Source organism: Oleiagrimonas sp. C23AA (genome assembly GCF_011759385.1).
Taxonomy (GTDB): Bacteria; Pseudomonadota; Gammaproteobacteria; order Xanthomonadales; family Rhodanobacteraceae; genus Oleiagrimonas.
The window spans coordinates 115,344-172,686 of the sequence record NZ_JAARLY010000009.1 but is presented as its reverse complement, the minus strand read 5'-3'; the positions used below and the strand labels follow the sequence as shown (position 1 = coordinate 172,686).

The 57,343-nt window shown below is 64.8% G+C and carries 49 protein-coding genes and 1 pseudogene (2 of these 50 only partly in view); 21 read left to right on the top strand and 29 right to left on the bottom strand.

Going from position 1 to position 57,343, the window contains the following annotated elements; genetic code table 11:
- The 4 genes from HBF24_RS15000 to HBF24_RS14985 form a co-directional block, all read right to left on the bottom strand.
- A protein-coding gene (locus tag HBF24_RS15000) for a glycoside hydrolase family 18 protein (RefSeq protein WP_167174589.1) crosses the window boundary here: on the bottom strand, positions 1–86 show its 5' portion. The gene continues 1,033 nt to the left of window position 1, outside the view; 86 of the gene's 1,119 nt are visible here — the first part of the coding sequence; the start codon lies at positions 84–86; its stop codon lies off the left edge, out of view.
- Positions 87–224: 138 nt separating this feature from the next.
- Positions 225–1,178, bottom strand: a complete 954-nt coding sequence (tal, locus tag HBF24_RS14995) for a transaldolase (RefSeq protein ID WP_167174586.1) — start codon at positions 1,176–1,178, stop codon at positions 225–227.
- A 128-nt stretch (positions 1,179–1,306) separates the two neighbouring features.
- Positions 1,307–3,475, bottom strand: a complete 2,169-nt coding sequence (locus HBF24_RS14990) for a primosomal protein N' (RefSeq protein WP_167174583.1) — start codon at positions 3,473–3,475, stop codon at positions 1,307–1,309.
- Between the two features lie 403 nt (positions 3,476–3,878).
- On the bottom strand, positions 3,879–5,039 hold the full coding sequence (locus HBF24_RS14985; protein ID WP_167174580.1) for a DUF3667 domain-containing protein: 1,161 nt from the start codon (positions 5,037–5,039) through the stop codon (positions 3,879–3,881).
- Positions 5,040–5,232: 193 nt separating this feature from the next.
- Here HBF24_RS14985 and HBF24_RS14980 point away from each other — a divergent pair, with 193 nt between their 5' ends.
- Both HBF24_RS14980 and sppA read left to right on the top strand, forming a co-directional pair.
- Positions 5,233–6,615: an MATE family efflux transporter gene (locus HBF24_RS14980; protein ID WP_167174577.1), complete on the top strand. Its 1,383-nt coding sequence runs from the start codon at positions 5,233–5,235 to the stop codon at positions 6,613–6,615.
- 54 nt (positions 6,616–6,669) lie between these two features.
- The gene (sppA, locus tag HBF24_RS14975) at positions 6,670–8,526 is read left to right on the top strand and encodes a signal peptide peptidase SppA (protein WP_167174574.1); all 1,857 of its coding nucleotides are present in this window, start codon (positions 6,670–6,672) and stop codon (positions 8,524–8,526) included.
- 46 nt (positions 8,527–8,572) lie between these two features.
- On the opposite strand, the gene HBF24_RS14970 is transcribed toward sppA, so the two are convergent.
- Both HBF24_RS14970 and HBF24_RS14965 read right to left on the bottom strand, forming a co-directional pair.
- The gene (locus tag HBF24_RS14970; RefSeq protein WP_206064365.1) at positions 8,573–8,812 is read right to left on the bottom strand and encodes a hypothetical protein; all 240 of its coding nucleotides are present in this window, start codon (positions 8,810–8,812) and stop codon (positions 8,573–8,575) included.
- Between the two features lie 64 nt (positions 8,813–8,876).
- On the bottom strand, positions 8,877–9,734 hold the full coding sequence (locus HBF24_RS14965; RefSeq protein WP_240922599.1) for an ATP-binding cassette domain-containing protein: 858 nt from the start codon (positions 9,732–9,734) through the stop codon (positions 8,877–8,879).
- 26 nt (positions 9,735–9,760) lie between these two features.
- Between HBF24_RS14965 and HBF24_RS14960 the strand changes: the two genes are divergently transcribed.
- Together HBF24_RS14960 and HBF24_RS14955 are read left to right on the top strand one after the other, a co-directional pair.
- Complete coding sequence (locus HBF24_RS14960; protein WP_167174571.1) at positions 9,761–10,516, top strand: SDR family oxidoreductase; 756 nt, start codon at positions 9,761–9,763, stop codon at positions 10,514–10,516.
- Positions 10,517–11,115: 599 nt separating this feature from the next.
- Positions 11,116–11,400: a hypothetical protein gene (locus tag HBF24_RS14955; protein WP_167174568.1), complete on the top strand. Its 285-nt coding sequence runs from the start codon at positions 11,116–11,118 to the stop codon at positions 11,398–11,400.
- Here HBF24_RS14955 and HBF24_RS14950 read toward each other — a convergent pair whose 3' ends face one another.
- From HBF24_RS14950 to HBF24_RS14940, 3 genes are all read right to left on the bottom strand, one after another.
- Positions 11,401–12,054 carry a DUF4124 domain-containing protein gene (locus HBF24_RS14950; protein WP_167174565.1) on the bottom strand — a complete coding sequence of 218 codons (654 nt, stop codon included), beginning with the start codon at positions 12,052–12,054 and terminating at the stop codon, positions 11,401–11,403.
- Between the two features lie 31 nt (positions 12,055–12,085).
- On the bottom strand, positions 12,086–13,030 hold the full coding sequence (locus HBF24_RS14945) for a DegV family protein (RefSeq protein ID WP_167174561.1): 945 nt from the start codon (positions 13,028–13,030) through the stop codon (positions 12,086–12,088).
- Between the two features lie 99 nt (positions 13,031–13,129).
- On the bottom strand, positions 13,130–15,544 hold the full coding sequence (locus HBF24_RS14940; RefSeq protein ID WP_167174558.1) for an acyl-CoA dehydrogenase: 2,415 nt from the start codon (positions 15,542–15,544) through the stop codon (positions 13,130–13,132).
- Between the two features lie 195 nt (positions 15,545–15,739).
- Here HBF24_RS14940 and HBF24_RS14935 point away from each other — a divergent pair.
- A pseudogene (locus HBF24_RS14935) lies at positions 15,740–16,559 on the top strand (AMP nucleosidase).
- A gap of 64 nt (positions 16,560–16,623) precedes the next feature.
- Here the strand turns inward: HBF24_RS14935 and HBF24_RS14930 are convergent.
- Positions 16,624–17,208 carry a GNAT family N-acetyltransferase gene (locus HBF24_RS14930; protein WP_167174552.1) on the bottom strand — a complete coding sequence of 195 codons (585 nt, stop codon included), beginning with the start codon at positions 17,206–17,208 and terminating at the stop codon, positions 16,624–16,626.
- Between the two features lie 222 nt (positions 17,209–17,430).
- Here HBF24_RS14930 and HBF24_RS14925 point away from each other — a divergent pair, with 222 nt between their 5' ends.
- Both HBF24_RS14925 and HBF24_RS14920 read left to right on the top strand, forming a co-directional pair.
- Positions 17,431–20,358 (top strand): TonB-dependent receptor plug domain-containing protein, encoded by a 2,928-nt coding sequence (locus tag HBF24_RS14925; protein WP_167174549.1) that lies wholly within the window; start codon positions 17,431–17,433, stop codon positions 20,356–20,358.
- 129 nt (positions 20,359–20,487) lie between these two features.
- Positions 20,488–22,308 (top strand): tetratricopeptide repeat-containing sulfotransferase family protein, encoded by a 1,821-nt coding sequence (locus HBF24_RS14920; RefSeq protein ID WP_167174546.1) that lies wholly within the window; start codon positions 20,488–20,490, stop codon positions 22,306–22,308.
- Here the strand turns inward: HBF24_RS14920 and HBF24_RS14915 are convergent.
- The 5 genes from HBF24_RS14915 to HBF24_RS14895 form a co-directional block, all read right to left on the bottom strand.
- On the bottom strand, positions 22,293–23,870 hold the full coding sequence (locus HBF24_RS14915; protein ID WP_167174542.1) for a tetratricopeptide repeat-containing sulfotransferase family protein: 1,578 nt from the start codon (positions 23,868–23,870) through the stop codon (positions 22,293–22,295). The genes HBF24_RS14920 and HBF24_RS14915 overlap by 16 nt on opposite strands.
- 71 nt (positions 23,871–23,941) lie before the next feature.
- Positions 23,942–24,340, bottom strand: coding sequence for a VOC family protein (locus tag HBF24_RS14910; protein ID WP_167174539.1), 399 nt, complete (start codon positions 24,338–24,340; stop codon positions 23,942–23,944).
- An 84-nt stretch (positions 24,341–24,424) separates the two neighbouring features.
- Positions 24,425–24,889 (bottom strand): thioredoxin family protein, encoded by a 465-nt coding sequence (locus HBF24_RS14905; RefSeq protein WP_167174536.1) that lies wholly within the window; start codon positions 24,887–24,889, stop codon positions 24,425–24,427.
- Between the two features lie 124 nt (positions 24,890–25,013).
- Positions 25,014–25,937, bottom strand: coding sequence for a Grx4 family monothiol glutaredoxin (gene grxD, locus HBF24_RS14900; RefSeq protein ID WP_167174532.1), 924 nt, complete (start codon positions 25,935–25,937; stop codon positions 25,014–25,016).
- Between the two features lie 108 nt (positions 25,938–26,045).
- The gene (locus HBF24_RS14895) at positions 26,046–26,903 is read right to left on the bottom strand and encodes a UDP-2,3-diacylglucosamine diphosphatase (protein WP_167174529.1); all 858 of its coding nucleotides are present in this window, start codon (positions 26,901–26,903) and stop codon (positions 26,046–26,048) included.
- A 115-nt stretch (positions 26,904–27,018) separates the two neighbouring features.
- Between HBF24_RS14895 and HBF24_RS14890 the strand changes: the two genes are divergently transcribed.
- The gene (locus tag HBF24_RS14890; protein ID WP_167174525.1) at positions 27,019–27,546 is read left to right on the top strand and encodes a DUF6438 domain-containing protein; all 528 of its coding nucleotides are present in this window, start codon (positions 27,019–27,021) and stop codon (positions 27,544–27,546) included.
- A 17-nt stretch (positions 27,547–27,563) separates the two neighbouring features.
- Here HBF24_RS14890 and HBF24_RS14885 read toward each other — a convergent pair whose 3' ends face one another.
- Positions 27,564–28,187 (bottom strand): SGNH/GDSL hydrolase family protein, encoded by a 624-nt coding sequence (locus HBF24_RS14885; RefSeq protein ID WP_167174645.1) that lies wholly within the window; start codon positions 28,185–28,187, stop codon positions 27,564–27,566.
- Positions 28,188–28,264: 77 nt separating this feature from the next.
- Positions 28,265–29,515: an aminotransferase class I/II-fold pyridoxal phosphate-dependent enzyme gene (locus tag HBF24_RS14880; RefSeq protein ID WP_167174643.1), complete on the bottom strand. Its 1,251-nt coding sequence runs from the start codon at positions 29,513–29,515 to the stop codon at positions 28,265–28,267.
- A gap of 173 nt (positions 29,516–29,688) precedes the next feature.
- Here HBF24_RS14880 and rsgA point away from each other — a divergent pair, with 173 nt between their 5' ends.
- From rsgA to HBF24_RS14860, 4 genes are all read left to right on the top strand, one after another.
- The gene (gene rsgA, locus HBF24_RS14875) at positions 29,689–30,717 is read left to right on the top strand and encodes a ribosome small subunit-dependent GTPase A (RefSeq protein ID WP_167174522.1); all 1,029 of its coding nucleotides are present in this window, start codon (positions 29,689–29,691) and stop codon (positions 30,715–30,717) included.
- A gap of 121 nt (positions 30,718–30,838) precedes the next feature.
- A complete protein-coding gene (locus HBF24_RS14870; RefSeq protein ID WP_167174519.1) occupies positions 30,839–33,130 on the top strand; it encodes an NADP-dependent malic enzyme in 2,292 nt (763 codons plus the stop codon).
- 242 nt (positions 33,131–33,372) lie between these two features.
- Entirely contained in the window at positions 33,373–36,069 is a 2,697-nt protein-coding gene (gene aceE, locus HBF24_RS14865; protein WP_167174516.1) for a pyruvate dehydrogenase (acetyl-transferring), homodimeric type, read from the top strand.
- Between the two features lie 191 nt (positions 36,070–36,260).
- Complete coding sequence (locus HBF24_RS14860; RefSeq protein ID WP_167174513.1) at positions 36,261–38,729, top strand: GGDEF and EAL domain-containing protein; 2,469 nt, start codon at positions 36,261–36,263, stop codon at positions 38,727–38,729.
- Between the two features lie 22 nt (positions 38,730–38,751).
- On the opposite strand, the gene HBF24_RS14855 is transcribed toward HBF24_RS14860, so the two are convergent.
- Together HBF24_RS14855 and HBF24_RS14850 are read right to left on the bottom strand one after the other, a co-directional pair.
- A complete protein-coding gene (locus HBF24_RS14855) occupies positions 38,752–39,111 on the bottom strand; it encodes a hypothetical protein (protein ID WP_167174510.1) in 360 nt (119 codons plus the stop codon).
- A 125-nt stretch (positions 39,112–39,236) separates the two neighbouring features.
- Complete coding sequence (locus tag HBF24_RS14850; protein ID WP_167174507.1) at positions 39,237–39,422, bottom strand: hypothetical protein; 186 nt, start codon at positions 39,420–39,422, stop codon at positions 39,237–39,239.
- A gap of 176 nt (positions 39,423–39,598) precedes the next feature.
- Between HBF24_RS14850 and HBF24_RS14845 the strand changes: the two genes are divergently transcribed.
- Positions 39,599–39,907 (top strand): DUF3247 family protein, encoded by a 309-nt coding sequence (locus tag HBF24_RS14845; RefSeq protein WP_167174504.1) that lies wholly within the window; start codon positions 39,599–39,601, stop codon positions 39,905–39,907.
- Positions 39,908–39,922: 15 nt separating this feature from the next.
- Here the strand turns inward: HBF24_RS14845 and HBF24_RS14840 are convergent, their stop codons facing one another.
- The 5 genes from HBF24_RS14840 to HBF24_RS14820 form a co-directional block, all read right to left on the bottom strand.
- Positions 39,923–40,600 carry a glutathione S-transferase gene (locus HBF24_RS14840; RefSeq protein WP_167174502.1) on the bottom strand — a complete coding sequence of 226 codons (678 nt, stop codon included), beginning with the start codon at positions 40,598–40,600 and terminating at the stop codon, positions 39,923–39,925.
- Between the two features lie 100 nt (positions 40,601–40,700).
- Positions 40,701–42,563, bottom strand: a complete 1,863-nt coding sequence (locus tag HBF24_RS14835; protein ID WP_167174500.1) for a family 43 glycosylhydrolase — start codon at positions 42,561–42,563, stop codon at positions 40,701–40,703.
- Positions 42,564–42,650: 87 nt separating this feature from the next.
- Positions 42,651–44,303 carry an alpha/beta hydrolase-fold protein gene (locus HBF24_RS14830; RefSeq protein WP_167174497.1) on the bottom strand — a complete coding sequence of 551 codons (1,653 nt, stop codon included), beginning with the start codon at positions 44,301–44,303 and terminating at the stop codon, positions 42,651–42,653.
- A gap of 106 nt (positions 44,304–44,409) precedes the next feature.
- On the bottom strand, positions 44,410–45,321 hold the full coding sequence (locus HBF24_RS14825) for an arginine deiminase-related protein (protein WP_167174494.1): 912 nt from the start codon (positions 45,319–45,321) through the stop codon (positions 44,410–44,412).
- A 27-nt stretch (positions 45,322–45,348) separates the two neighbouring features.
- A complete protein-coding gene (locus tag HBF24_RS14820) occupies positions 45,349–46,617 on the bottom strand; it encodes an MFS transporter (RefSeq protein ID WP_167174491.1) in 1,269 nt (422 codons plus the stop codon).
- Positions 46,618–46,744: 127 nt separating this feature from the next.
- On the opposite strand from HBF24_RS14820, the gene HBF24_RS14815 reads away from it, so the two are divergent.
- The 4 genes from HBF24_RS14815 to HBF24_RS14800 all read left to right on the top strand — a co-directional run bounded on the left by HBF24_RS14815 (position 46,745) and on the right by HBF24_RS14800 (position 50,134).
- Positions 46,745–47,812, top strand: coding sequence for an NAD(P)-dependent alcohol dehydrogenase (locus tag HBF24_RS14815; protein WP_167174488.1), 1,068 nt, complete (start codon positions 46,745–46,747; stop codon positions 47,810–47,812).
- Between the two features lie 94 nt (positions 47,813–47,906).
- Positions 47,907–48,815 (top strand): glutaminase, encoded by a 909-nt coding sequence (locus HBF24_RS14810; protein ID WP_167174485.1) that lies wholly within the window; start codon positions 47,907–47,909, stop codon positions 48,813–48,815.
- 52 nt (positions 48,816–48,867) lie between these two features.
- Complete coding sequence (locus HBF24_RS14805) at positions 48,868–49,359, top strand: DUF6491 family protein (protein ID WP_167174480.1); 492 nt, start codon at positions 48,868–48,870, stop codon at positions 49,357–49,359.
- Positions 49,360–49,438: 79 nt separating this feature from the next.
- Complete coding sequence (locus HBF24_RS14800; protein WP_167174478.1) at positions 49,439–50,134, top strand: hypothetical protein; 696 nt, start codon at positions 49,439–49,441, stop codon at positions 50,132–50,134.
- Between the two features lie 93 nt (positions 50,135–50,227).
- On the opposite strand, the gene HBF24_RS14795 is transcribed toward HBF24_RS14800, so the two are convergent.
- From HBF24_RS14795 to HBF24_RS14785, 3 genes are all read right to left on the bottom strand, one after another.
- Entirely contained in the window at positions 50,228–51,046 is an 819-nt protein-coding gene (locus tag HBF24_RS14795; RefSeq protein ID WP_167174475.1) for a ferritin-like domain-containing protein, read from the bottom strand.
- A gap of 124 nt (positions 51,047–51,170) precedes the next feature.
- Positions 51,171–51,587: a universal stress protein gene (locus tag HBF24_RS14790; RefSeq protein WP_167174472.1), complete on the bottom strand. Its 417-nt coding sequence runs from the start codon at positions 51,585–51,587 to the stop codon at positions 51,171–51,173.
- Between the two features lie 42 nt (positions 51,588–51,629).
- On the bottom strand, positions 51,630–52,562 hold the full coding sequence (locus tag HBF24_RS14785; protein WP_167174469.1) for a YihY/virulence factor BrkB family protein: 933 nt from the start codon (positions 52,560–52,562) through the stop codon (positions 51,630–51,632).
- 263 nt (positions 52,563–52,825) lie between these two features.
- Between HBF24_RS14785 and HBF24_RS14780 the strand changes: the two genes are divergently transcribed.
- The 3 genes from HBF24_RS14780 (at position 52,826) to HBF24_RS14770 (ending at position 54,500) form a co-directional block, all read left to right on the top strand.
- Positions 52,826–53,242, top strand: coding sequence for a hypothetical protein (locus HBF24_RS14780; RefSeq protein WP_240922611.1), 417 nt, complete (start codon positions 52,826–52,828; stop codon positions 53,240–53,242).
- A gap of 119 nt (positions 53,243–53,361) precedes the next feature.
- Complete coding sequence (locus tag HBF24_RS14775; protein ID WP_167174464.1) at positions 53,362–53,820, top strand: PepSY domain-containing protein; 459 nt, start codon at positions 53,362–53,364, stop codon at positions 53,818–53,820.
- Between the two features lie 131 nt (positions 53,821–53,951).
- A complete protein-coding gene (locus HBF24_RS14770; protein WP_167174459.1) occupies positions 53,952–54,500 on the top strand; it encodes a hypothetical protein in 549 nt (182 codons plus the stop codon).
- Positions 54,501–54,520: 20 nt separating this feature from the next.
- Here HBF24_RS14770 and HBF24_RS14765 read toward each other — a convergent pair whose 3' ends face one another.
- A complete protein-coding gene (locus HBF24_RS14765) occupies positions 54,521–55,150 on the bottom strand; it encodes an RNA methyltransferase (protein ID WP_167174455.1) in 630 nt (209 codons plus the stop codon).
- Between the two features lie 98 nt (positions 55,151–55,248).
- Here HBF24_RS14765 and HBF24_RS14760 point away from each other — a divergent pair, with 98 nt between their 5' ends.
- Positions 55,249–55,842, top strand: coding sequence for a DUF924 family protein (locus tag HBF24_RS14760; protein ID WP_167174452.1), 594 nt, complete (start codon positions 55,249–55,251; stop codon positions 55,840–55,842).
- Positions 55,843–55,864: 22 nt separating this feature from the next.
- Here HBF24_RS14760 and HBF24_RS14755 read toward each other — a convergent pair whose 3' ends face one another.
- A protein-coding gene (locus HBF24_RS14755; protein WP_167174449.1) for a glycoside hydrolase family 31 protein crosses the window boundary here: on the bottom strand, positions 55,865–57,343 show its 3' portion. Its footprint extends 1,173 nt past the window's final position; only the last 1,479 of its 2,652 coding nucleotides appear in the window; the start codon falls outside the window, past its right edge; its stop codon occupies positions 55,865–55,867.

Below are 57,343 nucleotides of genomic sequence, written 5' to 3'. Positions count from 1 at the left end.
GGCGGCGCGGCGATGGCCAGTGCCGGTACCAGGCAAAGCGCGATCAGGCCGAGCAGGCGTGGCGACAGTCGAAGGCGGGCGATCATGGGCACATCCTGCAGGTCAGTGACGGGAGCGAGCCAGCATAGCCCAGGCCGGTCGCGCGCAAATGGGCCGGTCGGCAGAGTTAGCGCATGAAAAAGCCCGCCGATGGGGCGGGCTTTTTCATTCCATGCCGAGGCGGCTTACAGCTTGGCTTCGAGCATTTTTTCCAGTTTGACCTGGTCGGCGGCGAACTTGCGGATGCCTTCGGCCAGTTTTTCGGTGGCCATGGCGTCTTCGTTCATGCCCCAGCGGAAGGTCTTCTCGTCGATCTTCTCCGGCAGCTGTTCGGTCTTGCCACCGTCCTCGAGCTGGCGCGGCAGATCGCCGTCCTTGTCGTCGAGTTCCTGCAGCAGATCGGGGCTGATGGTCAGGCGATCGCAGCCGGCGAGCGCCTGGATCTGTCCGATGTTGCGGAAGCTGGCGCCCATGACGATGGTCTGGAAGCCATGCGACTTGTACCAGTCGTAGATGCGACGCACCGACTTCACACCCGGGTCGGTGTGCGGGTCAAAGCGTGTAGCCTCGGTGTTGGCGACATACCAGTCCATGATGCGGCCGACGAACGGCGAGATCAGGAACACACCGGCCTCGGCGCAGGCCACCGCCTGCTCGAACGAGAACAGCAGCGTCAGGTTGCAGTCGATGCCGTTCTGGGTCAGGTGCTCGGCGGCGCGGATGCCTTCCCAGGTGGAGGCCACCTTGATCAGGATGCGGTCGCGCGAGATGCCCGCTTCCTCATACAGCGCGATCAGGTGCTCGGCCTTGGCGATGGTGCCCTTGGTGTCGAACGACAGGCGCGCATCGACCTCGGTGGACACGCGACCGGGCACGATCTCTAGAATCTTGCGGCCCACGTCCACGGCCAGACGGTCGCTGGCGTCCTCGATCTGCTGATCGCGGCTGTTGGAGCGGCCCTTGGCCCAGTCCACCGCCTTGTCGATCAGCGGCGCGTAGCTTTCGATGCCGGCAGCCTTGAGCAGCAGCGACGGGTTGGTGGTCGCGTCGATGGGCTTGTAGCGGCGGATGGCCTCGATGTCGCCGGTATCGGCAACCACCGTGGTCATGTCACGCAGTTGGTCCAGTTGCGATGCCATACGGGGGAATCCTCTGCAGTGAAGAGGTCCATTGTCGCCAAGCCGGGGCAAACCGCCAAATGATCTGTTGCGCTCGATTCATGGCGACGGTGCTTTTTGCCGTGCTTTCCGTCGCTTGCGTGTGTCGGTCAATAAAGGTCGATGGGGTCGACATCCAGCGACCAGCGCACGCGACGCGCGTCGGGTAGGGCGGGAAGCTGCGCCAGCCACGGTTTGAGCGCGCCGTGCAGCTGGCGCCGGCTGTCGGCTTCCAGCAGCAGCTGGCCGCGGTGGCGCCCGGCGCGCAGTGGCATCGGCGCCGGCATCGGGCCCAGTACGCGAAGCGTCTCGCTAGCCGGCATGGCCGCGTGCGCCTGCGCCAGAAACGCATCGACCGGCGCGCGTTGGGTGGCATCGACGCGTAGCAGCGCCTGATGGCTGAATGGCGGCAGCGTCAGCGTACGGCGTTCGTCCAATAACTCGCGCGCCACCGCCGCGTAGCCCGAGCGCAGCAGCGTGCGCAGCAACGGGTGGTCTGGATGATGGGTCTGCAGCAATACGCGGCCGGGTTTGCTGGCGCGTCCGGCGCGTCCGGCCACCTGCACCACCAGCTGTGCCAGGCGCTCGGCGGCACGAAAATCCACGCTGTGCAGGCCTTCGTCGACGCCGACCACGGCGACCAGGGTCAGGTTGGGAAGGTCGTGACCCTTGGCCAGGATCTGCGTGCCGATCAGGATGGCCGGTTTGTCTGCGTCCAGCTGCGCCAGCAGCTCGCTGAAGGCATCGCGCCGGCGCGTGGTTTCGCGGTCGATGCGCAGCACCGGCACATCGGTGAAGCGCGCGGCGATGGCTTCTTCCAGGCGCTCGGTGCCATGGCCCTGCGGCTTCAGGTCGGTGTAGCCGCAGGCCGGACAGGTGGTGGGCACCGGGCGCTCGCTGCCACAGTGATGGCAGATCAGGCGGTTGCGCCGCGCGTGCAAGGTCATCGGTTTTTCGCAGCGTGTACAGTCGGCGTGCCAGCCGCAGGCGTGACACAGCAACACCGGTGCATAGCCACGCCGGTTGCGAAACACCAGCGCCTGCTCGCCGCGATCGACGCATTCGCGCAGCGCGCCCAGCAGGGTGGGCGACAGGCCGTGGTCGAGCCGCTGCGCACGCACATCGACAATCTGCACCGTGGGCGCCGCATGCGCGCGGGCGCGAGTACTCAGATGCAGGCGCTGGTAGCGCCCGGCCTCGACGTTGGCCAGCGTTTCCAGTGATGGCGTGGCCGAGCCCAGCAGCACCGGAATGCCCAGCGATTGCGCACGCACCACCGACAGGTCGCGGCCGTGGTAACGAAAGCCGTCCTGCTGCTTGTAAGAGGCGTCGTGTTCCTCGTCGATCACGATCAGCCCGGCCTCGGGCAGCGGCGTGAACACCGCCGAGCGCGTGCCCAGAATGACGCGCGCCTCGCCGCTGCGTGCGCGCAGCCAGGCGCGGGCGCGCTCGCCATCGGCCAGGTTCGAGTGCAACACTTCGACCGGTACGCCCAGTCGTTCGCGAAGGCGCTTGACCGCCTGTGGCGCCAGGCCGATCTCCGGTACCAGCATCAATGCCTGACGGCCGGCGTCCAGCGTGCGCCGGATCAGCGCCAGGTAGACCTCGGTCTTGCCACTGCCGGTGACGCCATCCAGCAGCCAGACGCCGAATTGATCGAGCTTGGCGTCGATGGTCTGGACCGCCTCGCGCTGGGCATCGTTGAGTGTGGGGCCGGGCACGCAGGTCAGGGCCGGTGCCTGCCAGGCGATGGCTTCGACCAGACCGGCGCCGGCCAGGCGTCGCGCCGCCTCGCGCCACTGGCCCAACAACAGACCCAGCTGGGCCGCCGGCAGCGCGCCGTCAGCCAGCGCTTGCAGCAACAGGCGGCTGGAACCGCGGCGCTTGCCCTCGGCCAGCGCCTGACGCCCGTCCTCGGTGAGCTGCCAGGCTTCCTCGTCGGTATCCGGCCAACTGCGCGCCTCGCGCAACTGGGTCGGCAGTGCGTTCTGATAGACCTCGCCCAGCGCGCCGGCCCAGTAGTCGGCGGCCCATTGAAGGCTGGCACGCAGTTCGTCGTTGAACAGCGGCTCGGGATCGAGCACCGCCTGTACCGGCTTGATCTGCGCGTCGGCAAACTCGCTCTGGTCGCTCAGCGCGACCACCACGCCCACCCGGCTGCTGCGCCCGAAGGGCACCTTCACGCGCATGCCGGCACGCGCGCTGCCATCGACCGGCACGCGGTAGTCGAACAACTTGGGTAACGGGACGGGCAGCGCAACGCGCAGGTAGCGACTCATGGCCATCAGTGTATCGGCCCGACGGAAGCCTTGGGCACTTGGCGCGAATACTTCGCCTGAGAATGAAGGATAGGCGCTAAGTGCATCCGCCACCGAGGCTTTTCAGGTTATCCACAGAAGCTGTGGATAAGTCTGTGGAAGAGGCGTTGAGAGGGGCCTTTCAAGCCCATGACGGCGGGCTCCGGCACACCGTGGGCAAACTTTAATCAATATGAAATATGTTTTATTTTCAATAAGTTGAAAAGCCTCTTATCGTTGTTGTCACGGAGAGTTCATTTGCAGGTCAGACTTGCGTCACGCCCGCGGCGCTTGTGCACAACCTCGACGGCGCATCGTTGCAAGGTCGTAAAGAGCGGGGTTTCGCAGGGCAATTTTCGGCCCGTGACGAGCCGCCATCAACCCTTCAGTGGGCCAGCCCCAGGATCACCGCGATGACCAGCACGCCCATCAGCATCCACAGGTAGAGCCAGCCAATGCAGAGAAATTTGAGCGTGCTCCAAGGCCAGCTTTGCCGGTAGATGCGCTTTTGCATGCATAGCAGGTAGACCGGTATCCACAGGAACAGGACCCAGCCCAGCAGGCCAAATGCAGGCGCCAGCCAGTGCGCGTGCGGTACCAGCATGCCGGCGAGCCACTCCAGGATCATGCCCAGCAGCAAGCTGAGGAACAGGAAGGCGTGGCTGTGCAGCGCCACGATCAGGTGTTCCATGTAAAGCCGGCGCTGGAACAGGTAGAACAGCTTCAGCAGCACGGCGAACAGCGGCACCATGACGAATAGTGCCTGCGGTAGCGTGCCGAAAACGCCATCGATCATGCGCTGCTGCGCTTCGTGACGGCCTTGTGCATCGCCGTGTTGCAGGGTTTGCCAGTTGCCTTGAATGTGCCGACCGATCCGTTCAAGGCGCGCATTGACGATATCCGGCAGCCAGTCGATGTGCATCCAGGTGCCGGTCGCCGAGGCATGGCTGCCCGGGGCGGCAGCCGGCCGTGATTCGCCCGTGGTTGGCTTGAGCGGCGGCGCCCCCAGTTTGGCCAGGCGTTGGTTGGCCTGCTTGAACAGCCTGTGGCGACTGCGCTGCAGTTGCGCGCGCGCCGTAGGCGACATGACGGCAAGCGCATCGGCGCTATCCAACGCCTGCAGTTGCCGGGCGAGGATGGTCCGGACCTGAGTCGGTGTGTGCGCCTGCTGGAAGGCTTCGGTGCCGAGCTGCACGTGGGCGTTGACCAGATCGCCATGCTCGGCAAGGTGATCGACCGACCAGTGCAGAGCGAAGAACGCCAACAGACACAGTACGAACATCAACCGGAACGGAGCGATGTAGCGAACACGCCGGCCGGCGAAGTATTCCATGGTCAGAAAGCCGGGCCGCAGATAGAGCCGCGGCAGCGTGTGCAGGATGCGGCTGTCAATATGCAGCAGGGTCTCCACCGCTTCTTCGGCGATGCCGTGTATCGGCTTGAGCACGCTGTGTGTGGACTGGCCGCAGTGATGGCAGAACTCACCCTGCAGGCGATAGCCGCAATTGGCGCAGTGCAGGCCCTCGAATGGCGTCAGATCGTTCATTCCCCGGTATCTCCCCTGTCCCCTGGGTCGCCGATCTTGGCACAAGCGATTGCCGCCCACAGCCCTGACCGTTGGCTGGTGCGCATGAAGCGGAGCATGCGGCATCGTCGGCATCGCTGCGGGCACGTACACTTGCCGATTCGCTGCGGCCCCGCGGCCGTCATTTTTTCGCCCTGCGCACTGTTTTGTCGTCATGTCCACTGCACGCATTGATCGGGCCCGACTGGCTCACGAACTGTCCGCCACGGTGCGTCTGGCGCTGCCGCTGATCGGTGCGCAGTTGGCGGCGATCGGCAGCAACGTGGTGGACGCGATGCTGGCCGGTCATCTCGGTGCGCACACCCTGGGCGCGGTAGCCGTGGGCGGCAATGTGTGGTCGATGGCCATCGTCATCAGCATCGGGGTGATGATGGCGGTGCCTGCGTCGGTGTCGCACCTCGATGGCGCTCAGCGCCGCCACGAGGTCGGCGCGCTCCTGCAGCAGGTGCTGTGGATCGCCTGGGTGCTGGGTGCCGTGCTGTGGTGGGCGGTGCGCCATACCGCGCCGCTGCTCACCGCTATCGGCGTGACACCGGACCTGCGCGGCTCGGTGCAGGACTTCCTGCATGCGATCAGTTGGGGGGCACCGGCGTTGACCATGTACTTTGCGCTGCGCGGGCTGTCGGAAGGGCTCTCACTGACCCGGCCGTCGCTGTACTTCAGCCTGGGTGGACTTATGCTGCTGGCCCCGCTGGGTTATGTACTGATGTACGGCAAGCTGGGCCTGCCGGCCATGGGTGCGCGCGGCAGCGGCATCGCCACGGCCACGGTACTGTGGATCGAAATGCTGGGGTTCGCTCTTTATATCCGCCGGCATCCCAATTATCGCGGCCTGGGCCTGGAAGGCGCCTGGCAACGCCCGCGTCTGCGCCCCATCGGCGAGGTACTGCACCTGGGCATGCCAATGGCGGCGTCGCTGGTCATGGAGGCCGGGTTGTTCTCGGCCACGGGGCTGGTCATCAGCCGGCTTGGCGATACGGTGGTCGCCGGTCACCAGGTCGCACTGAACGTGGTCTCGGTGGCCTTCATGGTACCGCTGGGACTGGCCATGGCCATCACCATCCGCGTGGGCAACGCGGCGGGGCGTCGCGACCGGGTCGCCGTGCGTTACGCCGGCTTCGGCGGCATCGGCCTGACGCTGATCACGCAGCTGGTGTCGTGTTCGCTGCTGCTGGGGCTGCCCGGCGTTATCGCCGGTCTCTACACGCGCGACGCAGCGGTCGTCGCGGTGGCGACGCAGTTGCTAGTGCTGGCCGGTATCTTCCAGTTCTCCGACGGTATCCAGGCGGTGTCCAATGGCGCCCTGCGCGGGCTCAAGGACACCCGCGTGCCGATGCTGATCACCGCGTTCGCCTACTGGCTGGTGGGCATGCCGGTGGGCTGGTGGCTGAGCTTCCATGCCCATCTGGGCGCGCGCGGCATGTGGATCGGACTGATTGCCGGCCTGAGCATGGCGGCGGTGCTGCTGTTCGCGCGCTTCTATCGCGCCGCGATGGCGCCTGGTCGCCTTTCGACCACTGTGCCAACGGACACGTGACCGGACCCGGCCAAGCGGCTAGTCTGCACCGACATCACTGGGGAAAGTGCTTTCATGTCTGCTCGCAAGCCCAATGGATTCGTGGCTTTCATCGGAGTGATCCTGCGCGGCATCAATGTCGTGCGCATCGTCATTCTGAATGTGATCTTCTTCGGCCTGCTGGCCATCATCATTGCCGCGGCCAATCGCAGTGCGCCGCTGGTGAGAAGTCACACTGTGCTGGTGCTCAAGCCGCAGGGCGAGCTGGTCGAGCAGTACAGCATCGATCCGGTGCAGCGCGTGACCGCCAAACTGGCCGGACAGGCGGTGCAGCAAGTGCAGGTGCGCGATCTGGTCGGCGCCATCAAACGCGCCGCGCATGACGGGCATATCCAGTCCATCGTGCTGATGCCGGGCGAGCTTCGCGCCGGCGGCTTCGCCGCACTGCGCGAAGTGGCGGCGGCGCTGGACCGTTTCCGCGCCACCGGCAAGAAGGTGACCGTTTGGGCGCCGCAGCTCGATCAGAGTCAGTATTACCTGGCCGCGCACGCCGATACCGTGCTGGTCGACCCGCAGGGCGGCGTCATGGTCACTGGTCTGGCCAGCTATCGTCTGTACTACAAGGACCTGCTGGACAAGCTGGGCGTCACGGTCCACCTGTTCCGCGTCGGCCAGTTCAAGTCGGCGGCCGAGCCCTATGTGCTCGACCAGGCGTCCGATCAGGCCAAGCAGGCCGACCGCTTCTGGATGGGCGGCCTGTGGGATCAGTGGATGGCCGATGTCGGCAAGGCGCGCCATATCGATCCGGCGACACTGCGTACCGCGATTGACGCCATGCCCGAGCAGATCAAGGCTCATGGCGGTGACCTGGCCAAGCTGGACCTGGCTGATCATCTGGTCGACGGGCTGGCCACGCGTGCGCAGCTGATTGCCCGCCTGCGCAGCCAGGGGGCATTGGCCGACGACGATGGCCACGGCGTGCGCAGCATCGACATGGAGCACTACCTGGCCAGTGTCTCGCCACCGCGGCCGCGGCACGCCTCGGCCGGCAATGTGGCCATCGTGGTCGCCGAGGGCGAGATCACCGGTGGCAGCCAGCCGCCTGGTCACATCGGCGGCGATTCCACGGCCGCGCTGATTCGTCGCGCGCGCGAAGACAGCCACGTCAAGGCGCTGGTGCTGCGCGTGGATTCGCCCGGGGGCGAAGTCTATGCCGCCGAGCAGATTCGCCGCGAGGTGGCATTGACGCGTCAGGCTGGCAAGCCGGTGATCGTGTCGATGGGCGACGTCGCTGCCAGCGGCGGCTATTGGATCTCGATGAACGCCAACCGCATCTATGCCGAGCCCAACACCATCACCGGCTCCATCGGTATCTTCGGCATGCTCTACAACGTGCCGGACACGCTGGCCAAGCTGGGCGTGCATTCCGATGGCATCGGCGTGGGGCCGCTGGCCGGGGCGTTTGATGTCACCCGACCGCTGGATCCGAAGGTGGCGACGATGATGCAGTCGATGATCGACAAGGGTTACCGCGACTTCGTCGGTGGTGTGGCCAAGGCGCGACACATGAGCTACGCGCAGGTCAATACCGTGGCGCAGGGGCGCGTGTGGACCGGGCGCCAAGCGCTTGAGCGCGGTTTGGTCGACAAGCTGGGCGGCCTGCGCGCGGCGGTGGCCGATGCGGCCAAGACAGCGGGCCTGGACCAGCACTTTGGGGTGCGTTATGTCGAGCCACGCATGAGCGGGTTCCAGCGTTTCATGCAGGGCATCGGCCAGAGCTCGATGGCGCACATCATGCTGAGTGCGGGCATTCGCCTGCCGTCCTGGACCGCCGAGCTGGCGCGCCGGGCGCCGGAGCTGGGCCTGTTCGGCCATGCCCAGGCCGGCAAGCCGAACGTGTACGCCTACTGCTTCTGCTCGCCGCAGGACTAAAGGCCTGGCCACCGCGGCGCACCGGAAGGGCGCCGCGGGCGAGATCTTATTGCGATTGCGCCTCGATGGCGGCGTCCTGCGCGTGGGCGTGCGCGTTCACTGTTTTCTGAACGTCACGGGCGCGCTGGCGGTCCTGCAGCAACCCGTCCAGCGGTGTGCCAGCGCCATTGTCAGCTTTGGCCGCCTTCGGCGCTGGCGGCTGGCTGTCCGGCGTCGGGTCGTGATCGGGCGAACAGGCCGCCAGCAACGCGGCCACGCCCAGGGGCAATAACAACACGCTTCGCATCAGGGCGTACTCCTGTGGCCTGGTTGCTGCGCAGTCTGCGCGTGATGTCCGGCCGACGGCAAGCTCAAGCCAGATGTGCGCTGTACCAGTCGCCGCGCCGGCTCAGCGCGATCGGGGCGCCGTAAAGCTGCGACAGGCGGGGTTCGGTAAGCAGTTCGTCGACGCCGCCCCTGGCCCGGCAGCGCCCACCTTCAAGCAGCACCAGCTGACGGGTTTCAGGAAGGATTTCTTCCACGTGATGGGTGACCATCACCAGCGTTGTCCCCTGGCGCGTCAAGGCGCGCAGGTCCTCCAGGAAACGTCGGCGCGAGGCCATGTCTAGGCCGGCACAGGGTTCGTCCAGCAGCAGCGCCCTGGGGTGATGCACCAGCGCGCGTGCAATCAGCACGCGCCGGGCCTCGCCGGTGGATAGTGTGGCGACCCGGCGCGAGGCCAAGTGCGCCGCGCCCAGCTGTTCGAGTGCGCTGCGCGCTGCCTCGATCTGCGCCGGCTCCGGTATCTGGTCAAGGCCCAGTCCATAGCTGGCAAAAAAGCTGGAAACCACCGTTTCCAGGGCGGTGAGCTCGGCTTGCGCATCGAAGGCGCGCTGCAGGTCCGACGAGACCACGCCCAGATGCTGGCGCAGCTCGGCCACCGACCAGCGCGCCTGACCGAACATGCGCACCCGCACTTCGCGATCGCCATCGGCGCGCGGATACAACCGCCGCTCGATCAGCTTCACCAGCGTCGACTTGCCGCTGCCATTGGCGCCCAGGATCACGGTGTGCTGGCCGGGCTGCACGCGCAGCGAAAAGCGCTCCAGACGCACCTGCTCGCCATGGATCACGCTGGCGTCGGCCAGCTCCAGTATCGGGGGGGCTGCATTATTCATGGCATTGAGCATACGCTGGCGGCTGCCGCGCGCCTTATGACTTGCTAGCATCCAACCCGACTCCAGGGAGATCTGCCATGCATCCGCGACTTGCCAGTTGGCGTCTGGACGGCCATACGGCCATGATCGGCGGCGCCAGCCAGGGCATCGGACTTGCCTGTGCCTATGAACTGGCGGCGCTGGGCGCGGACGTGCTGATGCTGGCACGCGATGATGATCGCCTGCAGATCGCCGCCGACGAGTTGGCCGAAGCCTGCCCGGATGCGCAGATCCGTGCATTTGCCGCTGATCTGTCCAGCAGTGAGGACCGGCTCGATGTGCTGGACTGGATTACCGATCTGGATGCCCCGTTGTCGCTGTTGGTCAATGCCATTGGCCTGGATTCCGATCTCTCGCCGCCGCTGGGCATGCAGGCGATGCTGGAGGCCGCCGACGGCCTGGGGCGACTGTTGCATCCGTTTCTTAGCGCACACGCCAACGCTGCGGTGGTGCACGTGGGCGCCGTTTCCGGCATGAGCTGCATCCGCGGAGTGGGCGATGGGCCGGCCAAGGCGGCCCTGCATCAGCTGGCGCGTGAGCAGGCCTGCGCATGGGCGGGCGACGGCATTCGCGTCAATGTGGTGGCACCCTGGCTGACCCGTACTGCGCGCTCGCAGGCAATGCTGGCCGACGGCGACACCCTGGATGAAGTGCTTGAGCGCACACCGATGGGGCGTATTGGCGAGCCGGAGGAGGTGGCCGCCGCGGTGGCGTTTTTGTGCCTGCCCGCGGCCAGCTATATCACCGGTCAGATTCTGGCTGTCGATGGCGGCTTGCTGGCTCGCGCTTTCTGAGTTTCGGCACGCCAGCAGGGCGTTATCCACACAGGGTGTGGAAAAGGCACGGGACATCCATGTGGATAAGCCGAAATTGTGCTTTTCAAGCAGCCACCTGCATGACCTTGCATATGTTTTGATCAGGGCCGTCGCGGTTGTCCACATCGGCTGTGGGAAAGGCCAGGGACAAGCCTGTGGATAATCGTGAATGCGCCTTTGCCGACGGTGACTTGCAACACCTTGGTTAAAAACTGATCAGGCGCCTTCAACAGACCACCTGTCACACCGCGTCTGCTCGGGCAAAACGGGTTTTCCACACCCACTGTGCATGAGGGCAGGGACAAGCCTGTGGAAAAGTCTTTAAAGTGTCATGCAATCAGCAAGATGAAGCGGTTTGATCAGTTAGTGACCAGCGCCTCGCAAGTGCTTGTTTCACCGTGAACCGCCCATGTTTTCATCGCTTTGACCGAGCGCTGTCGCCCGGTTTTCCACACAAGGTGTGGGTAGAGCATGGGAAAAGCCTGTGGACAAACCCAAAAGCTCTTTATACGGCGGCCACTTGCAGTGTATTGATCAAGATTTAAGCAGCCGTTCTTCAAGTTGGCGGGCATCGGTCCGTGGCAAACCGCCTGGCGCGGTTTTCCACACCGGTTGTGAATCAAGCCATGGAAAAGCCTGTGGAAAACCTTGAAAACACCTTGCTAAACAGCGGCTTTACTCGCTTTGATCAAAAGATGACCAGTGTTCGCAAAGTGCTTGATTCATGGTGCACGTCCCCGCTGCAGCGCCATTCGACTGGGGCTTTATCCACACCGATTGTGGGAAGCCTTGGGGCAACCCTGTGGACAAGCGCTAAAACGCTATGGGTGACAGCCGCTTGCATGACATTGCGCAATAATTGATCAACGCCCACAACCGGCCATGGCCTGACGCAGGTGTTCGGCCTGCTTTTGCAGCGGCGGACGGTCACTTTCGAACGCCTTGCGAATGCGTTCCTGGGTGGCGTCCCACTCGTGCTGGATGACCTGGCAGGCCTCGCTGCGCGACAGGCGCCGGCAGCGATCCTGCACCCAGACGTAGCGACTGCCGATCATGCCGGGCGTCACCATGCCGGGGCGAATGCCGGTAGTCGCAACACTGCCGGCAGGCAGCTGATGTGGGCGATAGATCTGCCCGAGGTCATTCTGATAGGCATCGAGCATGCCCAGCGGCGCCCGGTAGGCCGGGGTGGGGCCGTGCCAGCTGACGTACGACTTGCCATCGGTAGCGCGCTGGCAGCGCCAGAGCACCGGCGGCGGTGCTGGCGTTGGTGTGGCCGGTGCTGCGGACGGCTTGGCAGGCGGAACCGGCGCTGGTGGTGGCGCGGTGCTGGCCGGTGCCGGCGCCGGGTCATCGAAATGATGCAGGCTCAGCTTGTGCTGACGCTCGTGGCGGGAACACGGATGATCCTGGAACGCGATATGGCCCGAAGCGTCCACGCAGCGATAAGCCGTGTGCGCCGGCTGTGTTTGCGGGGCCAGCATCAAGGCGCCGATCAGGGCCAAGGTTGCGCTCATCGCTTCATACTACGCCGGGCTGGTGAAGGGCCTAGAAGTGGGCCTCGTAAGGCTCGCTGGCAAAGCCGATCACCAGGCCACCTTCCCCGACATTGACCATGCCGGTAATACTCATCGGGCTTTCCAGCAGTTCGATCTCATGCTCGATGCAGACCTCGCGCAGCCGCGTGTAACCGGGCATCGCCGGCAGCTCTTCCAGGGCGCCGCCGTAGCTGACGGTGACTACCGGAACCAGCAGGCCGGCGCGGATGCGTTCGATGGTGTGCTCAATCAGGGTTTCCACCCCGGTTTCGAAGCCACGCACCTTGCCGACCGGGCCGGTTTCGCCGTGATGGGCGCGGATCAGCGGCTTTATGTCCAGCGCCGAACCTAGGGCGGCGCCGAACAGGCCGACACTGCGGTCGCCTTTCTTCTTGGCGCGAGCGCGCAGGTAGTAAAGATCGCGTGGCAGGGCGTAGGCGTAGCTGCGCTGGGCCACGTATTCCAGCCGTTCGCGGATCTGTGCCGGATTGTGACCGGCGTCGATCTGGCGTGCCGCTTCCACCACCACCACGCCGGAACCGGCAAACAGCGACTGCGTGTCGATCACGCGCATCAGAAATGGCCCGGTCACACCCGCCCGCTGGCGCACCGTGCGGTAGTCCTTCAGCACGGCGAAACTGGCACGCGTGGCGTTGTCGTGGATCGGACTACGCGAGGCGGTGATGGTCAGGCAGAACACGCAGTCGTATTCGATGGCCAGGCGTTCAAGAAACAGCGCGTGGATCTCGTCGGCCGACAGCGGTTCGGTTTCGGCCGCATGCGAGCGGCTGCCCAGTTGCTCGTCGAAGAAGCGCCGAAGTTCGTCAGGGTCGCGCTGGTCGACGAACGCTTCGCCGTCTATACGGACCGTGATCGGCAGGATCTCGATGTGGTGTGCTTCGATGAACTGACGGGGCAGATCGCATGAGGCATCCATGACGAGACCGATGCGCATCGCTTGCCTCCATGGCCGTCAAGGCCGGGCTGGTCGTCTGCGCGCACACTAGCATGCCCGTGACCCGCGTCACACACGTGCGCCGGCGTATGGACGCGCTCAGCGCAACTGCCGATAGGTGTCGGCGTCGAAGGCATCCACCTGCACGGCCTCCATGCGCGCCTCGCGGGCTTCGTCCAGGCGCTGGTATTCCTCTTCGCTGATAATGCCGGCGGCCAGCGCCAGGTCGTCCAGCTGGTCCGGCGGCGCGTGATCGAGCCGACCGTCGCGCACGGCATCGCGCAACTTGGTTTCCACGGGAATGGCGCGCACGGCCTTGTCCAGCGCCGCTTCCAGCGTACCCAGGCCGGCATCATCCGGACCCGGCACGTGGATGTCGGCAGTCAGGTTCAGGCGTGCCTCCTTGTCTTCCAGAATGGCGCGCGCCACACGCTGCCCCAGCCGATCCGATGGCGGACGAAAGCGTCCCCCGGTGGGGAAGGTGATCGCGCGCACCAAGGCGGCTGCGCCGCGCATGGGCAGGTTCTCCAGCACGCCGAGCAGGGCTTCCTGGGTGCGATACAGTGCGGTGGCGGCGGCCCAGCGCGCCAGGTCGTAATGCGGTGCCAGCTTGGGCTCATCGTGATAACGCTTGAGCGAGGCCGCGGCCAGGTATTGCCAGGCCAGCGCATCGGCCAGTCGGCCGGAAATCTTCTCGCGTCGTTTCAATGCGCCGCCGAGCGTACCCATGGCCAGGTCCGATATCACGGCGAAAGCGGCCGACAGGCGCGACAGGTGCTGGTAGAACCGGTGCACATCGGCGGTGTCGGGCGCACGCGCCAGGCGACTGCCGGAAAGGCCCAGTAAAAATGCCCGCACGCTGCGCGTGGCGATAAAGTTGACGTAGCCGAACAGGGCGCGGTCGAAGGCCTTGGCATCTTCCTCGGCGGTTGCCTCGATCAGCGGATGCACGAATGGATGGCAGCGGATCGCGCCCTGGCCGTAGACGATCATCGAACGGGTGAGAATGTTCGCGCCTTCCACCGTGATGCCGATGGGAATGGCCGACCACATGCCGGCCAGGCTGTTGCGCGGGCCGCGCTGGATGCCGGCGCCGGCGCGGATGTCCATGGCATCGGTGACCACTTCGCGCATGCCGTCGGTCAGATACGCCTTGGCGATGGAGCCGAGCACGGCCGGACGCTCGCCGGCGTCCAGCGCGCCGCAGGTGAGCGTGCGCGTCGCACTCATCAGGTAGGTCATGCCGGCAATCCGGGCCAGCGGTTCCTCGATGCCTTCGAAGCGGCCGATCGGTGTATCGAACTGCTCGCGTACCGTGGCGTATGCCCCGCAGATACGCGTGGCCATCTGCGCGGCACCCACGGCCAGCGCCGGCAGCGAAATCGAGCGGCCGGCGGCCAGGCTTTCCATCAGCATGCGCCAGCCGTGACCGATCTGCGCGCGGCCGCCGATGATCGACTCCAGCGGCACGAACACATCGCGTCCCTTGATCGGGCCGTTGGCGAATGGCACGCCCATCGGGTCGTGGTGGCGGCCGATCTCGATGCCGGCAAGGTCACGCGCCAGCAGCGCGCAGGTGATGCCCAGGTCCTCGGTGTTTCCCAGGTGACCGTGCGGATCCTTCAGCCGGAAGGCCAGGCCAATCAGCGTGGCCACCGGCGCCAGCGTGATGTAGCGCTTGGACCAGTTAAGGCGCATGCCCAGCACACGCTCGCCTTCCCATTCGCCGTATTCGACGATGCCGGTCGATTGTGTGGCCGCCGCGTCGGAGCCGGCCTCGGCGCCGGTCAGCGCAAAGCAGGGAATCTCGCGGCCATCGGCCAGCCGCGGCAGGTAGTAGTCCTTCTGCTGATCGGTGCCGTAGTGCAGCAGTAGTTCGCCCGGGCCCAGCGAGTTGGGCACCATCACCGTTACGGCGGCGGCAATCGAGCGGCTGGCGATGCGCGTGACGATGCGTGAGTGGCCAACCTCGGAAAAACCCAGGCCGCCGTAGGATTCGGGGATGATCATGCCGAAGAAGCGCTCGCGGCGAATCATTTCCCAGGCTTCCGGCGGCAGGTCGCGACGCTGTTGTACGTCCCATTCGTGCAGCATCTCGCACAGACGGGTTACCGGTCCGTCCATGAACGCCTGTTCGCGTGCATCGAGCGGGCGGCAGCGAAAATCGGTCAGCACCTTCCAGTCGGGCATGCCGGAAAAAATCTGCGCATCCCACCACACCGTGCCCGCTTCCAGCGCGATGCGTTCGGTCGGTCCCATCCTGGGCAGCACCGTGGTCACCCTGGGCATCAGGGCCTGCGCGAACAGCGCGCGTCGCAAGGGCCGCCAACCGGTGATCAATGCCAGTACGGACCAGGCGGCCAGGCACAGCGTGAACGCCGCTGGCCATTCGATGCCGGTAAGCCAGGTGCCGGCCAGCAGGATGGCGCTGGCGCTTACCCAGGCCAGCCAGCCGCGGCCGATAAAGGCCAGGCCCAGCAGCACGATCAGGGCGATCAAGCAGATCAGCAGCATGTGCACATCCCTTTGAGCAGGCGCAGGCGCGAGTGGCGCCCATTGTGCGAGGCGACGTTTGAAGCTCAAGCAAATTGCCGGATCACCAGCACTGGGACCGTCACGCAAGTGCGCGTAGAATGGAAATGATAAGCAAAGTGGCAATGTGCCGGAGTGGCGTCTCCGGCTTTTAGGTCAGGCAGGTGCCTGACCCTGATGGAAAGGACAACGCGTGAAAGACAAGAATGAGATCGTAGCCAATTGGCTGCCGCGCTATACCGGTACCCCGCTGGAAGATTTCGGCGACTACATCCTGCTGACCAACTTCGGTCACTACGTGGACCTGTTCGCCGAGTGGCACGGCGTTGAAGTGCAGGGCCGCGACCGGCCCATGCCCAACGCAACGGCCGACGGCATCACCCTGATCAATTTCGGGATGGGCAGCCCCAATGCTGCCACGGTGATGGACCTGCTCTCGGCCATCCGCCCCAAGGCGGCGCTGTTTCTGGGCAAATGCGGTGGGCTGAAGAAGAAGAACCAGATCGGTGATCTGGTGCTGCCGATTGCTGCCATTCGTGGCGAAGGCACCTCCAACGACTACCTGTTGCCCGAAGTGCCGGCGATGCCCGCCTTCCAGCTGCAGCGAGGTGTTTCAACCATGATCCGCGACCTGGGTCACGACTACTGGACCGGCACGGTGTACACCACCAACCGTCGCGTCTGGGAGCATGACGAGGACTTCAAGGATTACCTGCGTCAGACCCGTTCCATGGCCATCGACATGGAAACGGCAACCATTTTCTCGGCCGGCTTTGCCAACGCCATTCCCACGGGCGCGCTGCTGCTGGTCTCCGATCAGCCGATGATTCCGGAAGGCGTCAAGACTGAGGCCAGTGACAAGAAGGTCACCGAGAAGTATGTGCAGGCACATATCCAGATCGGCATTGAGGCGCTGAAGCTGGTGCGTCGGCATGGCCGTAGCGTCAAGCACCTGCGCTTTGAGGAAGACATCGAAGGCGGTGACGAAGACGATTGAACCGGCCGGTATCTGGTCACGACTGGACGACTTGAAAGGGCGCTGGGGTTTCCAGCGCCCTTTTTCATGTCGGCTGGCTGCCCGCGCGCCATTCTCGCCGCAACAAGCCGAACAGACGGGAATCGCTGACGATGCCGTCAACCTCCCAGCGTTCGCGCAGATAGCCTTCTTCGACGAATCCCAGTCGCTCGAGCACGCGTTGTGAGGCGTGATTGTCCGGATCAATGTCCGCTTCCAGTCGGCGCAGGTCCATGGCGCCGAAGGCATGGGTGACCACCGCTTGCATGGCTTCGGTGGCGTAGCCGTGGCCCCAGTGCGGACGCGCCAGACCATAGCCGACTTCCGCGCGGCGGCACCCCGGCTGAATGGCAAACAGCGCGCAGGTACCCAGCAGGGTATCCGGTGCCTCGCGAGATGAAATTACCCAACTGTAAGACTGTCCGGTCTGCGCACCTTGCCAGGCACGTTCAAGCCAGTCGTGCGCCTGCGTGAGCGACGTCCAGGGTGGGGTGCTCCAGTAGCGCATGACTTCTTGGTTTGCGTGCATTGCGAGCAATGCGGCCGCATCCGAGGGATGCGGGTTTCGCAGCCGCAACCGGGTACCGAAAAGCACGGGCGCCGGTTGGTGAGATGGGCATTGAGTAGGCATAAAGAGATGCTTCAGTTTGTTGACATAGCGTAAACGTTATGTCACACAGTCATAAATGCCTACGGTCGATTTCGCCGCCGACAGTCGCGGTGCATGGGATACCGCTGGCCTTCGAATCGTGTGTGTCCTTGCAGCGCTAGCGATGGGGTCGAGCGTTCACAGGGGGAAGTGAGCGAAATGGGCGAAAAGCAGCCTACATTCTGAAACGGAGGGTCACTCTAAATGAAATTCGGGGCCAACAAGCTTTCTTCATCGGTACGCCTTGCGTTGTCGCTGGGCGCAGTCATTGCCGTCGGCGCTTCCATGCCGGCGTTCGCGCAGGATAGCGGTACATCCAGCGACAGCAGCAGCCAGAAAAATCCGCAGAATATCCAGACGGTGGTGGTGACCGGTTCGCATATCCGCCGCGTCGACATGGAAACCTCCAACCCGGTGGTGACGCTCGATCGCGCGCAGATCCAGGCGACCGGCAAGACCACGCTGGGCGATCTGGTGCAGGACCTGCCGGCGGTGACCGGCGGTGTGACCAATCCGCAGGTCAACAATGGCGGTGGTGACGGTTCCTCCACCATTGGTCTGCGTGGTCTTGGCTCGCAGCGCACGCTGATCCTGGTCAATGGTCATCGCGTGATCAGCTCGGACGTCAACTCGATTCCGACCAACATGATCGAGCGTGTCGAAGTGCTGACCGACGGCGCCTCGTCCACCTACGGTTCAGACGCCATCGGCGGTGTGGTCAACTTTATCTTGCGCAAGGATTACAAGGGCGCCGAAATCACCACCACCTTCGGGCAGTCGCAGCGTGGTGACGGTACGCAGAAGGGTTACACCTTCACCTTCGGCCAGACCGGTGACAAGGGCTCGATCTTTGGTGGCTTGAGCTACAACAAGACCGATGCGGTCGAGCAGAGCCAGCGCGACTTCTCCAAGAATGCGATTTCCCTGTTTGGCTCCAGCCAGACGCCGATCTATTCGTATATCGGTGGCTCCTCGTTCCCGCCCAATCTGAACATCCAGCTGCCTGATTCGCTGGCGGCGCAGTACGGTTGCAGTCGTGTCGCTGCCAACGCCGGTGCCAGTGGCCAGAACGTGAACACTGACTATCACTGCTTCGGCAACAGCGACAAGTACAACTATGCCTCGGTGAACCTGTTGATGACGCCGCAGGAGCGCACCAGCTTCTTCGTCGATGCCGACTACAACATCGGTGACAACGTCACCGCGTACATGAACCTGTATCACACCAAGACCACCTCCTCATTCCAGATCGCTCCGGCGCTGCTGGGCTCGCTGTATGGAGCGGTGATCTCGGCCGATAGTTACTACAACCCGTTCGGCCAGGAGTTCTCCAGCAGTGGTCTGGACTACAGGGCGCGCCTGGAGTCGGTGGGCGATCGTGCCGCCAACTACGGCACCACAGTCGATCAGGGCAGCGCTGGCTTCAAGGGCAACTTCTCCCTGCTCGACCAGGACTGGGCCTGGGACGTGGGCATGGACTACGGCCACATCAGCCAGAATCTGGTGACGCTGGGTCTGCCCAATCAGACCATGATCAATGCCGACCTGGGTCCGTCGCACATGGATGCCAGCGGCAAGGTGGTCTGCGACAGTGGTGCCTCTGGCTGCACCCCGTTCAACCCGTTCGACCTGAGCGATCCGAACTCTGTGGCGGCGTTGCAGGCGGCCGCGGTGCCGGCCATCAGCAATCAGCTGGCCATCGAGCGCATCTACCGCGCCGAAGCCAACGGCGGCTTGATCAATCTGCCGGCCGGTACCGCGCAGCTGGCACTGGGCGTGTCCTATCGCAAGGAATACACCAATGCGATGGTCGACCCGTTGCTGAAGATCGACCCGACCACGGGCAACTGCACGTTGGGCAGCCAGTGCTCCTCGCCGCTGTCGGGTGGTTACAACGTCAAGGAGGCCTACGGCGAGCTGTTCGTGCCAGTGCTGGCCGACATGCCGGGCGTCTACTCGTTGAATGTCGATATCGGTGACCGCTATTCGAAGTTCAGCACCTTCGGCTCCACCAACAACACCAAGTTCGCGGTCGAGTATCGACCGATACAGAGCTTGCTGCTGCGCGGCACCGTGGCCGAGGTGTTCCGTGCGCCGACTATCTCCGACGTGTATGGTGCGCCGATCAGTGATGCCCCCAAGCTCAGTTCCGATCCGTGCGACGGCTATACCGGTGGCGGCAATCCGGCCTGCGTGGGCGTGCCCACCGATGGCAGTTTCACCAATACCGATGTGGCGTTGGGTCAGCAGATCAAGGGCATCCAGTCCGGTTCGCAGTATGCGAACTTCAACCTGGGTCCCGAGAGCGGCAAGTCGTTCGACTGGGGCCTGGTCTACTCGCCCAGCTGGGCACCGGGCCTGAGCGCGACGGTGGACTTCTGGAAGATCTATCTGAACAACACCGTCACCACGATTGGTGCACAGACGGTGCTCAATCAGTGCTATGCCGGGCAGACCGCCTTCTGTGGCCTGATCACACGTAACCCGGCCGGTTCAAACGATCCGGGTCAGATCACGCAGATCGTCGAGCCGACCGGCAACCTGGGCCGCACCGACGCGCAGGGTATCGACAGCTCGTTCCGCTATCGCGTGCCGGAATTTGGCTATGGCCACTTCACGCTTGGCCTGGATGCGACCTATCTGCAGCGTTATGACCAGCAGACCGCGCCGGGTCAGGACAGCAACGTGGTCTACCACGATGCCGGCCACTTCGAGACCTATGGTTCGGCGCAGGCGTCCACCTGTCCGAGCGGTGGTGGCGTGTGCCTGTTCCCGCGCTGGCGCGGCAAGGGCTTCGTCGACTGGCAGATGGGCAACTGGGTAGCCTCCTGGCGCATGCGTTACATCGGTGGCTTCCGCATGGGCTCCAAGTCGCCGACCCAGGATGTGCATCCGGCAGGTCCGTATCTGGATGGCATCTACTATGATTACGGCGCCACTGTGTACAACGATGTGCAGGTTGGCTACGAGATCAAGCCGATTCACACGCGCATCGACCTGGGCGTGAACAACGTTTTCGACAAGCAGCCGCCCATGCTGTACGCGAACAATTCGCTGAACGCCAATACCGATCCCAGCGACTTCGACATGCTGGGTCGCTACTACTGGGCGCGCCTGACCTTCAAGTTCTAAGGTGGGTCGTATCATCCATCCAGGGATGATGTAAGCCGAGGCCGCGCGGGTTCGCTCGCGCGGCCTTTTTCTTTTCCGTTGGTGCGCTCGCATAGGCGCACGACTCGCCACCACGTAAGCTTGCGCATCATGGCTGACGCTTCCGATCTCTCCCTTCTCGTGCAGGCCCTGCAACGCGGTGATACCGGTGCTGTCATCACGCGTGGGCAGGCCCTGCTGCAGGCGGAGCCCGACAATGACCAGGCCCGACTTCTGCTGGCCATCGCACTGCAGCAGAAGGGTGATGCCGATACGGCGCTGGAGTACTATGCCGAGCTGGCGCGGCGCCATCCGAATGACAGTGTGCACCAGGGCAATTACGCCACGGCGCTACGTCAGGCGGGTGATGCTCAGGCTGCCGAGGCGCACTATCGACTAGCGGTGGCGCTGGATGAGGGCAACGCCGCGCAATGGGCGAACTTGGGCGACCTGCTGGTCGAGCGACAGGCCTATGTCGAGGGGCGTGACGCCCTGTTGCGGGCACTATCCCTGGGCGATGACTCACCTGCCACGGTGATTCACGCTGCACGCGCCTGTTCGTTGTGCCGCGACTATCGTGCCGAGCAGCTGATCGCTGGCTGGCGCGAATGGCCACTGGATGATCCCGAACTCATATTCGAGCTGGCGGATCTGCACGTCACCCTCGGTGATGCGCACGCGGCGGCCGAGCTGCTGGAAGGCTTGCGCGCCACACATCCGGACGAGCTCAAGGTCAGTCTGCTGCTGGCCAGCGTGCACGAGCGCATGAATCATCGCGAGCAGGCCAGTGACCTGCTTGATGAAATCAAGCGCACCTATCCCGAGCTGGACCCCGTTGCCGCCAATGAGTGGGCTCACCAGCGCGCCACGTTGGCACTTCGTGCACGCGACGTCGATACGGCTCGCCAGCGGTTGCAGGCTTTGCAGCCACGCCACGAGTTTGATTACGGGCACTATTTCACCTTGGCGGAGGCCTGCGACAAGAGTGATGATCGTGCCGGTGCCATGGCCGCTCTGGAGAAGGCGCATGCGCTGCAGATGGGCGAGTTCCGGCTGGCCGTGCCGCATCGTTTCGAACCGGAAGCACCTGTACTTCCGGCGGCGGTGGCTCGCGTCAGTCGCGCTCAGATGATGGCCTGGCCTCGGCTGACCTCACCGACCGCGGCCGAGTCACCGGTGTTCATTGTCGGCTTTCCGCGGTCGGGCACCACGCTTCTGGAACAGATGCTCGATGCGCACCCGCATTTTCAGTCGATGGACGAGCGCCCGTTCTTCAATGCGCTGGCCGACCTGCTGGCCGACCATGGTTTGAAGGTCCCGGAGGAGATGGCCCGCCTGCAGCAGGCCGACTGTGACGAGCTGCGCCGCGCCTATGCGGACATGGTCGCCGGCAAGATCTCGCGCCGACCCGACAAGCAGCTGGTCGACAAGAATCCGTTGAACATGTTGTGGCTGCCGCTGATTTGCCGGCTGTTTCCCGACGCGCGTTTCATCCTTGCTTTGCGTCATCCCTGCGATGTGCTGCTGAGCAACTATATGCAGAATTTTCGTTCGGCGGTGCTAGCCATGGCCTGCGCCGACATGGCGCAGCTGGCGCGCGCCTATGTGCAGGCCTTTGAGTGCTGGCAGCACCATGTGCAGGTATTCATGCCGCAGGTGTTCGTCTCGCGCTACGAGGAGTTGGTGGCCGATCCTGTGCATCAAACCCGGCGCCTGGCGGCCTTTCTGGGTCTGGACGATGCCGGCCCGATGCTGGATTTTGATCGCCATGCACGCGACAAGGGTTATATCGCCACACCCAGCTACGCCCAGGTCATCGAGCCGGTGAATACGCGGGGCATGAATCGCTGGCATCGCTACCGCGAGGCGCTGGCACCGGCCTTGCCAATCCTGCAGCCGCTGCTCGATTACTGGGGTTATTCGGCCGACTGAGCACCCACGCGGCGTAATGCTTCACGTAGCCGGTCCAGGCGAGCGCCGTAGCGATCGGCCCAGGTGCGGCCGCGCTCGATCGGGCGTCGAACCTGGGTGGCGCTGGGCGAGCGTACCGTTCCAGCGTGTGTGTGCGGTTGCAGACAGGCTGCCTCGAAGGGCAGGTCACAGGCCTCAAGCAGGGCGCGCACGCTGGCCTCGGGGGCATCAAGCAGCGCTTCGTGATCGTGGATGTAGACCCTGTCCGGTGCGCGTTCGCGCCAACGTTCGAGCCGTGTCCGGCAAACGTGCCAGTAGCTGGCCAGGTCGTCGAAGCGGTGCGCATAGTCGTTGTTATTCAGGTGCTGACGATAGACCGAAAAACAGGTTTCCAGCGCATCGCGCTGACAGCCGACAATGTGTGCGCCAGGTAGCATGGCGTTGATGGCGCCAATGTAGATCCAGTTGTTGGGCAGCTTGTCGATGTGCCGACTTGCCTGCAGTCGCCAGCGCGCCGTGCGCGTGAGGTAATTCTGGCCCAGGCGCTGCCAGTCCTTTGGCTGCATGTCGCTTACCCAGTGCGGGAATGGCTTGCCGCGGCGACGCGACTCTTCACCCAATACCTGGGGCAGGTCGGATAATTCGCCGGCGCTGCCGGCCTGCGAGTGTGTGGCCAGAATCTGCTCGGTCAGTGTTGAACCCGAGCGCGGTAGGCCCACGACGAAGATCACTTCGCGACCCTGCGCGTCGGGTGCCTGCGCTACCTTGCCGGCGAACGCGGCGTCCACCATTGCCAGACCCTGCGCAAAGCCGTCCGCCGACCAGGTTTGGGTACGCGCGGCCTCGGCGTGAGCCTGCTGCAGTGCCGACATGGCTTCATCCAGTCGGTCAAATTGGTCCAGCGCCGCCGCCAGTGCCATGCCGATAGCGATGCGATCGTGCGCCGCCAATTGGCCACGCAGCAGCGAACTCATGCGCTCGATGTCGTCAGCCTCGAACGCGTTCTGGCGCAAGTCGGCCAAGCCCCACCATGCCATGCCTGTCTGCGGATAGCGGGAAAGTACATCGCGATACACCGACCGCGCCTCATCGGTGCGATCCTGGGTACGCAACATGTCAGCCAGCAGGGCTTGAGCATGCACATGACCAGGCGCGCGTCGCACCGTCTCACGCAAGGCCTCAATGGCTTCTTCGTGACGTACGGCGCGTGTCAGGATCACCCCCAGGTTGTACCAGGCATCGACCTGGTTGGCGTCCAGGGCAATGGCCTTGCGCAAGCTGGTGATGGCGGCATCGAAATCGCCGGCGTGCCCCAGCTGCGAGCCTAGCGTGTTGTGATACAGCGCATCGTCGGGACGTTGCGCGACAGCCTGACGCATCATCGCAATGGCGTCGCGATGGCGGCCATTGGCGCTGAGGGTGCCGGCGGTCAGCCGCTGCACTTCCGGATGCTGGCGGGCCTGTGTCGACAGGGCCGCCAGACGCTGGCTTGCCAGATCGGCGCGCCCTGCCTCCAGAGCCTGTCCGGCCTGAACCAGTTGCTGGATGTCAGGAGAACTCAAGCCGGCGAGGCGAGGGTGCATGGCAAGCTTTCGTTAGGCTGCGAATGGGAAGTGACCACTATAACGCGTGTCGATCAGTCGTCCCCGGTCGCTCAGCGTGTCTCGTACAACTCCAGCGGCGTACCGTCGGGGTCGGCGAAGAAGGTGAAGCGGGCTTCGGTGAGCGGGTCGATGCGGATGGATTCGAAGTCGATGCCCTGGGCAGCCAGTGCCGCGCAGGTGGCGTCCAGGTCATCCACGGCGAAGGCCAGATGGCGCAGGCCACAGGCTTCCGGGCGGCTGGGGCGTGGTGGCGGGTTGGGGAAGGAAAACAGCTCCAGCTGGGTGCCATCGGCGAGCGCCAGGTCCAGTTTCCAGGAATCGCGCGCCTCGCGATAGGTTTCGGCAATGACGCGAAGGCCGAGGATCGGCCCCAGTTGCTCGACGTAGAACTGTCGCGAGCACGCGTAGTCGGAGCCGATCAGGGCCACGTGATGCAGTCGTGCCGTCATGGGCAATGGCCTGTTCCGAAAGGGAAATGAAAAAGGGCGCGATCATCGCGCCCTTTTCGGGTGTGACTGAAACGCCTTCAACACTTAGCCGGCGTGGCTGTCCTTGATGGCCTTTTCGAAGAAGCCGTACACGCCCTGGTCGCTCATGTGGCGCGCGTTGGCCAGCTGGCCGGCCTTGGTCGAAAACATCACCTTGCCCTGCGGCGAGACGATCACCGCGGCCGGGATGCCGCCCTTGATCGGGTTGCCGAAGCGCTTGGCGATATTGGTGTTGTGGTCGAACTGGCCCACGTCGATCTTGACGATGTTGAAGTGGCGAGCCAGCAGCTTGGCGTTCTTGCCATGCTTGACGCTCTTGGCCAGCGCGCGGCAATCCGGGCACCAGTTGGCACCGAAGAACAGCAGCACCGGCTTGTGATTGACCTTAGCCTCGCTGAGCGCGTGGGCTACCTCGGCCTTGGCGTCGGCCTTGGTGTTGTAGGGCATGTCCTTGGCCAGCACCGGTGCAGCGGCAAGCAGCAGGGCGGCGATCAGCAGCAGTCGTTTCATGGTGGCTCTCATGGAAGCTAGTAACGGTGGGCGGCGCCATGGCCGTACCCACCTGTCTTATCACGCCGGCGATGTGACCGACCAGTGACGATCGGTCATGCCCTCATGGGGAAGCGTCATGGGCTCAGTAACGCGGCACGCTGGTATCGACTTCGCTGGCCCAGGCATCGATGCCGCCTTCGACGTTGTAGATATCGGTAAAGCCGTGCGCGGCAAAACGCTCGGCGACGCCGCGGCTGGAGACGCCGTGGTGGCACATGAAGGCGATGGCGGTGTCCTTGGGCAGTGCGGCCAGCGCCTCGTAGCCTTCCTCTTCCAGCACGCGTGCGCCAGGCACCGGGGCGGCTTGGGCGCGGCCGTCGGCGGGGCGCACGTCGACCAGCATCACCGAACCTTCGCCCAGGCGCTGCTTGAGCTCGCTGACGGTCAGCGACTTGACCTCGGTCGCGCCCGGGAACTTCAGGCTCAGGCCCGCGCCCTGCATGGTCTCGACCCAGTCGATGACGATGCCCTTGGCGCGCTGGGCGCTGCCCGGGTCGAAATGCACCTCGATGCCGTTGGCCACCACCACGATGTCGTGCGGCTCGGCCGGGGCCAGCTGGAAGCCGGCACTGTGGTCCGGGCCGATGCTCAGGTGCAGCGCCACGCCCTGGGCGCCGGCGGTGCCTTCGCGGATGGCCTCGGCGGCCTTGTCGGTGATGGTGATTTCCGGCGGCGTGCGGTCCGGCGCGGCCACGCCGAACAGGGCGTGCAGCTCGCCGCTGCCGTACATCTGCTTGATGATGTCGGCGCCACCGACCAGCTCTTTTTCCACGTACAGCTGCGGAATGGTCGGCCAGGAGCCGAACACCTTGATGCCTTCACGGATCTCCGGGTCTTCCAGCACGTTGACGGTGTGGAACTGGCTGACGACATCGCCCAGCGCGCTGACGGCGGCGGCGGAGAAGCCGCACATGGGCTGCTGGCGATCGCCCTTCATGAACAGCACCACTCGGTGCGAATCGAGCAGGCCTTCGATGCGTTCGCGGGTGGCAGGATCAAGGGACATGGAACAACTCCGGCAAAAAAAGGGGAAACTGGCTGGTCGCCAAGTGTACTCCCCCTCCAGATGCCGTCGCCGCGGCAAAACTCAATAGCTGCCGGCGTGGTGCTAGCCTCAGGCGGCGTGGCGCAGGCGTGACAGGTCGCGGCGCATGGCGCTTAGCGGCGCCAGGGCCAGCCCCGTATCGGCCGAGGGCAGCACGGTTTCACGGCTGGCCCGGCCCAGTTGCGCCGGGCGTTCGGACCAGTGCATCAGTTCCATGGCGCCGGCATGGTCCTCGACCAGCGCGGTGCAGTGCTCGACCCAGTCGCCGTCGTTCAGGTAGACGATGCCGTCTTCGTGGCGCACCTGGCCGAAATGGATATGGCCGCAGATATGGCCGTCGTAGCCGCCCTCACGGGTGGCGGCGATGACGCGATCTTCGTAGGCGCGGATGTAATCCAGCGCACGACGCACATGCGATTTGATGATGATCGACAGCGGCAGGTAGGGCATCGACAGGCGGCCACGCACCGCGTGCACGCGGCGGTTGGTCCAGCAGATCAGCCGGTGCGCGGCCTCGCCCAGCCACAGCAGCCAGCCACGGCCGACCTGCTCGGGGTCGTACTCATCGCCGTGGCTGACGCGGTAGCGCCGCCCGTCGGCGCCGGTGTGCACGGCATCCAAGCGGATATCGACACCACCGATGGACTGCCCGGCCATGCCGCGTAGCGGTGCATCGTGGTTGCCGGGAATATAGGTGACGCGGGTGCCGCGCGCGGCCAGATCGAGAATCTCGGCGATCACGGCACTGTGGCTTTCGTGCCACCAGCGGCGCCGCGACAGCGCCTGCATGTCGATGATGTCGCCGACCAGATACAGGTGCTCGCACTCGACCTTGCGCAGAAAGTCGAGCAGGTAGGCGGCCTTGCAGTCGGGCGTGCCCAAGTGCACGTCGGAAATGAAGGCGCTGCGGTAACGAAGCGTGGCCACGGCTGTGTCTCCCCGGTCGGAATTCTCCGCTCGGGAGGCAAGTATCCAGCGCCGCGCTGACGGCGATGTGGCGCTTACGTTGCAGTGCGGTTGCGCGCGGCCTAGGGTGGCGCCTGTGCGGAAGCGTTCCCTGGGAGAGACGCAGATGGCGATTCGAGGCTGGATGTTGGGCTTGTGTGCGGCGCTGCCGATGGGTGCGGCCAGTGCGGCGACGCCGCCAACGCGGTCACCGGACATGGTGTTGCGCATCGAGCGTGGACCGTGTTTTGGCGCTTGCCCGGAGTATTCGGTCACCGTGTTGGGCGATGGCTCGGTCACGTTCATCGGCCACCGGCATGTGGCCAGCATGGGCGTACACAAGCGGCAGATGGCACCGGCCGACTACGCGCGCCTGGTCAAGGCGGTGGACGGCATGGATATCTACGCGCTGGACGAGAATTACGCGGTCAAAGCCACCGACCAGCCGACCAGCTACATCACCGTGATCGGCCCCAAGGGCGCCAAGCGGATTCGCCACTACGGCGCCGGTTGCGGCCCCGAGGGCGGTGCCGCGCCGGGCCCGGACAACGCGCCGCCGGCCCTATGCCGTTTCGAGCGCCTGCTCGAATCGTTGAGCGGTGTCAGTGACTGGGTGGGATCGTGAGGCGGCGCGGCCGGCCGTCAGTGGCCTGACAGCACGCGGCGCGCGGTCGGTTCGATCACGCGCATCCAGCGTGTGTATTGCGCCGCTGATGGGTGCAGACCATCGGCGGCCAGCATGTCCGGTGCGTCGCCGGCCTCGCGCGAAACCGGGGTGATGTCCACCCAGTGCGCACCGGCCGCGCGCACGGCCTTGGCGGCGATGGCGTTGTAGGCGTCCAGCTCGTGCCCGATCTGCGCTGGGCCGCGCGCATCCTTGTGTCCGAACGCGGTGACGCCCCAGTCGGGAATCGACACCACCACCACATGCGAGGGCTTGCCGCCGGCCAGCGCGATGGCCCGTTCCAATAGCTGCTTGAACGGACCGTCGTAGGCTTCCGGCGGACGGCCGCGGTACTGGTCGTTGACGCCAATCAGCAGTGTGACCAGGTCATAGCCGGGCTGAAGATGCGCCGCGTCCATGCCCGCTTCCAGTTCGTCGGTGGTCCATCCGGTGACGGCGACGATGCGCGGCTCGGCCATATCAACGCCGTCGCCGCGCAGGGCCTTTGCCAGCTGCATCGGCCAGCGGCCGTCTTCGGCCACGCCTTCGCCGATGGTGTAGGAGTCGCCCAGGGCCAGATAGGTTTTTTCGTGTGCGTGCATGGCACCAGCATAACCGGCCGTGGCCAGCATCAGCAGGCCAAGACCGGCAACCAGGCACCATGCGCGATGCATGCGCTTCAGGCCAGGGCGGCCGATTGCGGCGGCACGCGCTCGATCATGCGCATCAGCACCGCATCCATCTTCGCGACCACCCCACCCAGCACCGCCGGTTCCGGCAGCAGGGTCAGGCGCAGATGCCGGCTGTGTTCGACGTTGAAGCTGGAGCCGGGCACCAGCAGGATGCCCGCTTCCTCCAGCAGGCGCAGCGCGAAGGCGCTGTCGTCGAAGTCGGGGAACAGCTCATCGCGTACCTGCGGGAAGGCGTACAGCGCGCCACTGGGGGACACCAGTGACAGCGTCTGGGCGCCGGCCACGCCATCGACCACGGCGCGACGCGCTTCATACAGGCGGCCGCCGGGGGCAACCAGGGCACCGATGGTGTCCGGGCCCTCCAGCGCTGGCTTGATGGCCCATTGCGCGGTCACATTGGCGCAAAGGCGCAGGGCGGCCAGCAACTGCAGCGCGTCGCGGTAGGCGGCAATGTCGCGTTGTGGGCCGGAAAGGCTCATCCAGCCGACCCGATAACCACAGGCGCGATGCACCTTGGACAGACCGCTGAAACTCAAGGTCGGCACCTCGCCGGCCAGCGGCGCCAGTGGCTGGAAGCGGGCCTGGTCGTAGGTGATCTGGTCGTAGATTTCATCGCACAGCAGCATCAGGCCGTGCCGTGCCGCCAGCGCCACCACTTGCTCCAGCAGCGCGCGTGGATACACCGCGCCGGTGGGGTTGTTCGGGTTGATCAGCACGATGGCGCGCGTGCGCGGGCCGATCAGCGCTTCCATTTCCTCGACATCGGGCAGATGGCCGTTCTCGGCCAGGCAGCGGTAGTAGCGCGGCCGGCCGCTGTTCAAGATGGTGGCCGCGCTCCACAACGGGTAATCGGGGCTGGGCAACAGCACCTCGTCGCCAGGATCGAGCAGCGCGCGTAGGGCAATGTCGATCAGTTCGCTGACGCCGTTGCCGATGAAGACCCGATCAATATCGGCCAGCGCCACACCGCGGGCGGCCTGCTGCGCGGCAATCGCCGCGCGGGCTTCCTCGATGCCTTGTTCCTGGCAATAGGCCTCGCTTTGCGGCAAGTGTGCATCCACCGCCTGCACCAGGTGGTCGGGGGCGCGAAAGCCGAACCGGCCCGGGTTGCCGATGTTCAGATGCAATACCGGATGGCCGGCCGCTTCCAGCTCGCGTGCGCGGCGCGCCAGTGTGCCGCGGATTTCGTAGCGCACATCAGCCAGGTGCGCGCTGGGCGTGGTGCAGGCATGGGTCATGATGGTGGTACGGGCCTTGGGTTGGACGCTTTGGGGCATGCTAGCAGTGCGCGCGCGTACGGTGCGAGGCATGCGACAGACCGTGTTATGACGATTCGGGGGCAGGCATAATCGGCGCCCATGACTGTTATCTCGCCCCCTTCCGTCTTCGCCCGCCTGCATGTGGCCGCCTCATGAGTGATCAGACCCGGCTCGAGCGCCTGCGCCATATCGGTTGGCGCGGTGACCTGCCCGAGGTGCCCGTGGCGCGCGTGGTGGCCCAGCACCGCGCCGGTTACGAGGTCCATGATGGTGACCAAGTGCTGGCGGCGCAGCCGGCCGGCGAGTTCCTGAAGCGCGGGCTGGACCCATCCTTGCGCCCGTCGGTCGGTGATTTCGTGGAGCTGGAGCCGGGCCATCCGCCGACCATTGTGCGTGTGCTGCCGCGGCGCTCGGCGCTGACCCGCGCCGCGGCCGGCGAGCGCTACGAGCGCCAGATCATCGCCACCAACGTCGATGCCGTGCTGGTACTGACCGGCCTGGACAACGATTTCAACCCGCGCCGCATCGAGCGCTACCTGTCGTTGGTGGAAGGCTCCGGCGCGCAGCCGGTGGTGGTGCTGACCAAGGCCGACAAGGGCGATGGCATCGACCCACGCGTCGATGCCTTGCGCGAACGCTTGCCCGACACCGCGCCCATTCTGGCCGTGAACGCCAAGGATGCGGCCAGCGTCGCCGAGCTGCACGGCTATCTGGGGCCGGGCGACACCGCGGTGCTGGTGGGCTCCTCGGGCGTGGGCAAATCCACGCTGACCAACACGCTGCTCGGCGAGATGCGCATGGCCACCGGCGCGGTGCGCGGTCACGACAGCCGCGGTCGCCACACCACCACGCACCGCGCCCTGTTGCGCCTGCCCAGCGGTGGCTGCCTGATCGATACACCCGGCATGCGCGAGCTCAAGCTGACCGGCGAGGAGCAGTTGGACCTGTTCGCCGATATCGAGGCACTGGCAGCCGAGTGCCGCTTCAGCGACTGCCGTCACGGCCAGGAACCCGGCTGCGCGGTGCAGGAGGCCATGGCCGCTGGCACGCTGACGCGCGAGCGCTGGGAGAGTTATCTCAAGCTCAAGCTTGAACGGGCCGAGCAGGCCGCCGCCGAAGAAGCCCGTGCACGACGCGTCGAGCGTCGCGGCCGGCCCAGCCCGCGCGGGCGGCGGCGCTAAGTCATTCCCGGGTAGCCAAACGCGTGCCGTACCGGTGCGTAGGGCGTCTTGCGGTGACGCCCGGTGCTACCATCATCGCCATTGGGCATAAGCCGCCAGTCACACGAAGTAGCGCTCATCCATGTCGACCATTCCCGAGGAACTCAAGCAGGCTGCGCTGGACTATCACCGCTATCCGCAGCCGGGCAAGATCAAGGTCTCATCCACCAAGCCGGTGCTGACCCAGCGCGAGCTGTCGCTGGCCTATTCACCGGGGGTGGCGGCGGCCTGCGAGGCTATCGTCGAGGACCCGTCGGCGGCCGCCGAAATGACCGCGCGCCAGAACCTGGTGGCGGTCATTTCCAACGGCACCGCCGTGCTGGGCCTGGGCAACATCGGTCCGCTGGCCGGCAAGCCGGTGATGGAAGGCAAGGGCGTGCTGTTCCAGAAGTTCGCCGGCATCGATGTGTTCGATATCGAGATCGACGAAACCGATCCGGACAAATTGGTCGACATCATCGCCTCGCTGGAACCGACCTTCGGCGGCATCAATCTGGAAGACATCAAGGCGCCCGAGTGCTTCATCGTCGAGCAGAAGCTGCGCGAGCGCATGAACATTCCAGTGTTCCACGATGACCAGCACGGCACCGCGATCATTGTCGGTGCGGCAGTGATCAACGCCTTGCACGTGGCCGGCAAGCGCATCGAGGACGTGAAGCTGGCCACCGCCGGCTGCGGCGCGGCCGGCATCGCCTGTCTGGACATGCTGGTGGCGCTGGGCTTGAAGCCGGAGAACATCCTCGGTCTTGATCGCGATGGCGTGCTGCACACAGGGCGCGACGATCTGGACCCGGGCAAGCAGCGCTATGCGCGCGATACCGACAAGCGCACGCTGGCCGAGATTGTCGAAGGCGCGGATGTCTTCCTGGGCCTGTCGGCGGCCGGCATCGTCGATGCCGAGATGGTGCGCTCGATGGCCGAGCGCCCGATCATCCTGGCGCTGGCCAATCCAACGCCGGAAATTCTGCCGGAGCTGGCACGCGAAGTGCGCCCGGACTGCATCATCGCCACCGGCCGTTCGGACTACCCGAATCAGGTCAACAACGCGCTGTGCTTTCCCTACATCTTCCGTGGCGCGCTGGATGTGGGCGCCACTGGCATCAACGAGGCCATGAAAGTGGCCTGCGTGCACGCCATTGCCGAGCTGGCCCGGCGCGAGGCTTCGGATGTCTCGGCCAAGGCCTATGGCGGCAAGGTGCCGCATTTCGGCGCTGACTACCTGATTCCGCAGCCGTTCGATCCGCGCCTGTTCGTGCAGCTGCCGCCCGCGGTGGCCAAGGCGGCCATGGAGTCGGGCGTGGCCACGCGCCCCATGGAAGATCTGCGCGCTTACGAAGAGCGGCTGACCAATTTCGTCTATCGCACTGGTCTGCTGATGAAGCCGGTGTTCGACCGTGCCAAGGCCGACCCACGCCGCGTGGTCTACGCCGAGGGTGAAGAGGAAGTGGTGCTGCGTGCGGTGCAGACGGTGGTCGACGAAGGTCTGGCGCGGCCGATCCTGATCGGCCGTCCGGATGTGATTGCCAGCCGCATCGAGCGTGCCGGCCTGCGTCTGGAGGAAGGCCGCGACTTCGAGCTGTGCAACATCCACTCCGATCCGCGCTTTGACGATTACTGGCAGCACTATCACCAGATCATGCAGCGCCGTGGTGTGACGCCGTCGCTGGCCAAGGCGGTGGTGCGCACGCGTTCGGCGGCGATCGCGGCGATCATGGTCGAGCGCGGCGAGGCCGATGCCATGATCTGCGGCCTGGTCGGTCAGTACCACAAGAAGCTCAAATACATCACCGACATCATTGGCCTGGACAAGGGTGTGGACAAACCTTCGGCGATGGCTGCGGTGGCCACTGACAAGGGCGCATTCTTCTTCCTGGATACCTACGTGCAGGACAATCCCTGCGCCGAGCAGTTGGCCGAGGCGACCATGCAGGCGGCGTTGCGCCTGAAGCTGTTTGGCATCGAGCCGCGCGTGGCGCTGCTGTCGCATTCGAACTTCGGCAGCCGCGACACCGCCAGCACGCAGAAGATGCGCGATGCCCTGCAACTGCTGCGTGAGCGCGCGCCGCGGCTGGAAGTGGAGGGCGAGATGCAGGCCGACGTGGCCATGGACGAGGACATCCGCACGCGGCTGTTCCCCAATTCCATGCTGTCGGGCAAGGCCAATGTGTTCGTGTTCCCGAACCTGGACGCGGCCAATATCGCCTACAACATGACGCGCGTGATGTGCGATGGCGTGGTGATCGGTCCTATCCTGATGGGTGTGGCCAAGCCGGCGCACGTGCTGACCCCGCAGGCCACTTCGCGCCGGGTGGTCAACATGAGCGCGATTGCCTGTGTCGAGGCGCAGATCCGCAGCGCCGTCACGCGCGGCTGATCAAAAAGCGTAACGGTCGCCGCCGGTCCTTTCAGGGGGCGGCGGCTCGACTTTGGTATGCACTGGCCTGGCGTATGCAGGCCAAGGACATGGGTCTTCTGGCATGGGTTATCCACATCCACCGGGACCATGCGATACACTTCCCCTTCTGCGCTAACCGGTTATAGCGCCCACGCATCCTATTGATGCTGCTTCGGAATATGAGTGCGGGTCGACGTGATAAGGGCCTGCGGGAGAAAGGCATGAATGTAATGCAGGATATTCTCGATCAGGATCTCGACCCCACCGAGACCAAAGAATGGATCGAGTCGCTCAATGCAGTGATCAATGCCGATGGTGCCGAACGTGCGCACTATCTGCTCGATCGCATGGTCGACGCCACCCGCCGCGCCGGTGGCTACCTGCCGTTTGATCCGACCACCGAATACGTCAACACGATTCCGGCGCACATGGAGGCCAAGAGCCCCGGTGATGCCGCCATCGAATGGCGTATCCGTTCGCTGATCCGCTGGAATGCGATGGCCACCGTGGTGCGCGCCAACCGCAAGCCGGGCGACCTGGGCGGTCACATCGCCAGTTTCGCCTCCAGCGCCACGCTGTATGACGTGGGCTTCAACCACTTCTGGCGTGCGCCGAGCGAAGAGCACCCGGGCGATCTGGTGTTCTTCCAGGGCCATTCCAGCCCGGGCATCTACGCGCGCTCGTTCCTGGAAGGCCGCCTCAGCGCCGACCAGCTGGACCTGTTCCGCATGGAAGTGGCCGGCAAGGGCCAGGGCCTGTCCTCGTATCCGCATCCGTGGCTGATGCCCAACTACTGGCAGGTGCCGACGGTATCGATGGGTCTGGGTCCGATCCAGGCCATCTACCAGGCGCAGTTCTGGAAGTACCTGGAGCATCGCGGCCTGATCCCGAAGACCGATCGCAAGATCTGGTGCTTCATGGGCGACGGCGAAACCGACGAGCCGGAAAGCCTGGGTGCCATCGCGCTGGCCGGCCGTGAAAAGCTGGACAATCTGGTCTTCGTGATCAACTGCAACCTGCAGCGCCTGGACGGTCCGGTGCGCGGCAACGGCAAGATCATCCAGGAACTGGAAGGCGTGTTCCGTGGTGGCGGCTGGAACGTGCTCAAGCTGATCTGGGGCAGCTACTGGGATCCGCTTCTGGCGCGCGACACCAAGGGCACGCTGCGCAAGCTGATGATGGAAACGCTGGACGGCGAATACCAGGCCTGCAAGGCCTTCGGTGGCGCCTACGTGCGTGAAAACTTCTTCGGCAAGTACCCGGAAACCAAGGAGATGGTGGCCAACCTCTCCGACGACGACATCTGGCGCCTGAACCGTGGCGGCCACGATCCGCACAAGGTGTACGCGGCTTACCATCAGGCCACGCAGACCGAGGGCATGCCGACGGTGATCCTGGCCAAGACGGTCAAGGGCTACGGCATGGGCGCGGCCGGCGAATCGCAGAACCCGACCCACCAGCAGAAGAAGCTCGACGACGACGCCGTGCGCGCCTTCCGCGACCGCTTCAACATTCCGCTGGACGACGACCAGATCAAGGATGTGCCGTACTACCACCCGGGCGAAGATTCCGAGGAAGTGCAGTACATGCGCGAGCGCCGCGAAGCCCTCAACGGCTCGCTGCCGAAGCGCCGCGCCAAGGCCTCCAAGACCTTCACCGCGCCGGGCCTGGATGCCTTCAAGCAGATCACCAAGGGTTCGGGCGATCGCGAGATCAGCACCACCATGGCGTTCGTGCGTGGCATGAACATGCTGCTGCGCGACAAGGACATCGGTCCGCGCGTGGTGCCCATCGTCGCCGACGAGGCCCGCACCTTCGGCATGGAAGGCATGTTCCGCCAGATCGGTATCTATGCGCCGGAAGGCCAGAAGTACCGTCCGCAGGATGCCGACCAGCTGTTGTACTACCGCGAAGACCAGAAGGGTCAGGTGCTGCAGGAAGGCATCTCCGAAGCCGGCGGCATGAGCGCCTGGCTGGCAGCGGCCACCAGCTACTCGGTGTCCGACACGCCGATGCTGCCGTTCTTCGTGTACTACTCGATGTTCGGCTTCCAGCGCGTTGGCGACCTGGCCTGGGCGGCCGGTGATTCGCGTGCCCGTGGCTTCCTGATTGGCGGTACCTCCGGTCGCACCACGCTCAACGGCGAGGGTCTGCAGCACGAGGATGGTCACAGCCACCTGCTGGCCGGTGCCGTCCCCAACTGCAAGGCCTATGATCCGACCTTCTCCTACGAAGTCGCCGTGATCCTGCAGGACGGCACGCGCCGCATGCTGGCCGAGCAGGAGGACGTGTACTACTACATCACCGTGATGAACGAGAACTACAGCCATCCGGATATGCCGGAAGGTTGCGAGGACGGCATCATCCGCGGCATGTACCAGTTCAAGGATGCCGGCAAGCCGAAGAAGGGCGAGAAGCGCGTGCAGCTGCTGGGTTCGGGCACCATCCTGCGCGAAGTCATCGCCGCGGCCGAGCTGCTGGAGAACGACTTTGGCGTCAAGGCCGACATCTGGTCGTGCCCGAGCTTTGTCGAGCTGCGTCGTGATGGCTTCGATGTCGAGCGCTGGAACCGCCTGCACCCGACCGAGAAGAATCCGCGCAAGGCTTACGTCACCGAGTGCCTGGAAGGCCAGGCCGGTCCGGCCATTGCCGCTACCGACTACGTGCGCGAGTACGCCGACCAGATCCGTGCCTTCATGCCCGAGGGCATGAACTACACGGTGCTGGGTACCGACGGCTTCGGTCGCAGCGATACCCGCGCTCATCTGCGTGAGTTCTTCGAGGTCGACCGCCACTGGATCGCCCATGCCGCCCTGGCCGCGCTGGCCAAGCGTGGTGAGGTCGAAGGCAAGGTGGTGGCCGAGGCCATCGAGAAGTATCAGCTGGACATCAACAAGCCCAACCCTGAATCGGTGTAAGCACCGCGCAAAGGGTCAAGCTAAAAGAAAAAGGGGCCGCGCGGCCCCTTTTTCTTGCGCGTGTTTCAGGCGCCGACCCTGATCGGCGTCAAAAGTTGGAAAACCGCCCATTTGCCCGCCGCCTTGGTCGTGGCATGCTCGACCGATGCCGTGCGTACGTCGTCCCGGTGCGCCGGCAGGAAGGAGAGCAGATGAACAACCAAGGCGAGCGTACGCCCGAGGCGTGGTTTGGTTACACCGCCGAACGCATGCCCGCGATCCTGGCCTATATCGGCAGCGATCACCGTTATCGCTATGGCAACGAGCGCTACAGCCAGTGGCTGGGCCTGGATCGCGATTCGTTGTATGGGCGTACCGTCGAGCAAGTGCTTGGGCGGGCCATGTACGAGCGTATCCGGCCACAGCTGGAGCAGGCGCTCGCCGGTGAACCGGTCAACTTCGAGCGCCTGGTGGAGCTGGCAGGTCGCCAACGCTACCTGCATCTGGTGTACCAGCCTGACGTGGCGGCGGACGGCCGCGTGCAGGGTGTGGTTGTCCTGGCCACTGATATCACCTCGCGCCATGAGCTGGAGCAGCGCCTGCGCGAGAGCGAAGCACGTTTCTCCGGTGCATTCGCGCACGCCGCCATCGGCATGGCCCTGGTCAGCACCGACGGCGGCTGGCTGCAGGTCAACCCCGCACTGTGCAGGATGTTGGGTTACGAGGAGGGCGAGCTGCTGACCACCACCTTTCAGGACATTACCCATCCGGATGACCTGGAAAAGGACATGGGGTTGCTTTACGAGACGCTGGAAGGCAAGCGTCGCAGCTATCAAATCGAAAAGCGTTACTTCCATCGCGACGGCCGGGTGGTGCATGTCTTTCTGGCCGTGTCGCTGGTGCGAGGCGCCAGCGATGAGCCACTGTATTTCGTCTCGCAGATCCAGAACATTACTCAGCGCAAGGCTTACGAGGAGGCGCTGTTCCATGAGCGCGAGCGCGCCGAGGTCACGCTCAAGTCGATTGGCGATGCAGTCATCACCGTCGATCCCCATCTTTGCGTGAACTACCTAAATCCGGTGGCCGAGACCATGACTGGCTGGAGCCTGGAGCACGCCATCGGACGGCATATCGAGGAGGTATTGTGCCTGGTCGATCTGCATACGGGGCGTCCCCTGAGCAGTCCGCTGAGGGAGGCGATCCGGCGCAATGTGATCGTTGATCTGGAGGAGAGCGCCACGTTGATGCGCCGCGATGGTTTCAGCGTGGCCATTGAGGATTCGGCCGCGCCGATTCATGACCGCTACGGTCGCGTCATCGGTGGCGTGATGGTTTTCCACGATGTCAGCGAGGCGCGGCGCACCGCCATGCGCATGACGCACATGGCCAAGCATGATGCGCTGACTGATCTGCCCAATCGCAGCCTGCTCAAGGAGCGGCTTGACCAGGCCGTGGCACAGGCCGCCGAGCGGCGCGGCATGCTGGCCGTGTTGTTCATCGATGTTGACCGCTTCAAGCAGGTCAACGATTCGCTGGGCCACGATGCCGGTGATCGCCTGCTACTGCAGATTGCTACATTGCTGCGCGACAGCGTGAACGAGGAAGATACCGTCGCCCGCATCGGTGGCGATGAGTTTGTCATCGTAAAGACTCACCTGGTGCACCCGGAATCGGCTGGTGAACTGGCGCGCGCACTGATCGATCGCTGTCACGCCATGTTGCCGGCAACCGTGCGTGACCTGGGTGTAGCACTGAGTATCGGCATCAGCGCGTTTCCAGGCAACGGCGCGCATGCTGATGCGCTGATCCACAGCGCCGATACGGCCATGTACGAGGCCAAGCAAGCCGGGCACGGTGCCTATCGCTTCTTCACTGCCGAACTCAACGCGCGCACCAGTGAGCGAGTGCGTATCGAGACCGGGCTGCGCAGCGCCCTGCGTCGTGATGAGCTACGGCTGCACTACCAGCCGCTGGTCGACATGGAGGCTCGGTGCATTACTGGCGCCGAGGCCTTGCTGCGCTGGCAGGTCGATGACGAACTGGTGATGCCGGCGCGCTTCATCTGCGTGGCCGAGGAAAGTGGATTGATCCTGGACATCGGGCGCTGGGTATTGCAGCAGGCCTGCAGACAGGCGGTGCTCTGGGCCGGGCAGGGGCATCGACTGCGTATGGCGGTGAACGTTTCGCCGCTGCAGCTGCGCCACCCGCGTTTCATCGCCGTGTTGGAGGAGGTGCTGACCGAGAGCGGCCTGGATGCTGCGCAGCTTACACTGGAGTTGACTGAGCGCACGCTCATCGAGCGCGACGCCGACATGATTGAGCGCCTCAAGCGCATCCGAGCGTTGGGTGTGGAGCTGTCACTGGATGATTTCGGCACCGGCTACTGCGGTTTGGCCTACCTGAAGGGGTTGCCGGTCGACACATTGAAGATAGACCGTGCGTTCGTGCGTGATCTTGCCGAGGACACTGCCGATCAGGCGTTGGTCGCTGCCATCCTGCAGCTGTCGCAGACGCTGGGTAAAAACGTGGTGGCCGAGGGCGTCGAGCACGCGGCACAGGCACACCACCTGTTGCGGCTTGGTTGCCATCGCATGCAGGGGTTTCTGTTCGGCATGCCCGAAGCGGCCGACGCCTGGCAGTCCCGGCTCGACCGCTTCGGACTGTCTCTGCCACCACGATGAGTGGCGACAGAGTCGGCCTTGCTCAGCCGTCGATATCGTCGATGATCGGCGACTGCACGCGGCGCTGTTGCTGACGCTGCTTCCACAGCTTGCGACCCAGGAATACCGCGCCGATAGCCGCCGCTGCGATACCGATGGTGGCGGCCGGGTGGCGTTTGGCCTGACGGCCCAGACGCACGGCCTGCTCGGCGGAGCGCTCGCCCATGTCTTCGGCGAAATCGGCCGCGCGCAGTGCGCCACGACGCAGGCCACGTCCGGCGCGACGGCCAGCCAGACGGCCGCGCAGCGCCAGATCGCCGGTACGGCCTCCCAGCTCATGGGCGGTTTCCGTCAGGTCGCGCTTGCGCGGCAAATGGATGAGATTGTTCGCAGCTCGGCTCATGTTGGGCTCCTTACGTGTTGAACGACGCAGCGACATTGGCAGGCGCCATGTGATTGGCGCATAAACGCTTTGCGTGCCCGTTCAGCTGCATGAAGCCCGGCTGGATGGCCGGGGCGCTAACGCACTCAAGCGCCGACGCCCAGTCGCCACGCAGCCACCACCACGCCCAGCATCAGCACGAACGCGCAGGCCAGCACACCCTGCGAGCGATCGATGCGGTGCGGGGTAATTTTCAGGCAGACGTCACACTGCGCGTCGCGTGGGCGCATCGACGCGCCGCAGTGAGGACAGTACGACTGCACCAGAGCCATTTGCGTTCACCTTCACAAACTTGAATCAACGCGCGCATGCTGCGCACACGAATGTGTGCACAACGTGAGGCGGCCGGGCGCGGGTTAAGCCAGCATTTGGGCAACGATTCACCGCAAATTGGGCAGCCCGGCTCTAGCCTTGCAGGACACCAACGCCAATCTGCGAGGGAGACTCCATGGGACGCCATGCTGACCACGTCGAACTGAGCTCGGCCGCCTGCGAACACATCGAGGATTTGACCCGGCAGCTGCCCGCCAATGCGCGGGTGACCGTGGTCGAAAAAAACGGCACCATCTACACCGGCACCGTGGTCGAGCGGCCGATCACGCAAGTGTTCAAGGGGCCGGATGGCAAGCAGGGCATCAATGCCGTGTTGCGGCTGGAAGACCCGCAGGTGCCGACCTGGAACCGCAAGGTCTGGTTGGATCAGATCGATCGCGTCGAGAAGCTCGACGCCAACCGTCGGTTGCCCGAGCGCAACTGACGCGCGCGATAGGCTTCAGTCGACCATGGCGTACGGGCCGCCGCGATCCAGGGCGCGCTGGTAGGCCGGGCGCGCGTGCATGCGCGTGAGCACAGTGGCCAGGTGCGGATAGCGCGCGGTGAGGTCATCGTCGCGCGAAGCGGCCGCTTCCAGTGGAAAGCTCATCTGGATATCGGCGGCGCTGATGGCCTCGCCAGCGAACCAGGGCTGCCTGGCCAGATGCTCATCCATGTAACCCAGATGCAGGCGCCGTTGCGGCGTGACAAAGCCGGCCTGGATGCGCTTGGCGATGGCGCGCACCAAGGGGCGCAGCAAGCCTGGCATCGGTGCCTTGGGCATGCGCGAGAAGATCAGGCTGAGCAATAGCGGCGGCATCGCCGAGCCTTCGGCGTAATGCAGCCAGTAGGTGAACTGGCGCCGCTGCGCGCTGCCGGCGGCCGGACGCCATTGCCCTTCGGCGTCATAGGTGTCGAGCAGATACTCGATGATGGCGCCGGACTCGGCCAGGGTGATGTCGTCATCGGTGACGATGGGTGACTTGCCCAGCGGATGGATTTTTTTCAAGGAAGCCGGCGCCAGCATGGTGTCAGGGTCACGCGCGTAGCGCTTGATCTCATAGGGCAGCCCCAGCTCTTCGAGCAGCCAGAGGATGCGCTGCGAGCGCGAGTTTTCCAGGTGATGGACGGTAATCATGCCACCATCAAAGCGCAGCCCCCGTACGCCTGCAAGCGCCGATGCCATGCTTTGCGGCGCCGCGCACATCCGCCGTTGTCAGATGCGCGCGGCGAACGGTTCAGGGCTTGAGCACCATCACCTTGGACAGCTTGGAGACACCGTGCTCGTTGAACGCTTCCACGGCCACCACGTAACGCACGCCCTTGTTGAGCGAGCTCAAGGTCAGCTGGGTCGGCTTGTCGGCCCAGCGCTGCCAGGTTTCATGCAGGCGATCCTTGGCCAGGCCCCAGCGCACGTTGTAACCCACCGCCCCCGGTACCGGTTTCCAGCTGATGCGCGCATCACGCGTATCAGCCAGGCGCTTGGCGCCGACCAGCACCGGTGCGCTCGGGTCGGTGCCGGCCTTGTGGCCGAAGATACGAAGATCGGCGATGGCCAGTGTCTTGGCGCCGACGTGCACATGCACGTAACGCATGTAGCGCACGTGCGCCGGTTTGGCCAGCTCCACATAGGCGTCGGCGTGATCGCGCCGTGAGTGCGAAAGATCGGCCAGCATGTGCCAGTGCTTGCCGTCGCTGGAGCCTTCCAGTTTGAACTGGGTGACGATGTCCGGCGCATCGCCATAGCGGCCGGACTTGTAGTCGGCGTAATTGACCTGCACCGCACGCACCGTGCGCGGGCCGCCCATGTCGACGGTCAGCGTTTGCCCGGCGTGGTTGTTCTTGGCCAGCCAGAAGGTGCGTGGGTTTTCGTCGGTGGCATCGGCCGGCGTATGGCCGCCCATGTGCGAGGAGGCGCTGGCGTGCTTCTTGTACGACAGCAGCATCCAGCCGGTGAAGGTACTCTCCCCGGGCTTGAGCTTGTGATCGGGCATGGTGTGCGGAAAATCGCCGAAGCGCGTATCCACCCACATCTGCCCGTCCTTGTGAAAGCCGGCCGGGAACATGTCGATGCGCCGCTCGAAGGTCCAGTTCAATCCAATCCAGCTGGTGCCGGTGTTCCACACATTGCCGTGGGCATCGGTGAAGGTGGAGCCGTGACCGGCGCCCTGCATGAAGCCACCGGGCTTGTAGCCAATCGGGTTGTAGGGCGCATAGTGGAACGGCCCCAGCGGATGTTTGGAGGTATAGACGCCCGTGGCGTAGACGTTGTATTCGGTGCCCGGTCCGGCGTACTGCAGGTAGTAGGTGCCGTCGTGCTTGTTCATCCACGAGCCCTCGATATAGGGCGCGATGGCGGTGTTGGAGTGATTGCGGCCGAAGCGCTCCCAGCCGTGCTGCCTGGGATGGGCGCGCAGCAAGGCCTTGGGTTTGCTGGTGAAGTGCAGGCGCTTGCCTTCGCCTTGACTGGCCTTGTCAAAGGCAAAGTCCATGCTGGCCCCATACAGCGGGTGGATGTTGGACGAGTCCCAGTAGACGTAGACCTTGCCGTCATCATCCTGGAACAGGCCTGGATCCCACGGCCCCGGCGGCAACTGGCCGGGCTTGATCTTGTACTCGTTGGCCGGCGACACCGCGCCCGGCACCGGCGGCAGCAGGCGCGTCCAGAACTTCCACTTGCCGTGCGCCGGATCGGTCGAATACAGCAGCGGTCGCGATTCGAACGCCGACTCCATCAGGAACAGCTTGCCATCGGCCACCAGGGTGGCCGGCGCCACGGCACCGTCAAACGGCCAGCGATCGGGTTTGACGAACTGCCAGTGCACCAGGTCGGTAGAGCGCCAATAGCCGTCGGCCAGGGTCTGGAACAGGTAATAGGCGCCCTTGTATCGCACCACGGCCGGGTCGGCGCCGGTGCGATAGGAGATGCCCTTGTTCATCTGCTCGTAGTTGTAGCGGTAGTCGATGTCGATCGGGTTGGCCCAGGTGTGACCACGCACCGTGCCTGGCGCGGGTGCGGCTGGGTGATCGACAGCGTGGGCAGCGGTCAGGCTGCCGGCGAGCAGGGCGCCAAGCGCCAGGATAAGCGGACGGTGGGGCATGATGGGCACGGCATGTCGTAAAACAGCCCATCACCATGGCGCAAGCGCGTTGCGGCGGCAAGCACCCCAACGCGCGCTTTCGATGTATCAGTAGCGCCAATCCTTGAGGTTGGCATCTGGCGGCGCGTGGCTGTCGACGTACTGGGTGATGGTGTGGATCAGCGCATCACCGCGAGGGCCCCAGCAATGCGGCGCCATCGGCTGGTAGGTCACCGAGCCATGGAAGCTCGGGCTTTTCGCCGTTTTCAGGAAGCCATCCATCATGCGCACGCCCATATTGAGGTAGTAAGTGTCGGCATCGCCCACATAGATGTGCAGCTTGTCGGTCACCTTCGGCCCCAGCGTGGACCACTGCGTCTGAAGGATATGGCGCAGGTCGTAGTGCTGCTTCCAGTAGGCGGCCACCTGGTGATTGATGACACCGGTGCGCTTGTTCCAGATGCGCTGCGGGTAGCCATCGGCGCCAACGGGTCCGAACGTGGCTTCCCAGATATCCCACTGGCCGCCCGAGCGCGAGTGGTCACCCACCGCCAGCTCGTACCAGTTCTCGTCTTTCATCATCGAAGTGATGTTGCCATCCGGCTTGCGCGTGTCCGGACGCTCGACGCGTACCCAGCCGTGCTGCTTGTAATAGGCGTTCTTGTCCGCGTAGATGTTGACGATCTGGTGGTAGCGAAAATCCAGCGAGTCTGGACACGAGGCAAAGCTGCCGCCGTAGTAATCGGGGTGGAACACCTGCAGCGCCACGGAAATCCAGCCACCCGTCGAGCCGCCGGTGAGGATGCGCGCCCAAGGCTGATTGATGGTGCGAAAGCGCTGGTCGATGGCCGGCAGCAGCTCTTGCTGGATGGCGTCGCCCCAGGGGCCATCGTTGGCCGAGTTCACCGCGTAGGAGTCGTCGTAATACGGCGAGGGATGTTGCAGTGTGACCACGATGTAGCGCGGCGTGCCGTCGGCCAGCCAGTACTTGCGGAACGCCGAGCCCTTGCGGTCAAAGCCCATCGGCGCGTGCAGCGAGAAGTGGCCTTCGTCGTAGATCACCGGGTAGCGCACATGGGGGTGGCTGGCGTAACCACGCGGCAGCAGGACGGTCGCGCCGAAATAGATCGGGTGGCCCCACCAGTGGCTGAGCATGGCGCTCTTGATGCGAAAACGCTTCACGTAGCGGGTGTCGGCCGGCAGCTTGATCGGGCCGATCACATGATCGGCGACCAGCTTGATCGGCGTGCTGGCGTTGGGGTCGTAATGCACCTTCACCGGCGTGCCGTAGAGGTTGCCCGGCGAGCGCTTCCAGTCCTGGCCTTCCCAATGGTCCATGTGCAGCCACACGGTGTGACCGTCGGCGCGCTTGAACCGGGTGTAGATGTTGACGAATGGCTGCATCCAGTAGTCGCCGGCCGGCAACTTGGAAAGCTGATGCACGGGCGTGCCGAAATCGGCATGGGTGATCGCCACCTGGGTGCCGGGCTTGAGCGCCTTCACATCGTGGCCGAACAGTGGCACGCCCGTCGGGTCGGTCTGCTCGATGGGCGGCTTGGCGTTGCTGCGGCTGATGGCCACGTACACGCGTCCGGTAATCGGCTTGGCATGCGCGCTGGCCGGGAAGCTGATCTCGAGGCGCGGACCGGTGGGTGGAGCCTTGGCCGTGGCGGCGTTGGCGAGCGCGACGCTGCCAAGCAGGGCGATGGCGCTGGCCGCACCGATGCGTGCCAGGCGGGGAAGGGCTGGGTGAGTATTCATGGCCCCGATTCTGCCCACAGCCGGGCGTTGGCGACCTCTGCCATTGGGCACGGGTGGGCGGTACCGTTGGGGTTTTATCGATGCCGTCTGGCGCCGCAAGGCGAGACTAGAAAATCTCGCCCACGCAGCAGCGCAGGCTGCCACCGGCCTTTTCGATATCCGGCAGCGGTACCTCACCCAGCGTAAATCCATAGCCGGCCAGCTGCGCGCGCTGATCGGGTGTAAGCGAGGCGGCGCCCCGTGCGCTTATCCACACGCGCCGCTCACTCAGCGTGATGGCATTGCCGGCAAAGGCGCGCTTTTGCTCGGGGCTGAGCATCACCGCGTGTTGATCGTAGGCACCGGCAATGGCCGCCGGCACGGCCGGGTCGGCAAAGCCGTCGGCGGCCAGCAGCACCGCGCGGCTGGCCAGCAGCGCCATCACCACATTGGTGTGGTACTCGCCCGGCGCCAGCTCGAAGGCCCAGGTCAGTTTGAGGCCGAAGGCCTCGTGCATGGCCTGCGCGCCGGCCAGATCGCAGCGCTCGGACAGACCGCAAAAGCCCACGCCACGCGCGCGATCGATAATCAGCGAGCCGGTCAGCTCGGCGACCAGATCCTCACGCATGGACAGGTCGTGCTCGGCGTAGCCCAGCAAGTCGGTGAATACGCGCCGGATATCGCCACGGTCCGCTTCGTGCTGGCGCACGGCGTGGCGCATGCGGCCAATGATGAGCCGGCCCGGCGCGGTGGCAAACACGTTGTTGGGAAACAGGCCGTCCGGACAGGCGGCATCGCCCGGAAACACCATCACCGGCACATCCTGGCGCAGCGCTTCGGCCAGCGCCGCGTGCTGGGCCATCGCGGCGGCCGCGTCAGGCACGTCGGCCAGATCCATGTAGCGGTTGTCGCTGGCCGACTCGGCCGCCAGCGTCAGCGCCGAAGGCGCCACCATGAAGGCCGCGCGTGCCGTGGCCGGTGCGCTGGCGGGCAGCTTGGCGAACTGTTCGGAAAAAGCGTCGGCGCAGGTAACCAGCATGACAAGGCGGCGGGTGACGAAGGGTCTCTAGAGTGTAGCCGAGGCGCCTTCGGTGGCCTCGGCCTGTTCGGGCTCGCCGGCCAGCTTCTGGCGCCGGAGCAAGACCGGGAACATGGCCATCCACAGGCCCACGACCACCAGTGTGCCGAGGCCGCCGATGACCGCGGTGCCGACCGCGCCGACCCAGGCTGCCAGCAGACCCGATTCGAACTCGCCCAGCTGGTTGGAGGTGTTGATGAAAATCGAGTTCACCGCGTTGACGCGTCCGCGCATGGCATCGGGTGTTTCCAGCTGCACCAGCGCGCCGCGGATCACCATGCTGACCATGTCGAAGGCGCCCAGCGCAAACAGCGCCAGCAGGGACAGCCACAGCACCGTGGACAGCGCGAATACCAGCGTGGCCACGCCAAAGCCGGCCACCGAGGCGAACATGATCATGCCCACGCGCCGCTCCATGGTGTGACGGGCCAGCCACAGCGACATCAGCAGCGCGCCCACGGCCGGCGCGGCGCGCAGCAGGCCCAGTCCCCACGGGCCGGTATGCAGGATGTCGCGGGCAAAAATGGGCAGCAGGGCGGTGGCGCCACCCAGCAGCACGGCGAAAAGGTCCAGCGAGATCACGCCCAGAATCACCGGCCGCGCGCGGATGAAGCTGACGCCAGCGAACACCGTCTTCAGTGTCGCCGGCTCGCGGCGCGGCGGGGTGTGGTCATAGCGCAGCCAGGCCATCAGCAGCACGGCGCCAAGGTAAAGCGCCGCCGATGCGCCGTAGACCACGCCGGGGCCGGCCACGTAGAGAAAGCCGCCCACCGCGGGGCCGGCGATCATGGCGATCTGTCCGGCCGAGGAATTCATCGCCAGCGCGCGCGGCAGCACCGCTTCGGGCACCAGGCCCGGCACCATCGACTGCAGCGCTGGTGATTCGAACGCCTTGAACACGCCGATGAAGAAGATCAGCGCGAGGATGGCCGTCTCGTCCAGCACGTGCATGACCGTACCCGCGGCCAGCGCCAGGATCGCCAGCCACTCGAAAAACTGGCACACCACCACGATGCGACGGCGCTGGAACTGGTCGGCCACATGCCCGGCCGGCAGCGCCAGCAGTACCGAAGGGATGAACTGTGCCAGGCCGATCAGGCCAAGGTCGAAGGCGCGACCGGTGATGGCGTAAACCTGCCAGCCAACAGCCACCGACAGCATCTGGAAGCCGAAACTGGAGGCCAGGCGGGCGCACCAGAAGCGAAGAAATGCCGGGTACTGACGCAGGCTCTGCGTCGAGGGATCAAGCTCGGGCATGCGCGGGAAAGCTTCCGTAAACAGGGGACGAATGCGCGGGTTCCGCAGCGCCTGTCACGCGCCCGGCCTTCACGAACTGGCGGGTACACTAACCGTAATTCCCCAACATGACTACGGAGCATCCGTCATGAGCAACACCCCCGCCTATGCCGCTGTCAGTGCCGGTGCCGAGTTGGCTGCGCACGCCATCGAGCGCCGTCAGCCCGGCCCGCACGATGTGGAAATTGCCATCCGTTACTGCGGCGTGTGCCACTCGGACATCCATCAGGTGCGCGATGAATGGGGTGGATCGGTGTTTCCGATGGTGCCGGGTCACGAGATTGTCGGCACCGTCACCCGCGTCGGCGACAAGGTCGAAAAGTGGGCCCAGGGCGATACCGTCGGCGTGGGCTGCTTTGTTGATTCGTGCCGCACCTGCGCCGCCTGCGAGGACGGCGAGGAGCAGTTCTGCGAGAAGGGCATGAGTGCCACCTACAATAGCTTCGAGCGCCACGACGACGGCACGCTGGATCGCTCGCGCCCTACCTATGGCGGTTACGCCACGCGCATCGTGGTCGACGAGAACTACGTGCTGAGGGTGCCCGAATCGATCGCCCTGGAACGGGCCGCGCCCTTGCTGTGTGCCGGCATCACCACCTATTCGCCGCTGAAGCTCTACCAGGTGGGCGAGGGCGATACGGTGGCCGTGGTCGGCCTTGGTGGCCTGGGTCACATGGCGGTGAAGATCGCCAAGGCCATGGGCGCGAGCGTGACCGTGCTCAGTCACTCGCCGAACAAGCGCGACGCGGCGCTGAAACTGGGCGCCGATGACTTTGTCGCCACCGGCGAAGAGAACGCCTTCGACGATCACGCCGGGCGCTTTGACGTCATCATCGATACCGTGTCGGCCGGTCACGACTACAACGCCTACCTGGGCCTGCTCAAACGCGCTGGTGTGATGGTGCTGGTGGGCATGCCCGAGCCGCAGCTGATCTCGGCAGGCAGTTTGATTCTTGGCCGCAAGCGTCTGGCCGGCTCGATGATCGGTGGCATCGCCGAAACCCAGGAGATGCTCGATTTCTGCGCCGAGCACGATATTGGCGCCGATGTCGAAGTGATCCCGGTGCAGGACATCAACGACGCCTACGAGCGCATGATGCGCGGTGACGTGCGCTATCGCTTCGTTATCGATACGGCCAGTTTCCAGGCCGACTGACGGTGCTGCCTGAACGCTGGCGGCGCGCGCGATGGGCGGGCGTCGCCGGCCGGCGTTAGCATCGGTGTCATTGCGAGTGAAGGAGTTCGCGCCCTTGCCCTATCAAGCCATCCTCGAGCAGATCCACGCCGAGATTGCGCCAACGCTGCCGCAGGGGCGCATGCCCGACTACATCCCGCAGCTGGCCAGCGTCGAGCCAACGCGCTTTGGCATGGCGGTGTGCGATACCGATGGGCATTTTGCTGCCGTGGGCGATGCCGAGGAGCGCTTTTCCATCCAGAGCATCTCCAAGGTGTTCACGCTGACCCTGGCCATGCAGCGCGAGGGCGAGGCGCTGTGGCGCCGGGTCGGCCGCGAGCCGTCCGGCACGGCCTTCAACTCGCTGGTGCAACTGGAGTTCGAACACGGCATCCCGCGCAATCCGTTCATCAATGCCGGTGCGCTGGTGGTCACCGACATGGTGATTTCGCACCAGGGCGACGCCAAGGCCGCGTTGCGCGATTTCGCCCGTCGCCTGTGTGGCGATGACGATGTGGACTACGACTACACCGTGGCCGAATCGGAGGCCGCCAAAGGCCATCGCAACGCCGCCGTGGCGCACTTTCTGAAAAGCTTCGGCAATCTGGACAACCATCCCGATGCCGTGCTCGATGCCTATTTCCATCACTGCGCGCTGTCGATGAGCTGCGCCGAGCTGGCGCGCACCTTCATGTACCTGGCCCGTTATGGCCGCAACGCCGATGGCCCCATCGTCACGCCCAGCCAGGCCAAGTACATCAACTCGCTCATGTTGACTTGCGGTACCTACGATGCGGTCGGCGACTTTGCCTATCGCGTTGGCCTGCCGGCCAAAAGTGGTGTCGGCGGCGGCATCGTGGCGGTGATGCCAGGCCAGTTCAGTGTGTGCGTATGGGCGCCCGGTCTCAATGCCAGCGGCAATTCGCTGGCCGGTACGCTGGCGCTGGAGCGCTTTGCCACCTTGAGTGGCCATTCCATTTTCTAGCCGCCGCACATGGTGTGCGGCCGGCGGCACCTCGACCAGGGAGCCAATTGCCATGAAAACACGCAATGTTCTGATCATGTGGACCGCCACGGGACTGGCCATGCTCGGTCTGGCCGGGTGCGCCGGCATGAACTCGCGCACCGATGCGCAGCAGCTGTCGCTGGTGCAGTCGGCGGCCGGAAAACCGCAACCATCGTTTCATCTTCTGACCTCGCTGTACTCGTGGGAGGCGATCGACGATACGCATCTGCTGGTTTATGCGCGGCCCAGTCAGGCCTACCTGCTGGATGTATCGCCGTGCCCGGATCTTGGCAGCAGCTTTGCCATCCGCCTGACCACGCATGTCGACGACGTCGTCGCCGGTCTGGACGAAGTGGTGGTGCAGGGCACTGGCATCGGCATTCCCTGCACCATCAGCCGCATTCGTCCGGTGGATGTGAAGGCGTTGCACGCAGCGCAGAAGCAGCCGGCACCCGAGGCACGCAAGATCTCGCGCATGCCGCGCACCGATGCGCCCAAGCCTGCCGGCGCGGACGGGCAGTGACTGCACAGCGCGACGTGCTTTGGGATAGGCTTGATGCATCACCGGTTTGCGATTTGACGACATCACGGAGCTGCCGCCCATGACCCGCACGATCACCCTTGCCAGCGCCGTGGCGCTTTGCCTGGCGCTTGGCGCCTGTTCGCAGGATCACTCGCCGACGCCGCAGCAGCGAGCGGCGCAGCAGAAGGCCGCCAACGAAGCCAAGGCGCAGGAAAAACTGAAGATGTACCAGCGCCTGGTGCAGCTGAACAACTACCCGCTGGCGGTGCCGATCGGTCACGAGATCGAGGACCAGTTCCCCGGCACCAAGGCCGCGGCAACGGTCAAGCAGTCGCTGCCCAAGATCGAGGCCGAGAGCAAGGCCAAGTCCGAGCATGATCGCCTGGCCAACATGTGGCTGTATCAGGTCGGCCCGATGGGGGGCGGCACGCAGAGCACGGCGGTAGTTGCCACCCAGGGCATTCGCCTGGTGTTGCGCAAGCACTCCAAGTGGGGCGAGAGCGTGTTCCTGTATGACACCAACAATCACGGCTTCATCTGCCACAAGGTGTGTTCCATTGCCACCCAGGTGGACGGCAAGTCGCACACCTTGAAGGGCTATCGCCCCGATGGCGGCGAGCCGGCGCTGTTCATCAAGGACTACAAGGGCTTCGTCAAGATGATGGAGAAGGCCAAGAAGATCGTCATGCACGTTGACTTGAAGCAGGGCGGCAAGACCACGCTCACCTACGAGGTCAGCGGTTTTGTGCCGGACAAATGGAAGCCGGCCAAGTAAACGGTTTGCGACACCTTGGCCTGCCCCTGGCAGGGTCATGAAAAAGGCCGCCCGATGGGGCGGCCTTTTTCGTTTGCGGCGTTGGCCGTGAACCTATTGCAGCACGAAGCGCTCGGTAATCCGGGTCAGCGGCTTCTGGATGAAGTTGTTCACGCGGGGTGACAGGTCCAGCGGCTTGAGCAGCATCTTCACGGTCATTTCCGTGGGCAGGTTCCTGCGCACGATGTCGTTCACGCGATTGGCGGCCTGACGAAAGCTGGCCTTGCTCTGGTTGTACTCGGGGTGGCGATAGGCGAACACGTGCTTGATGGCGATGTCGCCGTCCTCGTCGCGAATTTCCATCAGCCGACGCCACAGCGCACCGAACACGCGGCGGCGGCCGTTCTTCTCGCGCGCCTCGTATTCGCGGAAGTACTTGTAGAAGTACTTGTAGTGGCGCACTTCGTCATTCTTGATGTGGGCCGTCAGCTGCTTGAGCACCGGCTCGGTGGTCAGGCCATGGATGGCCCGGTACAGACTGGCGGTGCCGGTCTCGACCACGCAGCGCGCGGCCAGCTCCAGTCCGCGGCGGTCTTCCAGGTTCTCGGCGGTGCACACGGCGCCGTATTCGGCGAAGAAATCCTTGAAGGCAGCGTCCCAGTCGAAATCCGGCCAGGCGTGGCGCACGTAGGTGGCCAGGGCGCGCCCGTGCTGCAGTTCTTCGTGTTCCCACTGGTCGCGCAGCCAGCCCTGTACATCTTCATCGCCCTCGTAGTGCGCCACCAGGTTGGCCGCGTACAGATCCGAGCCGCTTTCGATGAAGGACGAGGCGCAGATCAGGCAAACCAGGTCATCGTTGGCGCGGGCCAGTTCCGGGTCGATGCTTGCAAAGTCGATGCTCTCCAGTGTCCATGGCAGCGGGGTGTTACTCACCGGAGTCCTCCGTCTTCGGGTACAGGAATGGGATGATCGCGACACGCGACCGCGTATCTAAGCATAGCTGGGTGTGACCGCGGCGTGACAAGTGCCTGTCGCGACACCTATGCGCTGCCCGGGGTCAGCGCACCACCGTCACGGGTACTCGCGCGCGTTCCAGCAGCTCGCCGGATACCGAGCCCAACAGCCAGCGTGCCAGTGCGCCGCGCTCGGTATGGCCGATGACGATGTGATCGATGTCGTATTCGGCCACCTGGCCCAGCAGGGCGTGGCCGGGTTCGCCCAGGATCACCTGCGTATCGATGCGGCCCGCCTGGTCGCCGGCCAGTTCGTCCATCGCCTCGCGCAGTTGCCTCTGGCGGGTCTGGCAGTCGGTGTCGGTCATCATCACCGCGGCATCGTCGCCGCCCTGGCTGACGCGCACCACGGTGATGACCCGCACGCGTCCGTTGCTGGCGGCAGTCATGTCCAGCGCCAGTGCCACCGCGCGCCTTGAGGTGTCCGAGCCGTCGTAGCCGACCAGAATGTGCTTGATCATGGGGAGTCTCCTTGCAGATGCGGCCATCCGTGTTCAGGACGGTCAGCCATCATCTTGGCCTGATTGCTCGCCATGATGCCAGGGTCGGGATCCATGCCGACGCCTGGTTGACTCGTGATGTGGCTCGGCGTAGGCGCGCGGCCGAATCGGGCAGCCACGCTCGGCGGCCACCGCTTCGGTCAACTCAGCGCCCAGCAGTATGATGACGGCGGCAAAATACACCCACACCAGCAGCACAATCACCGAACTGGCCGGGCCGTAGGCGCCGCCGACATTGCTGTTTGCCAGGTAAAGGCCAATGCCGAACTTGCCGGCGGCGAACAGCGCGGCGGTAAGTGCTGCACCGATCAGCGCATCGCGCCAGTCGATCAGGGCGTCCGGCAGCACCTTGAAGATGGCCGCGAAGATCAGCGTGAACACGCCCAGTGAAATCAGCAGGTCCAGCACACTCCAGGCCACACTGCCATCGGGCACCAGCGCGGCGATGACCGCGCTGACGGCAAAAGTGATCACCAGCAGGAAGGCCAGTGCCGCCAGCAGGCCGAAGGCGTGGATGCGAGCACGCAGCCACCATACCCAGGCCCGTCCCGGCTGCGCGCGCAACCCCCAGACGCGGTTGATGGCGCCCTGCAGCTGGGCGAACACTGCCGATGCGCTGAACAGCGTCACCGCCAGCCCGATCAGTCCGGCCCAGTGGCCGGCGGTCTTTTTGTGGCTGACATTGTCGATCACCATGCGCACCGCATCGGCCGCGCGAGGGCCAACGGTATGAGTGATCTGCTCGATCAGCTCTCGCTGCCAGGTCGGACCCACCGAGGACACCACCCACAGCGCGAGCACCAGCAGCGGGGCGAAGGACAGTGCCGAGTAGAACGCCAGTGCGGCCGCGCGCGTCATCAGCTCGTCGTCACCAATGCCCGAGAGCGCGTTGCGGACCACGCGCCGAGTCAGTTTCCAGACGTTGGGTCGATGCATGGCATGGGGGTGCGGGCAGCAAACGTTGTGCCCATGGTGACGCCTGCGGCGTGAATCGGGAGCGAAAACATCGACGCGCGTTGATGCGTGACTGCTGCTCCCTGATGACGCTGTCTGCACATCCGCTATAGGTGGCTGAACGAGCGTGTCGGCATACCCGGGCCTGTTCAGGTTCGTCCGACAACACTGTCAGCCACGCAACATTGGCATCACCAAGGGAGGTTCTTATGAAGAAGCATCATCTGGCAGTGATTGGCGCCGCCATGCTGGGCGCGACGAGCATGGGTGTTCCGCATGCGGCACACGCCGCCGACGCGCCGTTGAAGTGCCAAATGCGTTTTTCGCTTACCGGCTGGGCGGCCATCTACAAGCACGCCGAGGGCTCGGGCGTGGTGACCTGCGACAATGGCGCCTCGATGCCGGTGAAGATCACCGTCAAGGGAGGAGGCCTGACCGCTGGCAAGTGGCACGTCGACAATGGCAAGGGCAAGTTCTCGCATATCTACAAGATTTCCGACGTGCTGGGCAGCTACGCCCAGGCCGGTGCGCATGCCGGTGTAGTCAAGTCGGGTGACGCCCAGGTCCTGACCAAGGGCACCGTGTCGCTGGCACTGGCTGGTACCGGCCAGGGCGTGGATCTGGGTATCGACGTGGGTGCGTTCACCATCAGCCGCAAGTAAGTCTTGGCGTTTCATCCGCACAGGGGCGGCTCGCAGCGATGGCTGCGGGCCGCCTTTTTTGTTCTGGCGTCCGCGCCGCTTGAGTCGGGCGTCTTGAGAATATGTAAGGAGGCCGTGCCATGCCGCTTTCCCGTTCCATCCTGATGGTGTCGCTGGCAACCTTCATCGGTGCGCCGGTGCTAGGCCATGCCGGCGACCACGCCGATGCGGCAGCTTCCGTATCGATCAGTGCCGACAAGGTGCGTTCCATGCTGATGCGCCAGGGCTACACGCGCATCAAGGAGATCAAGCTCGACGATGGCCAATGGAAAGTGCGCGCCCGCGACAGCGATGGCGACTGGCAGACGCTGCACATCAACGCCCAGACCGGCCAGCAGAAGGCCGATGGCGAGGTGTCGGCGCTGACCTCCGATCAGATTCTGGACAAGCTTAACGCGCACGGCTATCGCGGCTACAAGACGCTGGAATTTGATGATGGCGAGTGGAAAACCACCGCCACCAATCGCTCCGGCCAGCGGGTGCAGCTGAAGATCGATGCCAGCACCGGCAAGGTCATCGACGAAGATCAGGCCGACTGAGGCGGCCTTTGCGGGCGGTCGATGGGCACGCCGGATCTTGAGGCCAGGCGCTTTCGCACCCATGTGAAGCCTTTCGCATGCACCACGGTGCGTGTCAGGCTGCATGAGTTGATTGTGAAGTGAAAAGCACCGTGTCCAAATCGTCCCGCTGGCCCGCCCTCTATCGTGTGGTTATCTGGCTGCTGCTGTTGCTGGCGGCCTTTGGCGTGTTGCAGTACGCCGCCCATGGCTGGCAGGCATTCGGCATTTTGCACGGTCAGAAGCTGGCCGAGGCCGATCGTCACAAGTTGTGGGCGATCATCGCCTGGGATGCGGCGTATCTGCTCGGTGCCGGCCTTACCGTCATGGTTTCGGCTGGCGCGCTGATGGGCCGCGAATGGGCACGCCGCGGCTTGCGCGTGGTGGCCTCGCTGCTGGCGGTATGGGCGGCGGTGTCGGCGGGGATGCTGCTTTCGCAGTGGGGTGACTTTTCCAAGGCGTCGCATCAGCTGCTGGCCCAGCCCAACCTGCCCCAGGCCGGGCGTGAGATGATTGCCCGCTACCGGCTCACGCTGATTCTGGGCACCAGTTTCAAGATCGTGGCCGTGCCGGTGCTGGCCTGGCTGGTCTGGCGCCTGGGCCGGCCCTCGGTGCGCGCGCACTTCAAGGCCACGCCGACGCGCCTGTTCGCCAAGCGCTGAGCGAGGCGGGCGTTGGCCGCTCAGTAGTGGTGCGCGCCCTCGTTGCGCACCGGCGCCGGCACTTGGCTGCCGTGCTGGCGCACGTATTCGTAGAGCGCCACCGAAGCGGCCACCGACACATTCAGGCTGTCGACCTGTCCCCATTGCGGAATGCGCACAAATTGCGCACCGCTGGCCGCGCGCGCCTCGGCGCTAAGGCCATGCAGCTCGTGGCCGAGCACGAAGGCGCAGCGTTCGGGCAGCTTGGCCTCGTGAATCAGCGTGTCGGCGAACGGATCCAGCCCGACCAGGATGAAGCCTTCGGCGTCCAAGGCGGCGCGGCAGCTGGCAAAGTCCTCGTGCAACTTGGCCGGCACATGCTTGAAGCCACCCTTTGCCGGCGCCGGATCGAACGGACCGACATCCACCAGGTGCACGGCATGCGCGCCAAAGGCCTCGGCGCTGCGGAAGATTTTTGGCACGTTGAAGTCGGCTTTCAGCCGGTCGAGCACCAGTGCCACACCATGCGGGCCGGGCGTGGCGGCCAAGTTGCGCCGACGGTGACGCTCGTAGCGCCATAGGGCGTTGCCATCGCCGGCGTGACTGCGCGAGGCAGTGGCGTTGGCATCGAGGGCGCGATCACGATCGCGCGGCGGGCGAGGCTTTGACATAAGGCTGACGAGTTTGGGCTGACGCAGGCCGGCACTGTACCGTAAACCACCCGCGCGGCTGGTGCAGGCCAGTCGCCGTCCGATTCGGAGAGACAGGCATGTCCAGCGTGATTCCGCAGCAGGTGTTGGGTTTCTGGTTCGGCGAAGGCAAGGCCGCGGGTCAGCCCCGCCAGGCCTGGTTCCAGAAGGACGCCGACTTTGATGCGCAGATCCGCCAGCGTTTTGGCAACACCGTGCAGACCGCGCTTGGTGGCGGTCTGGTCGAATGGACGCAGACGCCCAGCGGCTGGCTGGCGTTGATCGTGGTGCTGGACCAGTTCACGCGCAATATCGGCCGCGATACCGAGGCGGCTTTTGCGGGTGACGCACGGGCGCTGACGCTGGCGCTGGAAGGTATCGCGCGCGGCGATGATCAGGCGCTGTCGCCGCTTGAGCGGGTGTTCTGCTATCTGCCGCTGGAGCACGCCGAGGATGCGATGCTGCAGGCGCGTTCAGTGGGCCTGTTTGAGGCCCTGCGTGACGCCGTACCGGCCGCCTCACGCGCGCCATTCGAGAATTTTCTGGACTATGCGCGTCGGCATCAGCAGGTGATCGAGCGCTTCGGGCGTTTTCCACATCGCAATGGCCTGCTCGGACGCACCAGTACGCCAGCAGAGGTGGATTACCTCAGCCAGCCCGGCGCCGGATTCTGATTCCGGCGCCGGGCGTCGGAATCTAAGGCGTCTCAAGCGCCTTGATCAGCTTGGCAAAGTGCGCTTTGACTTCAGGCTTGGCGTGCGAGGCGTTGACCTCGGCCGGCAGCTTGGCCAGGCGCGCATTGAACTGTTGCACCAGCGCCGGCAGTTCGCGGGGCGAATAGTCGATCAGACGGCCCAGCTGGCCGGCCAGCGACACATCGTCCGGCAGCGGCCCGGGCATGCCCCAGTGATACTTCAGCCATTCCACGGCCGCGGTGGCGCGCTTCATGCGATAGCGCAGGTTGGCGATGTTCGCCGGGTGCTCGGCAAAGTGCACCTGTACCTTCAGCGTATCGCTGGCGCTTTGCGCCGGCACGGTGATGCGCGTGGTCAGCGTGTTGCCGTCGTAGTGCCAGCTGCCGACCTTGTCGTGGTCGGCCATCGGGTAGGTTTTGCCGTTGACGGCCACACTGGCCGGTAGCGTGGAGTCGGCCAGCTCCACGGTGAACTGTTTGCTGGCGGGCATGCCCGGATAGCGGCCGTCGCGTGGACGCACGGTCAGGCTCGCGCTGTTGCCATCGCGCTGGCTGTCCACAGCGGTGAAGGCGTATTGGCCGTGGCGATAGCCCTGGGTGTCGCCGGCATCGGTGTAGACGCGCGTATGCGACTTGCCGCCCGGATACACGCGCAGCACCAGCTGGCTGTTGTCCATGTCCTGCAGCTTGTGCACCGAAGGCGGGTTCATGGCGATCACCGAGCCGGCGCGGATGAACAGCGGAATCTCATCCAGTGTGTAGTCGCGCTCGATCGTGCGATTGCCCTCGACCACCCCGCCGCGGTTGCGGTCGTACCAGCGGCCCGGCGGCAGCCAGATCGAGACCTTGGCCACGCCGTCGCTCATCGGTTTGGTCACCGGCGCCACCAGGATGTCGTCGCCGAACATGTACTCGCCGCGGGCGTCGTAGGCCTTGGGGTTGTTTGGCCAGGCGTAGTACAGCGGGCGCAGCATCGACACGCCGCTGTCGTAGGCCTCGCGCGCGGTGGTGTAGATGTACGGCGCCATGGCATAACGCAGGTCGATGGCCTGGCGCAGCGCGCTGAACACGTCCGGCGAGAAGCGCCACGGCTCCTTGCGCAGGCCGGCCTCCTTCGAAGAGTGCGTACGCAGGATCGGGCTGAAGGCGCCGAACTGCATCCAGCGCACATAAAGCTGCGGATCGATATGGCGTTTCGATTCCGGCACGCTGTCATCGAACATGTGCCCGCCGATATCGTGGCTCCAGTAGCCGTAAAGCACGTTCGAGGCGGTAGTGGTGAAGTAGGGCTGATAGGCCAGCGAGGCCCAGGAGATCACCGAGTCGCCGGAGAAGCCGACCTGATAGCGGTGATTGCCCAGTCCACCCCAGCGGTGATAGATCAGCGCGCGCTGGTCGCTGGCGTCTTGCATGTGGGTGTAGAACACATAGTTCAGCCACCAGGTGTTGGACAGGCCCGGCACCTTCTTCGAATCAGGCCA

Excerpts from the sequence above, each read along its gene's own strand:
- tal (WP_167174586.1), bottom strand. The coding sequence starts at position 1,178 with ATGGCATCGCAACTGGACCAACTGCGTGACATGACCACGGTGGTTGCC.
- HBF24_RS14990 (WP_167174583.1), bottom strand. The coding sequence starts at position 3,475 with ATGAGTCGCTACCTGCGCGTTGCGCTGCCCGTCCCGTTACCCAAGTTG.
- HBF24_RS14985 (WP_167174580.1), bottom strand. The coding sequence starts at position 5,039 with ATGAACGATCTGACGCCATTCGAGGGCCTGCACTGCGCCAATTGCGGC.
- HBF24_RS14980 (WP_167174577.1), top strand. The coding sequence starts at position 5,233 with ATGTCCACTGCACGCATTGATCGGGCCCGACTGGCTCACGAACTGTCC.
- sppA (WP_167174574.1), top strand. The coding sequence starts at position 6,670 with ATGTCTGCTCGCAAGCCCAATGGATTCGTGGCTTTCATCGGAGTGATC.
- HBF24_RS14970 (WP_206064365.1), bottom strand. The coding sequence starts at position 8,812 with ATGCGAAGCGTGTTGTTATTGCCCCTGGGCGTGGCCGCGTTGCTGGCG.
- HBF24_RS14965 (WP_240922599.1), bottom strand. The coding sequence starts at position 9,734 with ATGCTAGCAAGTCATAAGGCGCGCGGCAGCCGCCAGCGTATGCTCAAT.
- HBF24_RS14960 (WP_167174571.1), top strand. The coding sequence starts at position 9,761 with ATGCATCCGCGACTTGCCAGTTGGCGTCTGGACGGCCATACGGCCATG.
- HBF24_RS14950 (WP_167174565.1), bottom strand. The coding sequence starts at position 12,054 with ATGAGCGCAACCTTGGCCCTGATCGGCGCCTTGATGCTGGCCCCGCAA.
- HBF24_RS14945 (WP_167174561.1), bottom strand. The coding sequence starts at position 13,030 with ATGCGCATCGGTCTCGTCATGGATGCCTCATGCGATCTGCCCCGTCAG.
- HBF24_RS14940 (WP_167174558.1), bottom strand. The coding sequence starts at position 15,544 with ATGCTGCTGATCTGCTTGATCGCCCTGATCGTGCTGCTGGGCCTGGCC.
- HBF24_RS14930 (WP_167174552.1), bottom strand. The coding sequence starts at position 17,208 with ATGCCTACTCAATGCCCATCTCACCAACCGGCGCCCGTGCTTTTCGGT.
- HBF24_RS14925 (WP_167174549.1), top strand. The coding sequence starts at position 17,431 with ATGAAATTCGGGGCCAACAAGCTTTCTTCATCGGTACGCCTTGCGTTG.
- HBF24_RS14920 (WP_167174546.1), top strand. The coding sequence starts at position 20,488 with ATGGCTGACGCTTCCGATCTCTCCCTTCTCGTGCAGGCCCTGCAACGC.
- HBF24_RS14915 (WP_167174542.1), bottom strand. The coding sequence starts at position 23,870 with ATGCACCCTCGCCTCGCCGGCTTGAGTTCTCCTGACATCCAGCAACTG.
- HBF24_RS14910 (WP_167174539.1), bottom strand. The coding sequence starts at position 24,340 with ATGACGGCACGACTGCATCACGTGGCCCTGATCGGCTCCGACTACGCG.
- HBF24_RS14905 (WP_167174536.1), bottom strand. The coding sequence starts at position 24,889 with ATGAAACGACTGCTGCTGATCGCCGCCCTGCTGCTTGCCGCTGCACCG.
- grxD (WP_167174532.1), bottom strand. The coding sequence starts at position 25,937 with ATGTCCCTTGATCCTGCCACCCGCGAACGCATCGAAGGCCTGCTCGAT.
- HBF24_RS14885 (WP_167174645.1), bottom strand. The coding sequence starts at position 28,187 with ATGCACGCACACGAAAAAACCTATCTGGCCCTGGGCGACTCCTACACC.
- HBF24_RS14880 (WP_167174643.1), bottom strand. The coding sequence starts at position 29,515 with ATGACCCATGCCTGCACCACGCCCAGCGCGCACCTGGCTGATGTGCGC.
- rsgA (WP_167174522.1), top strand. The coding sequence starts at position 29,689 with ATGAGTGATCAGACCCGGCTCGAGCGCCTGCGCCATATCGGTTGGCGC.
- HBF24_RS14870 (WP_167174519.1), top strand. The coding sequence starts at position 30,839 with ATGTCGACCATTCCCGAGGAACTCAAGCAGGCTGCGCTGGACTATCAC.
- aceE (WP_167174516.1), top strand. The coding sequence starts at position 33,373 with ATGAATGTAATGCAGGATATTCTCGATCAGGATCTCGACCCCACCGAG.
- HBF24_RS14860 (WP_167174513.1), top strand. The coding sequence starts at position 36,261 with ATGAACAACCAAGGCGAGCGTACGCCCGAGGCGTGGTTTGGTTACACC.
- HBF24_RS14855 (WP_167174510.1), bottom strand. The coding sequence starts at position 39,111 with ATGAGCCGAGCTGCGAACAATCTCATCCATTTGCCGCGCAAGCGCGAC.
- HBF24_RS14850 (WP_167174507.1), bottom strand. The coding sequence starts at position 39,422 with ATGGCTCTGGTGCAGTCGTACTGTCCTCACTGCGGCGCGTCGATGCGC.
- HBF24_RS14845 (WP_167174504.1), top strand. The coding sequence starts at position 39,599 with ATGGGACGCCATGCTGACCACGTCGAACTGAGCTCGGCCGCCTGCGAA.
- HBF24_RS14840 (WP_167174502.1), bottom strand. The coding sequence starts at position 40,600 with ATGATTACCGTCCATCACCTGGAAAACTCGCGCTCGCAGCGCATCCTC.
- HBF24_RS14835 (WP_167174500.1), bottom strand. The coding sequence starts at position 42,563 with ATGCCCCACCGTCCGCTTATCCTGGCGCTTGGCGCCCTGCTCGCCGGC.
- HBF24_RS14830 (WP_167174497.1), bottom strand. The coding sequence starts at position 44,303 with ATGAATACTCACCCAGCCCTTCCCCGCCTGGCACGCATCGGTGCGGCC.
- HBF24_RS14825 (WP_167174494.1), bottom strand. The coding sequence starts at position 45,321 with ATGCTGGTTACCTGCGCCGACGCTTTTTCCGAACAGTTCGCCAAGCTG.
- HBF24_RS14820 (WP_167174491.1), bottom strand. The coding sequence starts at position 46,617 with ATGCCCGAGCTTGATCCCTCGACGCAGAGCCTGCGTCAGTACCCGGCA.
- HBF24_RS14815 (WP_167174488.1), top strand. The coding sequence starts at position 46,745 with ATGAGCAACACCCCCGCCTATGCCGCTGTCAGTGCCGGTGCCGAGTTG.
- HBF24_RS14805 (WP_167174480.1), top strand. The coding sequence starts at position 48,868 with ATGAAAACACGCAATGTTCTGATCATGTGGACCGCCACGGGACTGGCC.
- HBF24_RS14800 (WP_167174478.1), top strand. The coding sequence starts at position 49,439 with ATGACCCGCACGATCACCCTTGCCAGCGCCGTGGCGCTTTGCCTGGCG.
- HBF24_RS14790 (WP_167174472.1), bottom strand. The coding sequence starts at position 51,587 with ATGATCAAGCACATTCTGGTCGGCTACGACGGCTCGGACACCTCAAGG.
- HBF24_RS14785 (WP_167174469.1), bottom strand. The coding sequence starts at position 52,562 with ATGCATCGACCCAACGTCTGGAAACTGACTCGGCGCGTGGTCCGCAAC.
- HBF24_RS14780 (WP_240922611.1), top strand. The coding sequence starts at position 52,826 with ATGCTGGGCGCGACGAGCATGGGTGTTCCGCATGCGGCACACGCCGCC.
- HBF24_RS14775 (WP_167174464.1), top strand. The coding sequence starts at position 53,362 with ATGCCGCTTTCCCGTTCCATCCTGATGGTGTCGCTGGCAACCTTCATC.
- HBF24_RS14765 (WP_167174455.1), bottom strand. The coding sequence starts at position 55,150 with ATGTCAAAGCCTCGCCCGCCGCGCGATCGTGATCGCGCCCTCGATGCC.
- HBF24_RS14760 (WP_167174452.1), top strand. The coding sequence starts at position 55,249 with ATGTCCAGCGTGATTCCGCAGCAGGTGTTGGGTTTCTGGTTCGGCGAA.